Source organism: Corallibacter sp. (genome assembly GCF_048381695.1).
Classification (GTDB): Bacteria; Bacteroidota; Bacteroidia; order Flavobacteriales; family Flavobacteriaceae; genus Corallibacter; species Corallibacter vietnamensis.
The window spans coordinates 114,345-158,562 of the sequence record NZ_JBLXHI010000002.1 but is presented as its reverse complement, the minus strand read 5'-3'; the positions used below and the strand labels follow the sequence as shown (position 1 = coordinate 158,562).

44 protein-coding genes, 1 tRNA gene and 1 pseudogene (1 of these 46 running past the window's edge) are annotated in these 44,218 nt (G+C 33.0%); 23 read left to right on the top strand and 23 right to left on the bottom strand.

What is annotated here, in order from left to right; translation table 11 throughout:
• Together ACN5J3_RS04540 and rpsO are read right to left on the bottom strand one after the other, a co-directional pair.
• Positions 1 to 773, bottom strand: a pseudogene (locus ACN5J3_RS04540) (polyribonucleotide nucleotidyltransferase); the annotation flags it as partial.
• A gap of 164 nt (positions 774 to 937) precedes the next feature.
• Positions 938 to 1,207: a 30S ribosomal protein S15 gene (gene rpsO / locus ACN5J3_RS04535; protein ID WP_106686917.1), complete on the bottom strand. Its 270-nt coding sequence runs from the start codon at positions 1,205 to 1,207 to the stop codon at positions 938 to 940.
• Between the two features lie 185 nt (positions 1,208 to 1,392).
• On the opposite strand from rpsO, the gene ACN5J3_RS04530 reads away from it, so the two are divergent.
• A complete protein-coding gene (locus ACN5J3_RS04530) occupies positions 1,393 to 2,241 on the top strand; it encodes a hypothetical protein (protein ID WP_418510922.1) in 849 nt (282 codons plus the stop codon).
• Between the two features lie 48 nt (positions 2,242 to 2,289).
• Here the strand turns inward: ACN5J3_RS04530 and accD are convergent, their stop codons facing one another.
• From accD to ACN5J3_RS04515, 3 genes are all read right to left on the bottom strand, one after another.
• Entirely contained in the window at positions 2,290 to 3,147 is an 858-nt protein-coding gene (accD, locus tag ACN5J3_RS04525; RefSeq protein WP_417290309.1) for an acetyl-CoA carboxylase, carboxyltransferase subunit beta, read from the bottom strand.
• Between the two features lie 66 nt (positions 3,148 to 3,213).
• On the bottom strand, positions 3,214 to 4,281 hold the full coding sequence (gene fbaA / locus ACN5J3_RS04520) for a class II fructose-bisphosphate aldolase (protein ID WP_418510921.1): 1,068 nt from the start codon (positions 4,279 to 4,281) through the stop codon (positions 3,214 to 3,216).
• Between the two features lie 50 nt (positions 4,282 to 4,331).
• Positions 4,332 to 6,857 (bottom strand): outer membrane protein assembly factor, encoded by a 2,526-nt coding sequence (locus tag ACN5J3_RS04515; protein ID WP_418510920.1) that lies wholly within the window; start codon positions 6,855 to 6,857, stop codon positions 4,332 to 4,334.
• Positions 6,858 to 7,049: 192 nt separating this feature from the next.
• On the opposite strand from ACN5J3_RS04515, the gene ACN5J3_RS04510 reads away from it, so the two are divergent.
• A complete protein-coding gene (locus ACN5J3_RS04510; RefSeq protein ID WP_418510919.1) occupies positions 7,050 to 7,781 on the top strand; it encodes a TrmH family RNA methyltransferase in 732 nt (243 codons plus the stop codon).
• Here the strand turns inward: ACN5J3_RS04510 and ACN5J3_RS04505 are convergent.
• Positions 7,768 to 8,481 (bottom strand): porin family protein, encoded by a 714-nt coding sequence (locus tag ACN5J3_RS04505; RefSeq protein WP_417290305.1) that lies wholly within the window; start codon positions 8,479 to 8,481, stop codon positions 7,768 to 7,770. The two genes, ACN5J3_RS04510 and ACN5J3_RS04505, sit on opposite strands and share 14 nt — an antisense overlap.
• A 4-nt stretch (positions 8,482 to 8,485) precedes the next feature.
• Positions 8,486 to 9,211 (bottom strand): bifunctional demethylmenaquinone methyltransferase/2-methoxy-6-polyprenyl-1,4-benzoquinol methylase UbiE, encoded by a 726-nt coding sequence (ubiE, locus tag ACN5J3_RS04500; RefSeq protein WP_417290304.1) that lies wholly within the window; start codon positions 9,209 to 9,211, stop codon positions 8,486 to 8,488.
• A gap of 136 nt (positions 9,212 to 9,347) precedes the next feature.
• Here ubiE and trkA point away from each other — a divergent pair, with 136 nt between their 5' ends.
• From trkA to ACN5J3_RS04485, 3 genes are all read left to right on the top strand, one after another.
• Positions 9,348 to 10,697, top strand: coding sequence for a Trk system potassium transporter TrkA (trkA, locus tag ACN5J3_RS04495; protein ID WP_418510918.1), 1,350 nt, complete (start codon positions 9,348 to 9,350; stop codon positions 10,695 to 10,697).
• Between the two features lies 1 nt (position 10,698).
• Positions 10,699 to 12,192: a TrkH family potassium uptake protein gene (locus tag ACN5J3_RS04490; RefSeq protein ID WP_418510917.1), complete on the top strand. Its 1,494-nt coding sequence runs from the start codon at positions 10,699 to 10,701 to the stop codon at positions 12,190 to 12,192.
• A gap of 190 nt (positions 12,193 to 12,382) precedes the next feature.
• The gene (locus tag ACN5J3_RS04485) at positions 12,383 to 12,646 is read left to right on the top strand and encodes a hypothetical protein (protein WP_418510916.1); all 264 of its coding nucleotides are present in this window, start codon (positions 12,383 to 12,385) and stop codon (positions 12,644 to 12,646) included.
• Positions 12,647 to 12,692: 46 nt separating this feature from the next.
• Here ACN5J3_RS04485 and ACN5J3_RS04480 read toward each other — a convergent pair whose 3' ends face one another.
• Both ACN5J3_RS04480 and ACN5J3_RS04475 read right to left on the bottom strand, forming a co-directional pair.
• Positions 12,693 to 13,880 carry a pyridoxal phosphate-dependent aminotransferase gene (locus ACN5J3_RS04480; RefSeq protein ID WP_418510915.1) on the bottom strand — a complete coding sequence of 396 codons (1,188 nt, stop codon included), beginning with the start codon at positions 13,878 to 13,880 and terminating at the stop codon, positions 12,693 to 12,695.
• Between the two features lie 16 nt (positions 13,881 to 13,896).
• Entirely contained in the window at positions 13,897 to 14,997 is a 1,101-nt protein-coding gene (locus tag ACN5J3_RS04475; RefSeq protein WP_418510914.1) for a fatty acid desaturase family protein, read from the bottom strand.
• A 146-nt stretch (positions 14,998 to 15,143) separates the two neighbouring features.
• On the opposite strand from ACN5J3_RS04475, the gene rsmG reads away from it, so the two are divergent.
• Complete coding sequence (gene rsmG, locus ACN5J3_RS04470; RefSeq protein WP_418510913.1) at positions 15,144 to 15,773, top strand: 16S rRNA (guanine(527)-N(7))-methyltransferase RsmG; 630 nt, start codon at positions 15,144 to 15,146, stop codon at positions 15,771 to 15,773.
• A 3-nt stretch (positions 15,774 to 15,776) separates the two neighbouring features.
• Here the strand turns inward: rsmG and ACN5J3_RS04465 are convergent, their stop codons facing one another.
• The gene (locus ACN5J3_RS04465; RefSeq protein WP_418510912.1) at positions 15,777 to 18,155 is read right to left on the bottom strand and encodes a T9SS type A sorting domain-containing protein; all 2,379 of its coding nucleotides are present in this window, start codon (positions 18,153 to 18,155) and stop codon (positions 15,777 to 15,779) included.
• Positions 18,156 to 18,284: 129 nt separating this feature from the next.
• Positions 18,285 to 19,910 carry an L-glutamate gamma-semialdehyde dehydrogenase gene (pruA, locus tag ACN5J3_RS04460; RefSeq protein WP_418510911.1) on the bottom strand — a complete coding sequence of 542 codons (1,626 nt, stop codon included), beginning with the start codon at positions 19,908 to 19,910 and terminating at the stop codon, positions 18,285 to 18,287.
• A gap of 148 nt (positions 19,911 to 20,058) precedes the next feature.
• On the opposite strand from pruA, the gene ACN5J3_RS04455 reads away from it, so the two are divergent.
• Positions 20,059 to 20,784 carry an NRDE family protein gene (locus tag ACN5J3_RS04455; protein WP_418510910.1) on the top strand — a complete coding sequence of 242 codons (726 nt, stop codon included), beginning with the start codon at positions 20,059 to 20,061 and terminating at the stop codon, positions 20,782 to 20,784.
• Complete coding sequence (locus ACN5J3_RS04450; protein ID WP_418510909.1) at positions 20,777 to 21,766, top strand: DUF6695 family protein; 990 nt, start codon at positions 20,777 to 20,779, stop codon at positions 21,764 to 21,766. The genes ACN5J3_RS04455 and ACN5J3_RS04450 overlap by 8 nt, the downstream gene beginning before the upstream one ends.
• On the opposite strand, the gene apaG is transcribed toward ACN5J3_RS04450, so the two are convergent.
• Both apaG and ACN5J3_RS04440 read right to left on the bottom strand, forming a co-directional pair.
• Positions 21,763 to 22,149: a Co2+/Mg2+ efflux protein ApaG gene (apaG, locus tag ACN5J3_RS04445; RefSeq protein WP_417290293.1), complete on the bottom strand. Its 387-nt coding sequence runs from the start codon at positions 22,147 to 22,149 to the stop codon at positions 21,763 to 21,765. The two genes, ACN5J3_RS04450 and apaG, sit on opposite strands and share 4 nt — an antisense overlap.
• Before the next feature lie 95 nt (positions 22,150 to 22,244).
• On the bottom strand, positions 22,245 to 23,498 hold the full coding sequence (locus ACN5J3_RS04440) for a type IX secretion system plug protein domain-containing protein (protein WP_418510908.1): 1,254 nt from the start codon (positions 23,496 to 23,498) through the stop codon (positions 22,245 to 22,247).
• A 169-nt stretch (positions 23,499 to 23,667) separates the two neighbouring features.
• On the opposite strand from ACN5J3_RS04440, the gene ACN5J3_RS04435 reads away from it, so the two are divergent.
• The 6 genes from ACN5J3_RS04435 to nqrF are packed head-to-tail and all read left to right on the top strand — an operon-like array spanning position 23,668 to position 29,707.
• Positions 23,668 to 25,023, top strand: a complete 1,356-nt coding sequence (locus ACN5J3_RS04435) for a Na(+)-translocating NADH-quinone reductase subunit A (protein ID WP_418510907.1) — start codon at positions 23,668 to 23,670, stop codon at positions 25,021 to 25,023.
• Positions 25,023 to 26,222 carry an NADH:ubiquinone reductase (Na(+)-transporting) subunit B gene (locus tag ACN5J3_RS04430; protein ID WP_417290290.1) on the top strand — a complete coding sequence of 400 codons (1,200 nt, stop codon included), beginning with the start codon at positions 25,023 to 25,025 and terminating at the stop codon, positions 26,220 to 26,222. The genes ACN5J3_RS04435 and ACN5J3_RS04430 overlap by 1 nt, the downstream gene beginning before the upstream one ends.
• Before the next feature lie 4 nt (positions 26,223 to 26,226).
• Entirely contained in the window at positions 26,227 to 26,976 is a 750-nt protein-coding gene (locus tag ACN5J3_RS04425) for a Na(+)-translocating NADH-quinone reductase subunit C (protein WP_418510906.1), read from the top strand.
• 4 nt (positions 26,977 to 26,980) lie between these two features.
• On the top strand, positions 26,981 to 27,625 hold the full coding sequence (locus ACN5J3_RS04420; RefSeq protein ID WP_344726022.1) for an NADH:ubiquinone reductase (Na(+)-transporting) subunit D: 645 nt from the start codon (positions 26,981 to 26,983) through the stop codon (positions 27,623 to 27,625).
• A gap of 50 nt (positions 27,626 to 27,675) precedes the next feature.
• Positions 27,676 to 28,395 carry an NADH:ubiquinone reductase (Na(+)-transporting) subunit E gene (gene nqrE, locus ACN5J3_RS04415; protein ID WP_418508448.1) on the top strand — a complete coding sequence of 240 codons (720 nt, stop codon included), beginning with the start codon at positions 27,676 to 27,678 and terminating at the stop codon, positions 28,393 to 28,395.
• A gap of 4 nt (positions 28,396 to 28,399) precedes the next feature.
• Positions 28,400 to 29,707 carry an NADH:ubiquinone reductase (Na(+)-transporting) subunit F gene (gene nqrF, locus ACN5J3_RS04410; protein WP_344729263.1) on the top strand — a complete coding sequence of 436 codons (1,308 nt, stop codon included), beginning with the start codon at positions 28,400 to 28,402 and terminating at the stop codon, positions 29,705 to 29,707.
• 50 nt (positions 29,708 to 29,757) lie between these two features.
• Here nqrF and ACN5J3_RS04405 read toward each other — a convergent pair whose 3' ends face one another.
• A complete protein-coding gene (locus tag ACN5J3_RS04405) occupies positions 29,758 to 30,132 on the bottom strand; it encodes a cupin domain-containing protein (protein ID WP_418510905.1) in 375 nt (124 codons plus the stop codon).
• 131 nt (positions 30,133 to 30,263) lie between these two features.
• Here ACN5J3_RS04405 and ACN5J3_RS04400 point away from each other — a divergent pair, with 131 nt between their 5' ends.
• Positions 30,264 to 30,641, top strand: a complete 378-nt coding sequence (locus ACN5J3_RS04400; RefSeq protein ID WP_417290285.1) for a Na(+)-translocating NADH-quinone reductase subunit F — start codon at positions 30,264 to 30,266, stop codon at positions 30,639 to 30,641.
• Positions 30,642 to 31,625: an FAD:protein FMN transferase gene (locus ACN5J3_RS04395; protein WP_418510904.1), complete on the top strand. Its 984-nt coding sequence runs from the start codon at positions 30,642 to 30,644 to the stop codon at positions 31,623 to 31,625.
• A 17-nt stretch (positions 31,626 to 31,642) separates the two neighbouring features.
• Here ACN5J3_RS04395 and ACN5J3_RS04390 read toward each other — a convergent pair whose 3' ends face one another.
• The 6 genes from ACN5J3_RS04390 to gpmI are packed head-to-tail and all read right to left on the bottom strand — an operon-like array spanning position 31,643 to position 36,376.
• Complete coding sequence (locus ACN5J3_RS04390) at positions 31,643 to 32,011, bottom strand: DUF423 domain-containing protein (protein WP_418510903.1); 369 nt, start codon at positions 32,009 to 32,011, stop codon at positions 31,643 to 31,645.
• Between the two features lie 8 nt (positions 32,012 to 32,019).
• Entirely contained in the window at positions 32,020 to 32,784 is a 765-nt protein-coding gene (locus ACN5J3_RS04385) for a class I SAM-dependent methyltransferase (protein ID WP_418510902.1), read from the bottom strand.
• 5 nt (positions 32,785 to 32,789) lie between these two features.
• Entirely contained in the window at positions 32,790 to 33,572 is a 783-nt protein-coding gene (locus ACN5J3_RS04380) for a DUF3050 domain-containing protein (RefSeq protein WP_418510901.1), read from the bottom strand.
• Between the two features lie 9 nt (positions 33,573 to 33,581).
• Positions 33,582 to 34,400, bottom strand: a complete 819-nt coding sequence (map, locus tag ACN5J3_RS04375) for a type I methionyl aminopeptidase (RefSeq protein ID WP_262732105.1) — start codon at positions 34,398 to 34,400, stop codon at positions 33,582 to 33,584.
• Between the two features lies 1 nt (position 34,401).
• Positions 34,402 to 34,815 (bottom strand): BT0820 family HAD-type phosphatase, encoded by a 414-nt coding sequence (locus ACN5J3_RS04370; RefSeq protein ID WP_418510900.1) that lies wholly within the window; start codon positions 34,813 to 34,815, stop codon positions 34,402 to 34,404.
• Positions 34,816 to 34,858: 43 nt separating this feature from the next.
• Positions 34,859 to 36,376: a 2,3-bisphosphoglycerate-independent phosphoglycerate mutase gene (gene gpmI / locus ACN5J3_RS04365; protein WP_417290279.1), complete on the bottom strand. Its 1,518-nt coding sequence runs from the start codon at positions 36,374 to 36,376 to the stop codon at positions 34,859 to 34,861.
• Positions 36,377 to 36,642: 266 nt separating this feature from the next.
• Between gpmI and ACN5J3_RS04360 the strand changes: the two genes are divergently transcribed.
• On the top strand, positions 36,643 to 37,035 hold the full coding sequence (locus ACN5J3_RS04360) for an ankyrin repeat domain-containing protein (RefSeq protein ID WP_418510899.1): 393 nt from the start codon (positions 36,643 to 36,645) through the stop codon (positions 37,033 to 37,035).
• Positions 37,036 to 37,099: 64 nt separating this feature from the next.
• On the opposite strand, the gene ACN5J3_RS04355 is transcribed toward ACN5J3_RS04360, so the two are convergent.
• A complete protein-coding gene (locus tag ACN5J3_RS04355) occupies positions 37,100 to 37,876 on the bottom strand; it encodes a M48 family metalloprotease (RefSeq protein ID WP_418510898.1) in 777 nt (258 codons plus the stop codon).
• 49 nt (positions 37,877 to 37,925) lie between these two features.
• On the bottom strand, positions 37,926 to 38,867 hold the full coding sequence (locus ACN5J3_RS04350; RefSeq protein ID WP_418510897.1) for a GNAT family N-acetyltransferase: 942 nt from the start codon (positions 38,865 to 38,867) through the stop codon (positions 37,926 to 37,928).
• A gap of 65 nt (positions 38,868 to 38,932) precedes the next feature.
• On the opposite strand from ACN5J3_RS04350, the gene ACN5J3_RS04345 reads away from it, so the two are divergent.
• Positions 38,933 to 39,005, top strand: a tRNA-Gly gene (locus ACN5J3_RS04345).
• Between the two features lie 29 nt (positions 39,006 to 39,034).
• Here the strand turns inward: ACN5J3_RS04345 and pepE are convergent.
• Positions 39,035 to 39,742, bottom strand: a complete 708-nt coding sequence (pepE, locus tag ACN5J3_RS04340) for a dipeptidase PepE (protein WP_418510896.1) — start codon at positions 39,740 to 39,742, stop codon at positions 39,035 to 39,037.
• Positions 39,743 to 39,856: 114 nt separating this feature from the next.
• Between pepE and ACN5J3_RS04335 the strand changes: the two genes are divergently transcribed.
• From ACN5J3_RS04335 to ACN5J3_RS04315, 5 genes are all read left to right on the top strand, one after another.
• Positions 39,857 to 40,654: a carboxypeptidase-like regulatory domain-containing protein gene (locus tag ACN5J3_RS04335; RefSeq protein ID WP_418510895.1), complete on the top strand. Its 798-nt coding sequence runs from the start codon at positions 39,857 to 39,859 to the stop codon at positions 40,652 to 40,654.
• Positions 40,641 to 41,435, top strand: coding sequence for a hypothetical protein (locus ACN5J3_RS04330; RefSeq protein ID WP_418510894.1), 795 nt, complete (start codon positions 40,641 to 40,643; stop codon positions 41,433 to 41,435). The genes ACN5J3_RS04335 and ACN5J3_RS04330 overlap by 14 nt, the downstream gene beginning before the upstream one ends.
• A gap of 41 nt (positions 41,436 to 41,476) precedes the next feature.
• Positions 41,477 to 42,193, top strand: a complete 717-nt coding sequence (locus ACN5J3_RS04325) for a hypothetical protein (RefSeq protein ID WP_418508427.1) — start codon at positions 41,477 to 41,479, stop codon at positions 42,191 to 42,193.
• Positions 42,194 to 42,264: 71 nt separating this feature from the next.
• Positions 42,265 to 42,768, top strand: coding sequence for a DUF6702 family protein (locus tag ACN5J3_RS04320; RefSeq protein WP_418510893.1), 504 nt, complete (start codon positions 42,265 to 42,267; stop codon positions 42,766 to 42,768).
• 64 nt (positions 42,769 to 42,832) lie between these two features.
• On the top strand, positions 42,833 to 44,218 hold the 5' portion of the coding sequence (locus ACN5J3_RS04315) for a M1 family metallopeptidase (protein ID WP_417290270.1). Its footprint extends 927 nt past the window's final position; the window shows 1,386 of its 2,313 coding nt (coding positions 1–1,386); its start codon is at positions 42,833 to 42,835; the stop codon falls past the right edge of the window.

Below are 44,218 nucleotides of genomic sequence, written 5' to 3'. Positions count from 1 at the left end.
GCATATACTTTATCGTATGCCATATCGTGGATCTTTTTAGCTAAATCTTCGTCTGCTCTTTCTGGTTCGTATTCTCTAGTTTCTTTTTTACCAAAAGCTTCAGCTAATCTTGTTTGAGCGTCACATTGTACTTTAATCGCTTCGTGAGCAGCTTTGATAGCTTCAGTCATTTCTTCTTCAGAAATTTCATCCATTTCACCTTCAACCATCATTACAGAGTCTGCAGAAGCACCAATCATCATATCGATATCAGATTCTGCTAATTGTGCTAATGTTGGGTTGATGATAAATTCTCCATTAATACGACCAACTCTTACTTCTGAAATTGGAGTTTCAAAAGGAATGTCTGATAATTGTATAGCAGCAGATGCAGCTAAACCAGCCATAGCATCTGGCATAACTTCTGGGTCATGAGACATTAATTGAATCATTACCTGAGTTTCGCTATGATAATCTTTTGGGAATAATGGACGTAAAACACGGTCTACAAGACGCATAGTTAATACTTCACCGTCGCTTGGTCTTGCTTCTCTTTTGAAGAATCCACCTGGATAACGTCCAGCAGCAGCAAATTTCTCGCGGTAATCTACTGTTAATGGTAAAAAGTCTACGTCTGCAGCTTTGTAGTTAGATACTACTGTACATAATAGCATACATTTACCAGATTGTACAACAACAGAACCATGTGCCTGTTTTGCTAATTTTCCGGTTTCGATAGAGATTTCTCTACCGTCACCAAGGTCTATGACCTCTTTGTAAGTTTGTGGAATCATAAATTTTTTAATTCTAATTAAACAATGGTCGTTGTGTTGTTGTTGTGTGTAGTTGTTGTTTTGACCAATGAAAAACTATAATTAGCTTCTTCAAAATCCGTTAGTTATACTCAAACGAATGAGTTGTTATAAATGAAAAAAAGAGGCGCGAAGCCTCTTTTTGATTATTTTCTTAATCCTAATTCTTTTACAATTGCACGGTATCTCATGATATCCTTTTTAGTAAGATAATCTAAAAGCGCACGACGCTTACCTACTAATTTTACTAGAGAACGCTCTGTGTTAAAATCTTTACGATTTTGTTTTAAGTGCTCTGTTAAGTGGTTTATTCTGTAAGTGAATAATGCAATTTGTCCTTCAGCAGAACCAGTATTTGTTTTACTGTTACCGTGTTTTGCGAAGATTTCTTCTTTCTTTTCTTTTGATAAATACATTCTAATATTATTGTAAATGATTGTTATGTACACGAAAGGTTTTCTTTCGAGCGGCAAATATAGTAAATATTTATTATTTTAAATTGGTAAGTGTATTTTTTTAGCGTAAAATACTTTGTTACTAACTTTTACGTTTTATAAATGTTATTAACAAAAATAATGAACCTATCTAAAAATTCAAGCGTATGAAACGATTTTTTTTAAAAGTAAGTGCTTTATGTTTTCTGTTATTTATAGCTGTATTGACATCATGTAGTGATAATGAAGATAATAGCACTGTAAATATGCAGTCTCAAGACCAAGATATTTCTGAAATGATTTTATCATCTGACATGGATGTTGTTACAGCTTCAATAGAAGATTATATGATAGAGACATACGAGAATCAAGAAGGCGAAGAAGCTAGAGGTGTAGCTGGCTCAAGTAAATTAATGCCCGAATGTGCTACGGTAACTATTGATGCTGAACAGAATTTTAGAGAATTAACTATTGATTTTAGTTCTCAAGGTTGTGTAATAAGAGGGCATCTTTATAGAGGGCAAATTGTGTTGACTTATACACGCGATATTGATGCAGAAGAAATTAGTTTGAGTTATGTATTAAACAATTTCTATTTTGATAATAAGCAAGTGTCAGGCAGCAATACAATTTTAAAAACTTTATCTAATGTAAACGGCAACCCACAATTTACACATACTGTAAACTTAACGGTTACTTGGCCAAATGGTGTAGAAGCTACAAGAGATGGTCAAATTGTTAGAGAATGGGTTGAAGGTTTTGGTAGTGGTGTTTTTACTGATAATGTTTTTGAGGTAACTGGATATTGGGCTTCTGGATTTGTAAATGGAAACACTCACAATTATGAAATACTAACGCCTTTAAGAAGAGAAATGACGTGTTATTACTTTGTTAGTGGTATTTTGTCAGTGGAACGAACTTTGTTTTCAGGTGAATTAGATTATGGTGATGGTAATTGTGATAATCAAGCAACCTTTACTTTTGAAAGTGGCACAGTAATAAATATCTTTATTTAAAGTCCTTAATATATAAGAAAAAAAAGCGAGCCAATTGGCTCGCTTTTTTTATGCTCTTAATGGTTGATTTGTAATTAAATCAATATAAAGATTTACTTTGTTTTTTAACTCTTTTCTGTGGGTTATAAAGTCAAGGAAACCATGCTCTAATAAGAATTCAGATGTTTGAAATCCTTCTGGTAATTCTTGTCCTGTAGTATCTCTTACTACACGAGGACCAGCAAAACCAATTAAAGCTCCAGGTTCGCTAATGTTTATGTCTCCTAACATAGCAAAAGAAGCTGTAGTTCCTCCTGTTGTTGGGTCTGTACATAATGATATATAAGGTATGCCAGCATCTGCTAATTGAGCTAACTTTACAGAAGTTTTTGCTAATTGCATTAAAGATAAAGCGGCTTCCATCATTCTTGCTCCTCCTGATTTAGAAATAATCATGAAAGGTGTTTTGTTTTTTAAGGCGTAATCAGCAGCACGAGCTATTTTCTCACCTACAACACTACCCATAGAACCACCGATAAACGAAAAATCCATACAAGCAATTACTAAATCTTGCCCTTTAGATTTTCCTACAGCAGTACGAACAGCATCTTTTAGTTTTGTTTTTTCTTGAGCAGCTTTTAAACGGTCTGGATATTTTTTAGTGTCTTCAAACTTTAGAGGATCTTTAGATTCTAATTTAATATCTAGCTCTTTAAACTTGTTATCGTCAAAAAGAATTTCAAAATATTCTTTACTGCCTATTCTTACGTGGTAACCATCTTCTGGGCTCACGTAAAAGTTTTGCTCTAATTCTTTAGTATCAACTATTTTTCCGGTAGGAGATTTATACCACAAGCCTCTAGGCGTGTCTTTTTTCTGTTCGGTTGTAGTCTGAATTCCTTTTTCTTTTCTTTTAAACCAAGACATATCGATTTACGATTTTAGATTTATGATAAACGATTTTTTTAAGGGAAATCGCAATTTATCTTTGAATTATAGTGTGTTTATGTTGTTAAGATCTTCGAATGCTTTCTTTAATCTTTCTACAAAAGTTTTTTCTCCTTCTCGAAGCCAAACTCTTGGGTCATAATATTTTTTGTTTGGAGAGTCATCACCATCTGGGTTACCTATTTGAGATTTTAAATAGTCAGATTTATCACTCATGTAATCTCTCACGCCGCTCATAAATGCATATTGCATATCTGTATCAATATTCATTTTGATAACACCGTAGCTTATTCCTTCTCTAATTTCTTCAACTGTAGATCCAGATCCTCCGTGAAAAACAAAATCGATGTGGTTATGACCAACACCATATTTTTCTGAAATATATTCTTGAGAGTTTTTAAGAATTTTTGGAGTTAATTTTACATTTCCTGGTTTGTATACACCATGAACGTTACCAAAGGCAGCTGCAATTGTAAATTGACTGCTTACCTTGCTTAATTCTTCATAAGCGTAAGCTACTTCTTCTGGTTGCGTGTATAATTTAGAGTCATCTACATCTGTATTGTCTACACCATCTTCTTCACCACCAGTTATTCCTAATTCTATTTCTAGAGTCATACCCATTTTGCTCATACGCTCAAGGTATTGCTTACATATTTCTATGTTTTCTTCAATTGGCTCTTCACTTAAATCAATCATGTGAGAGCTGTATAAAGGTTTTCCTGTTTCTTTAAAATGTTGCTCACTAGCGTCAAGTAAACCGTCAATCCAAGGTAATAGTTTTTTAGCACAGTGGTCTGTATGCAAAATTACAGGAACACCATAGGCTTCAGCCATTAAGTGTACATGTTTAGCGCCAGCAACTGCACCAGCTATAGCTGCTTTTTGATTGTCGTTTGATAATCCTTTACCAGCATTAAAAATAGCACCGCCGTTAGAAAATTGAATAATCACAGGAGCGTTTAAGTCTCTGGCAGTTTCTAATACGCCATTTATGGTATTTGAGCCAACTACATTAACTGCAGGAAGTGCAAACCCTTTTTCTTTTGCTAATTTGAAAATCTCTTGAACTTCGTTTCCTGTTGCAACTCCAGGTTTTATATTGTGTGCCATTTTTTTAATTTAATTTTGTTTAAAAAGCAAAAATAAGAAAATTAAATGGCTTAAAAAGGGTAATTTATACCAATGTTATAAACAGCATTTCTAAAGTTGTAATCATTAAACCATCTGTTTTGATTTCCGTAAGATGGATCATAGGTTTTAAAACCTATATCAAAACGAAATACTACAAAGCCAAAATCATATCTAAAACCAAAACCAGAACCAACGGCAATGTCTTCTAAAGAGCTAAAACTATCAAAAGTAGCTTTGTCATCTTCTACATTATCTAAAGCATTCCAGATGTTTCCGGCATCTATAAATAAAGCACCATGTAGGTCTTCAAAAATGTTAAATCTATGTTCAACATTAAATGCGAGTTTTAGGTTGGCTTCATTAAACTCGTTATTACTATTAGATCTTCCTGGTCCTAAACGGTAAGCAGACCATGCCCTGTTGTCATTTGGACCTCCGGCAAAAAAACTTTTTGAAAAAGGAATACTGTTTGAGTTTCCATATGGAATAGCAATACCACCAAATGCTCTTACTGCTAAAACATTTTTTCTACCTATGTCCCAATGTTTAATATAGTCTAGTTCGGTTTTGATATATTGAGAGTAAACTACGTTGAATAATTCGTAATTGTCATCAATGTTTTTGTCTACACCTGCTAATTTAGAAATAGCTGTTAAGAAGTTTCCAGCAGATTCTAACTTAAATCTGAATATAGAAAAGTCTTCGTCGTATAAATTCTCTCTTTTATCTTTTATAAAACTATAGCTTGTTGCAAATATTAAGTTGTTTTCTGTAAGTCGTTGTCTTCGTTCTTCTATATTATTTATGGTAGCAATGTTTGTTGTTGTTAATCCTGAAGGTGGACTATTACTTAATGATTTGTTTATAAATGCTTGGGCTTGATCAGGAATATTTAATGGTTCGCCTGGGTTAACGTAATTTATATTTGTAGCTATATCATTTAATGTGTTGAATGAGTTCTGGTAAACATTAAAATAGTTTGAAGGGTTTAGGTTTCTTACATACTGAATGTTAAACAGGTCAAATCTATTTGTTACTGTATTTGATGGCCGCCATTTATAATTAAAAGCTCCTGTAAAAGTTTGTTTGTCTAAACCTACATTGGTTTGACTAGATGTTGATAAACTGATTCGTGTACTCGGAGACATGTTTTTAGGAATAATTTTTTCGGTGTTGAAAAGAAAAAATATTCTTGGAAATGTTAGGTTCAGGTTTACACCCATTTCTTGAATGTCAAAAAAACGGTCATCACCATTTGATGCATCTTTTGAGGCTCCTATAGATCCGAATGCAGAAATTTCTAATGTTTCAGCACCTCTAAAAATGTTTCTCATTAGTAACGATGGGTTTAGTGACACTCCAAAGGCTTGTATGTTACTTTGTGAAACTTCTGTGCTAAAACCTAATTGGAATTTTTTTAAAGGCGTTAAATAGATATTTGCTGTTAGTGTTGTGTCAGGGTTTTCAACATACTCTATGTTAGGATACTTAAAGGTTCGTAACTCGCTAATGTGTTGATAAGAGTCTGTCCTGTCGCTGTCTTTAAAAACATCGTTTGGTTTTATAAATACAACATCTGTTAAGGCTTTAGGTCTGTGACGTAATTTAGAATAGCTATATAAATTGTATCCTTTGTAGGTTGTTGAATCTAAAATGGGTTTATTTCTATTGCTATAAGAGAAATCAGGATATATATTAACATCTTTAATGTTGTAAATTTTAAAAGGTTCTCTAACAGTTGTGTCTTGTATTCTGATAGCTCGATTTTCAATTTGAAGCTCTACATTTACTTTTTTGTTTGTGTTTATGGTGTCCATTTCAAAAAAGACATAATCTTCACTAAAATGATAAACACCAGAATTTCTTAAGTAGTCTGTAATTCTATTTTTTTCGTTTTCAAACGTAACCGTTTTGTATTGTTTTCCTGATTTTATAAGTGATTTATGTTCCTGTATTTTGTATAGTGAATCTACAACAGGCGATAGTATTTTAGTAGATAAGGAATCTATAATATAAGGTTCGCCGGTTTTTACAAAGTAAGATACTTCTCCTTTTTGGTTGTCTTCTTTTTCAGTTTCAGATGTCGCTTTAACATTAAACCAGCCGTTATTAAAGTAATATGCTTCAAGTCTGTTTGTAGACTTTTCAGTTTTGTTATCGTCTATGATAACAGGAGCTTCCCCTGTTTTTTTTAACCACTTATTAAAGTTAATTCGGGATTCAACATATTTATCTAATTGTTTTTTTGATAAGAAATTTTCTAAATGTTCACGCTTTTTAGGCTTTTTATCAATTCCAGCATTAATTATAGAATCTATATTAGGCCTTGCAGAATTATAAATGTATAGGCGTAAAGGTATACGAGCAAGTTTTCTGTTGGGCCTTTGGTAAAGTAAATTGTTTATAGTTTCAGTTTTGTTTACTTTATCATTGACAGTAATGTTGTTTTTTGTTAGTAAATGCTCATTGGCAGGAACTCTTTTTACAGAGTTGCAAGACGCTAAAAATCCTGTAATTACAATAAATAATGCTATTTTTGATAAAAATATTTTCAAGTATTACGTATTAATTATTTAGTAATTATATATGTATTGTTTTTGAGCGGTAAGCTATGTGTTTCATAATAAACCCAAAAGTACACTATTTCCGCTGAAAAATATTAAAATGATATAATTTGAAATATGATTTTAGGATAAAATTATAATTCTATTTTTTTAATCATTCAAAAAAAAAGAAACACACATTTGATGTTATCTAAAAACCAAATAAAACTTATAACAAGTTTAAAACAAAAAAAATATAGGCAAAACCACGGTTTGTTTGTTGCTGAAGGCTATAAAACCATCCAGGAACTGTTGCAATCTTCAATAGAGCTATATCATTTATATACCACAGAACCTTTCAATATTGATGCCAAACATCAAACACTGATAGAAAATTCTGATTTAAAAAAAATAAGCTTTTTAAAATCACCAAATACAGCTTTAGCGCTATTTAAAATCCCTGAACCCAAACCTGTTGCAACAAATGAATTGATAGTTGCTCTAGACGACGTGAGAGATCCAGGTAATTTAGGTACAATAATTCGTCTTTGTGATTGGTTTGGTATAACAAATTTGGTTTGTAGCGAGGCAACTGTAGACTGCTACAATCCCAAAGTGATTCAGGCAACTATGGGATCTATAACACGTGTTAATATAAATTATAAGCCATTAAATGTTTTTCTGGAAACATGTAAAACTGAAACTTTTGGAGCCTTTATGGATGGCGAAAACATCTATAAAAAGTCACTTCCAAAACAAGGTGTTATTGTTATGGGGAATGAAGCAAATGGAATTTCAAAAGATGTTGAAAATCTTGTGAATTCAAGAATATCAATTCCTAGATTTGGTAATATTCAAGCCACAGAAAGCTTAAATGTAGCTACAGCAACAGCAATACTTTTAAGTGAGTTTAAGCGCGCTACTATTGAAAAGTGAAATTTATAAATATACCTTGAGTTTTCATGCTGTGAATATTTCCTGTCCAAGGACTATTTGGGTCAACATCTCTAACTAGTTCATCATTGATAGCGAAAATACCACGAATAGAAGGTGTGAATTTAAAGAAGTATAAATAAAAATCGATACCAAAACCAATTTCATAAAAATACATGTTTTTCTTAATTCTGAACTGACCATTACTATTGTCATCAGGATTATTTTCGTTACTTGATAAGTTTAAAGCAGTAGAAACACCACCTACAATAAAAGGTTTAAAGTTGTTAAGGCGTTTTGTTGAAATTTTAAGTAATAACGGTACATGAATATAAGTTGACCTTACTTCTCTGGTTAAATCAGAATCTGTGTATTCAAAACCAGTAAAGTAACTTTTGTCATAAGTTATTGTTCTGGTGTTAAAAACAGCTGTAGGCTCTAGTCTAAGGTCTAAATACTCGTTAATTCTCAAGTTACCAATAAGTCCAACGTTAAAACCTGTGCTTTTCTCAACTAAAATATCTTTTTTATCTTGAACATAGTCAAAATTAAATGAGTAGCTATTAACACCAAGCGTGTAGCCATAGGATAGCCTTTTTTTATCAATATTGTCAAGGTTTCTTATTCGCTCTTTGCTGAAAAGTTGTGCATTAACAGATTGTGTTAATAACAAAAAGGAGCATATAAAAAGAATGTGCTTCATAGTTTTATTTTGATGATGTATAGATTGTGGCCACGCCAAATGTTTGTGGTAAATCTTTAACATCTATAAACCCAATTTTACGTAAAATATTGTTTAAGGCTTCACCGTAAGGAAAAACAGATGCCGATTCAGATAAATATTTGTAAGCACTTCTGTCTTTAGAAAATATCTTACCAATAGCAGGTAAAATATTTTTTGTGTAAAAATTATAACCTTGTTTAAAAGGTGTTTTTGTAGGAACAGATGTTTCTAAAATTACAAATGTGCCGTTTGGTTTTAAAACCCTGTATATTTCGGCAAGCCCTTTTTCTAAAGTTTCAAAGTTGCGCACACCAAAAGCAACGGTTATAGCGTCAAAAGTATTGTCTTCAAAAGGCATGTTTTCAGAATCACCCAATACCATTTCTATAGTACTATTTAGGCCTTTTTTTTCTATCTTTTGTTTTCCAATCTCAAGCATACCGCTGCTTATATCTAAGCCAACAATTTTTTTTGCTTGAGTTTGAGCTAGGTTTATAGCTAGATCACCAGTTCCAGTAGCAATATCTAATATAGTGTCAGGATTTTTACGGCCTACTATTTCAACAACTTTTTTACGCCACTTTATGTCTATACCAAATGAGATAACACGGTTTAAACCATCATAATCACCAGAAATAGTATCAAACATTTTTGTAACCTGTTCTTTCTTTCCTAGGTTACTATCTTTATAAGGAGTTACTTTTGACAAAATGTAATTTTTTCGCAAATATAAGCTATTCGCCTTGCATTAAACAATCTGTCGACAAATATTTGTATTCTAACGAATTAATATATATATCGTAAATTTTACAGTATATTTGCACTACTTTATAGTATAACTACACATGAAAATTATTATTGCCGGTGCTGGTGAAGTAGGGTTTCATTTAGCAAAATTACTATCTTATGAGTCCCAAGAAATAACTCTTATTGATACTAAAAAAGATAGCCTACTTTATGCAGATACTCATTTAGATATCAAAGTTGTAAAAGGAGACGCAACGTCTATTTCTATTTTAAAAGACTCTCGTGTTTCAGAAAGTGATTTGGTTATTGCTGTAACCTCTTCAGAAACTACCAATATCACAGTTTGTGTATTGGCAAAACAATTAGGAGCCAAGCAAACCATTGCTAGAATCTCTAACACAGAATTTATAAGTCATAAAGAAGAAGTTGGTTTTACTAAGTTTGGTATAGACGAGCTTATCTCTCCTGAATCTATTGCTGCTTCAGAAATTAGATTGTCTCTAGATCAGTCAGCTTTTAATGATAGTTATGCCTTTGACGATGGCGCCTTAACTATGGTTGGTTTAAGCTTACCTAGAACAGCAAATTTTGTTGGTAAAACGGTAAAAGAAGCAGCTCAAATATTTCCTGAAATACATTTTGTGCCTATTGCAATTCAACGTTTTGGAACACAATATACCATAATTCCTAGAGGAGACACACAGTTTAGAGAAGGTGATAATGTAGTTTTTATTACATCTGAAGGTGGTGCAGAAGAATTATGTAGCATTACAGGTAAAACCAATACCGAGATAAAAAATGTCATGATTCTTGGAGGAAGTAAAATAGGTTATAAAACAGCTAGAGATCTTTGTCAAAGTAAGTTTAAAATTAAGCTAATAGAAAAAGATAAAGAGCGCGCTTTTGAACTAGCTGATGAGCTACCTAAAGTTCTTGTTATTAATAGCGACGGTAGAAATGTAGACTTGCTTGAAGAAGAAAATATAAAAGACATGGATGCTTTTATAGCGGTAACAGGTAACTCTGAAACCAATATTATGTCTTGTTTGGTAGCAAAGTCAAAAAATGTAAAAAAGACCATTGCTTTGGTTGAAAACATGGATTATTTTGAGCTATCACAATCTATTGGTATTGATACCTTGATCAATAAAAAACTACTAGCTGCCAACAATATTTTTAGATATGTAAGAAAAGGTGAAGTCGTGGCTATGACAAAGCTTAATAATATGAATGCTGAGCTATTAGAGTTTAAAGTAAAGTCAAGCTCATTAATTTGCAACAAGCAAATTAAAGATGTAGATTTTCCTCGATCTGCAATTATAGGTGGTGTTATTCGTCAAGACAAAGGTTACACAGCTTTAGGAGGCTTTAAAGTGCAAGAAGGCGATCGTGTTGTAGTTTGTGGTTTACCAAGGTCTATTAAGCAAGTAGAAAAACTATTCTTATAGAATGCGACTAAATTATAAAATCATTTTTCATTTTTTAGGACTGTTATTATTATTTAACGGCGGTTTCATGTTATTAGCAACATTGATAAGCTTGATTTATAATGATGGCGTTACTTTTAGGCTTTTTCTTTCAGGTATTTTAGTATTGCTATCTGGTGCAACAACTATGTTTGTTACCAGATCCCATAAGAAAGAAATGAATAAACGTGAAGGTTATATTGTTGTAGCTTTAGGTTGGGTTATTATGTCATTGTCAGGAGCATTGCCTTATGTTATAACAGAAAGTATTCCGAGTTTTACAGATGCGTTTTTTGAAACCATGTCAGGTTACACAACAACCGGAGCAACAATATTAAACGATATAGAGGTTGTGCCAGAAGGTGTTTTGTTTTGGCGAAGCCTTACACATTGGATTGGTGGTATGGGAATTATTGTATTAGCAATAGCAATCTTACCATTATTAGGAATAGGAGGAATGCAAATGTTTGCTGCCGAAGCACCAGGTCCTGGAGGAGATAAACTACATCCTAGAATAACAGATACAGCAAAGCGATTATGGCTTATTTATGTAGGTTACACATTAGCAGAAACACTTTTGCTAAAGGTGGCAGGAATGTCGTTTTTTGATGCCATTAATCACTCGTTGGCAACCTTGTCAACAGGTGGTTTTTCAACTAAAAACGCAAGTGTTGCTTACTGGAATAATGAGCCTATCATTCAGTACATAATTATTTTCTTCATGTTTCTAGCAGGAACAAATTTTGTTTTAAGCTACTTTGCTTTTAAAGGAAAAGTTCAAAAAATTATACATGATGAAGAACTTAAACTTTATTTTAAGTTTATAACAATATTTACAATTATAGCAGCTGTAATTATTTATTTTAAAGCCGATTTATCTATATCTACAATTGATCATCCTATGGTTTGGGGTCGTGCTGAAAGTGCTTTTCGTCATGCGTTGTTTCAAGTTTTAACTGTGGTTACAACAACTGGCTTTATTACGGCAGATTATACATTATGGACACCATTTTTAGTCGTGTTTTTCTTTGGTCTTATGTTTCTAGGTGGTTCCGCAGGAAGTACTTCTGGAGGTGTAAAAGTAGTAAGACATTTGGTGCTAATTAAAAATGGTTTTTTAGAGTTTAAACGCGCACTTCACCCTAATGCAGTATTACCAGTTCGATATAATACTAAAGCGGTTACAGGAGATATTGTATTTAATATTCTAGCCTTTTTCATTTTATACATGTTATCCTTTATTGTTGGTGCTTTGGTGTTCTCTATGTTTGGAATTAATTTTGAATCTTCAATAGGTTTGTCAGCGTCTAGTTTAGGTAACGTAGGTCCTGCTTTAGGGAGCTTTGGACCTGTAAATAACTATGCTGCCTTACCTGAGTTAGGCAAGTGGTGGGCATCGTTTTTAATGCTTATAGGGCGTTTAGAACTGTTTACAGTTCTTATTCTTTTTACGCCGTTCTTTTGGAGAAATAGGTAGCATTTGTAACATTTATAATACTATTGCTACTTATATATTAAAGAAGCTTTTTTATTAGATCTTAAACTGATCATCTTGGGCTAAACTCCAATATTATCTTTTATACTTATCAACGTTACTTGACAACCTTTTCAGGTTGTTGAGAAGACTTTTTTTATGGAAAATTTTAAACTTATAAACTACTTTAGTTATGGGAGGAGAAGGCTCAATGATGGCTGCTAATAATTCTTTAAAGAATAATAGAAGTTTAGTGGCAAAAAGAAAAGAGGCAAATGCTTTAAGTGGCAGTTATGCTAGCGTTCAAATGAAAGAGTTTCCAAAGGCAACTCCAGAAATGCTTGAAACTATTAAAGTCAAACTTCAAAAAGAAAGAAAACAACGACTTATTAAACAGGTTGTTGTGTGTTCAATCATTATTATACTAATTATGATAAGCTGTATCGTATTTGGATAAAAAAAAGCCACTTTAAAAAGTGGCTTTTTTATTTGAGTTTTTATTTTTAACTCACAGCATCTTTGATTCTTTTTAAAGCTTCAATAATTTGTTCTTGGCTTGCAGCGTAAGAAATACGTATACAATCAGGGTTTCCAAAAGCTTCTCCTGTAACGGTTGCTACTAATGCTTCTTCTAGTAAAAATAAAGAGAAATCGGTAGCGTTATTTATCGTTTTACCTCGTAATGTTTTACCAAAATAGTGTGATACATTAGGAAATACATAAAAAGCACCTTCTGGTATGTTGGTTTTAAATCCTTCAATGTCGTTTAGTAAACCTAGTATGAGTTCTCTTCTTGTTTTAAATTCATCAACCATAAACTGTACACGCGAAGGTGATTCGGTCAACGCTGTAATAGCAGCACGTTGCGCAATACAGTTGGTTCCTGAAGTGATTTGACCTTGCATCTTTGTACACGCTTTTGCAATCCATTCTGGAGCACCAATATAGCCTATTCTCCAACCAGTCATTGCAAAAGCTTTTGCTAATCCATTTACGGTTATGGTACGATCATACATGCTAGGTATGGATGCAAAACTAAAGTTTTTTGTGCCATAGCTAATATGTTCGTAAATCTCATCTGATAGGATGTATATATTAGGGTGCTTTTCTAAAACAGCAGCTAGCGCTTTGTATTCAGCTTCGCTGTAAATGGTTCCACTCGGGTTGTTAGGCGAGTTGAAAAAAATCATTTTAGTTTTAGGTGTAATTGCAGCTTCTAATTGCTCTGGTGTGATTTTAAAGTCATTCTCAATAGTAGACGGAATTTCTTTATAAGTAGCTTCACATAGTGTTGCAATGGCAGAATAGCTTACCCAATAAGGCGCAGGTAATAAAATTTCGTCACCTGGATTTAATAAAACTTGAGCAACATTAGCAATAGATTGTTTAGCGCCAGTTGAAACAACAATTTGGTTTGGTTTGTAATCTAAACCGTTGTCGCGTTTAAATTTTAAGCAAACAGCTTCTTTTAATTCAACATATCCATCAACAGGTGAATAAGAGTTGTAATTGTCGTTTATAGCTTGAATAGCGGCATCTTTAATATAATCAGGTGTGTTAAAGTCAGGTTCGCCTAGACTTAATCCAATTATATCTTTGCCTTCAGCTTTTAATTCTCTTGCTTTTGCAGCCATAGCCAAAGTTGCAGACGTTGGTAGGCTATTAATTCTGTCAGATAGTTGGTTGTTCATTAAAAAGGTGTTGTTGTTAGGCTTGTACGGCTGGTTTCATTCCCATTTCTCGTAAATATCTAAAATGAGCCATTATAGCCTTACGTGTTGTTTTGTATTCGTTGTATGGTAAGTTAAATTCTTTAGTTGTTTCTTTAACTATTTTTGAAATTTTAGTGTAATGTATGTGGCTAATATTAGGAAAAATATGGTGCTCTACTTGATGATTTAAACCTCCAGTAAACCAGTTTACAATTCTGTTTTTAGTACTGAAATTCACAGTTGTTAAAAGTTGGTGAATTGCCCATGTGTTTTTCATAGTGCCATTTTCTTCAGGTAAAGGCATTTCGGCATCTTCAATAACATGTGCTAATTGAAAAACGATACTTAAAATTAATCCTGCAGTATAATGCATTACAAAAAAGCCTAGTAAAATTTTCCACCAAGCAATGTCTGTAAGTACAATAGGTAAAACAATCCAAATAGAAACATAAATAAGTTTTGAAATAACTAGTTTACTCCAATTTGCCACAGGGTTTGGGAATTTTCCGTATGATAACTTTCGTTTCATATACCTGTGCATTTGCTGGAAATCTGTAGTAATAGCCCAGTTTATAGTTAACAATCCGTATAATAGTATAGAATAGTAGTGCTGAAATTTATGGTGCCAGTGCCATTCAGAATGTTTAGAAAAACGTAAAATTCTACCAGCTTCTAAATCTTCATCATGACCATGAATATTTGTATATGTGTGGTGTAAAACATTATGCTGTACTTGCCAGTTGTATACGTTTCCGGCAAGAATGTATATACTACTTCCCATTAAGCGGTTTATCCATTCTTTATTTGAAAAAGAACCATGGTTTCCATCATGCATTACGTTCATACCAACACCAGCCATACCAACACCCATAACTATTGTTAAAAGTAATTGTGCCCAACCTGGGATGTTAAGTGTAAGTATTAAAAAGTATGGTGTTAAGAATATAGAAAACATTACAATGGTTTTTAACCAAAGTTTCCAATTTCCTGTTCTTTTTATGTCGTTTTCTTTAAAATAGGCATTTACACGTTTGTTAAGCGTTCTGAAAAATTTAGCAGAATCATTACGTGAAAATGAAAGTGTTTGTTTTGTCATTGCGTTGTTTTTTTAATAACCTAACGAAAATAAAATAGCGTTATGATACTATTTGGCAAATATAATTAATATATGGTGGTATCTTAATAAACTTTTCACAAAAAAATGCACAAGAAATTAGCTATTTTTGCACAAAAATTTACAATATGGAGCTTATACAGAAATACTTCCCAAACTTAACTGATGATCAAATTGAAAAGTTTAAAAAGCTTGAATCACTATACCAAGATTGGAATTTAAAAATAAATGTTGTATCCAGAAAAGATATAGATGAGCTGTATTTGCGACATGTTTTACACTCTTTAGCTATTGCAAAAGTTATGCCGTTTAATCCGGGTGCAAAAATTATGGATGTTGGTACTGGTGGTGGTTTTCCTGGTGTTCCTTTAGCAATTTTGTATCCTGATTGTTCATTTCATTTAGTAGATAGTATTGCTAAAAAACTTAAAGTGGTAAATGAGGTTGTTGAAGGATTAGGTTTGACTAATGTGAAAACAACACATACACGCGTAGAAGATATAAATGAAACCTACGATTTTATAGTAAGTAGAGCTGTTGCTGCAATGCCTACGTTTGTACATTGGGTAAAAGGTAAAGTAGCTAAAAAACAAAATCACGAACTTAAAAATGGGATATTGTACCTTAAAGGAGGTGATTTATCTGAAGAGCTTCAAGATTATAAGTCTGCAACTATATACAACATTACTGATTTTTATGACGAAGATTTTTTCGACACAAAAAAAGTAGTGCATTTACCTATGAAATTTAAGGGTTAAACTCTATTTAACTAACAGTTTTATTCTTAAGGATTGCGTGTTTTGGGTTTCAATATTTAAAATATATAAGCCTGAAGCTATATTTATTGGTATGCTTGTTAGCTTGTTTAAAGTTAAAGTTTGTGTGTAAACCAGCTTACCTGTTGTGTCTACTATAGATATTTTAGTGTTATCATACTGATGAGAGCTTAATATTGTTAAATTGTTTCTTACAGGATTTTGGGTTAATCTAATAGTGTTATTAGGTTGTAAGATGTTTGTAGATAATGTTTCTTGAAATATTTCATTTAAAGCAAAATCGACATTTTGTTCGGTCAATGTTACATGAGGTTCATTTTCCTCTGGCATATACCAAGCGTCAAAAGGAGTGATGTTATTTACACCTCTAGATGATGTGATTCCTGTAGGTGAGTGAAACCAATTTATTTCATTAGAAGTTATTTGAAAAGCCATAGCGCTTACAGTTGGTATGAAATTAAAAAAATCAGTTTTTAGTGCATTTAAAAATTCCCCAACAAGTCCGTTGGTATCCAAGTCTTCTGTCAATCCACCAATATCAAATAGTCCGCCTGATGCAGCGTCAATTCCGTTAGAGTATGAAAAAGAGCTACTACTAGCATTGTTTACTCTGTCATTCGCTAAAGGAAACCACCAAGCAAAATCTAAATGAACTTTACTGGTTGTTAGTTGAGACCCTGCATTTGGAGTAAAGTAAGTTTGCACTTTAAGATCTGCACCTGTCATAATGTTTATATCAGCATTTAGAATTTGACTTCCAGGAACTAAATCATTTGATGCAGCAGAATTATCTTGATAACGATTATTACTACCACTACCGTTTATAATAGAAACTTTACGAGGTAATTCTGGAAATCCAGAGTCTGTTAGTGCATTTATTCTAGAGTCTAAAATGCTTTTGTAATTATGCGCTCTTGGTAACGATAAGGAACTGTTGAAGGTAACGCCATCACTATTTGTAATATGTGGTTCAAACTGATCAGTCAGCATTTGTCTTGCTGCAGATGATGTTAACATGCCATTGATAATAGGTTGTAACTCCTCAACATTTTGATCGCCTAAAACCCAAAAATCATCTAGTCCAAAGGCTAAAAAATTAAACTGATGCTGAAATCCAATAGGGACATTGGCACCGTGATGTGGAGAGTCAAAAGAAATCCATAGCCTTGTGTCGTGATTCATATTAACGTTTTCCATATAATTTAGAGCATAACGTGAAATTAATCCGCCCATGCTTGGTCCTATTATTACATTTTGATTGGTGCCTATTTTTTCTGAATTAATGTGGTTTATTAAATCAACGAGTAACATAGCGTTACGCTCAATAAAATCTACACCGCCATCAATGATAGCTGTATCTGAAAGTCTTGTGTAAACAGGGAAGTTTAATATGATTATGTCATAACCTTCTTCACGAACTAAATCTCCTAAATTTGACGTAGTGCCATCAGATTCAAAATTTAATAATTCATAAATTCCAGAAATACGTCTTCCGTCACCAGGATCAAAACCATCAACAAGAAAAATTGGCTTATCAAGGATGTTATCGCTGCTTAAAAACAACTCATACTCGCCAACACCAGGATACGATGTGGTTTCTCCGTAAGGACTTAAATCGGCAATAGTGCTTCCTGTAAAGGTGGTTATACTGCGGTTGTAATATTGTTCTAAATCTTCATTAGAATATGTTATGTTTATTGTGGCTGTTCGCGTTATAATGGTATTATCAGACAGTGTTAATCTAAAAGTTATATTTTTCTCTCCTGCCTCAAGATAGTTTACAGTAATATTCTCATTAGTATTTATGTTTCTAAAGCCAAGGTCATCATTAAAATCTATTTCAATGAGGTTTATTGCGTTGTTTGTGGTGTTTATAATATTGTCTTCTGATAGGTTGAAAGTTGTTAGTAATCCTCTTTTTTGTGAGCGTAAAGGTGAGGCAATGCTTATGTGTTCTCTTTTAAAAAGGTTTTCTTGAAGGTTGTTTCTAATTAAATAACCTTCTGAATCTCTAGAAACAGCGTTGTTTTGTAAAGCTTCATTAGTAAAAGATTCAAATTCTGAATGTAAAATAGCAAGTGGAATAATATTGGTAAAATAGCTTTCCTTTTCTGTTGCCTTAATGCTAGACAAAGGTTTTAACCTATTTTGTAAATCTCCATGGGCAATAGCTTTGTATGCTTGATAGAAGTTTGAAGTATTTATAGTTTTTTTGTTGTAATCTATAATGTTTAATATAGGGGAACTAGGTATTAATACAGAGGTTTCCATACCTAGAGTGTTGAATTTTTGAAATGGATTTTTGTTTTGGGAATAGATGATTGAGGTGGCAAGAAGTAGGAAAAGAAAATAACTTTTTTTCATATACATTAGTTTGTTAATTACATAAATATAGACAACTAATTGATTGTTTACTAGTAGTATGGATGAATAACCAAAAAAGCCTTTAAAATGAAAATTTTAAAGGCTTTTTGAATAAAAGTTATATATTAATTATCCTAAAAATGGATATCTGTAATCTGTAGGAGTTACAAAAGTTTCTTTTACCATTCTTGGTGATACCCAACGTAATAAGTTTTGAGCAGAACCAGCTTTGTCATTGGTTCCTGATGCTCTTGCACCACCAAAAGGTTGTTGACCAACAACAGCTCCTGTAGGTTTGTCATTGATATAGAAGTTACCTGCGCTATTTTGTAAGGCTTTAGTAGCTTCATCAATAGCATATCTGTCTGTTGATAGAATAGCACCTGTTAATGCATATTCGCTAGTTTCGTCAACTAATTTTAAAGTTTCAGAATATTGGTTTTCATCATATACATAAATAGTGATTACAGGACCAAATAATTCTGTACACATGGTTGTGTATTTTGGGTTTGTAGTCAAAATAACTGTTGGTTCAATAAAATACCCTTTAGACTTATCATAGTTTCCACCTACAATAATTTCAGCGTCTGCATCAGCTTTTGCACCATCAATATACTTTGCTAATTTATCAAACGAGCCTTCGTGAATAACAGCTGTAATAAAGTTGCTCATATCTTCTGGAGAACCCATCTTGAATGATTTAACATCTTCTATTACAAAGTTTTTAACGTCTTCCCAAAGGTTTGAAGGAATATAAGCTCTAGATGCTGCACTACATTTTTGTCCTTGAAATTCAAAAGCACCACGAACAATAGCTGTTGCTACTTGTTTAGCATTTGCAGATTTGTGAGCAACGATGAAATCTTTTCCTCCAGTTTCACCTACAATTCTTGGATAGGTTTTGTAGTTGTGAATGTTGTTTCCTATTTGTTTCCAAAGGTCTTTAAAAACGTGTGTAGAACCTGTAAAGTGTAATCCAGAAAAATCAGGACTAGCCATTACTGTATCAGTAATCATAACAGGATCTCCAAACACAACGTTGATAACGCCATCAGGAACACCAGCTTCTCTAAATACATCCATAATAACTTTTGCAGAGTAAATTTGACTATCGCTTGGTTTCCAAACAACAACATTTCCCATTAAAGCCATACAAGCTGGTAAGTTTCCAGCAATAGCTGTAAAGTTAAATGGTGTAACTGCGTAAGTGAATCCTTCTAACGGACGATATTCAATACGGTTCCAAGCATCGCTTGTGCTTTCTGGTTGGTCCATGTAAATGTCAGTCATAAACTGAACATTAAAACGTAGGAAATCTATCAATTCACAAGCCGAATCAATTTCTGCTTGATGAATTGTTTTAGATTGCGCTATCATTGTAGCAGCATTTATTTTAGCTCTGTAAGGACCTGCGATTAATTCAGCAGCTTTTAAAAAGATACCAGCACGGTGTTCCCAAGGTAATTGAGACCACGTTTTTCTTGCTTCAAGTGCAGTTGCTATAGCTTCTTCTACGTGAGATTTTTCAGCTAAATGATACGTTCCCACAATATGTTGATGATCATGAGGAGGCGACATGGTTCTGGTGTTACCTGTTTCAACATCTTTTCCGTTGATATATAAAGGTACATCTACTTTACTGTTGAACATCTCTTTGTATGCGTTTAAAACAGCATCTCTTTCTGGAGAACCAGGTGCGTAAGATTTTACAGGCTCATTGACTGCAATCGGTACATTAAAGAATCCTTTTCCCATGAGTTTATTTTATTTAAATAGTTATTATAATTTTATGGCAAAGGTATGATTTTTTGACTATTCAAAAGATTGAACACTAATAAATCCACGTTAAAAAAGTTTCTCTTTTTTTTGTAAGTTGCTAACTCATTTGCTGACTATAAGTTTTATGTGTACTGTGACTATAATCCCTAAAGGGAATAACGATTTTATTTTAACCTCTAATAGAGACGAAGCGCCTAATAGAAAAACAATAGATCCTGATTTTTATTTAGAAAATGATACCATGTTATTGTATCCTAAAGATGGTTTAGCAGGAGGAACATGGGTTGGTGTTAGTGAGAAAAACCGTTTGATTTGTTTGCTTAACGGAGGTTTTACATTGCATGAACGTCAAGAAAACTACAGATTAAGCAGAGGAGTTGTTGTAAAAGATTTGTTGATATCAAATGATGTTATGCAATCTATAAACGCCTACAATTTAGATCAAGTTGAGCCTTTTACTATAGTTGTGGTTGATTGGAATTCGCAATTAAAGTTTTATGAATTAGTTTGGGATGGCGAAAAGAAGCATGTTTCAGAACTGCCTTTAAAACCTAGATTATGGTCATCTTCTACCTTGTATAACGAATCGATGAAAGAGGAGCGAAAATTGTGGTTTGAAGATTTTAAAGAAAAGGCTGTTTTTACACCAGAAAGTATGCTTCATTTCCATAAAACTACGTATAAAGAAAATAAAGTTTACGGATTGGTTATGGATAGAGATTTTGTGAAAACAACAAGTATAACACAAATAACAAAAACTTCTGATAAGGTTGAAATGCGCTTTGAGAACTTACAAAAGAACGAAGTTATAACGTCAACGTTTCTATTTTCTGAATGTGCTCATGACTAATACCGGAATTATCTTAACATTAGCTTACCCCGAAACCATAGTGCTTCATGCAGAAGAATGGTATTCTCCGCTTTTAAAATATGTTGGAATAGGTAATAAAACACATGTGAGAGCGGGACATGCTGCGTTGGTTTTAATTGAAAAATCAACCGGGATATTAGAGTATCATGATTTTGGTCGTTATATAACGCCTGAACCTAATGGTCGTGTAAGAGGTAAAGACACAGATTGTGAACTAGATTTTCCTATTATTGCTGATATTGAAAATGATACTGTTTTAAACCTAGAGGACATTCTTGAGTTTTTAGCTACACATCCTAAACTAACGCATGGAGATGGTACGTTGTATGCTTCGGTTTGTAGTCAGGTTGATTATAAAAAAGCCAGATCTCACATCAGTCAAATGCAAAATTTGCATTTTATTCGTTATGCTGCTTTTATAAAAAAAGCATGTAATTGCGCGCGATTTGTAACTGATACCTTGATAGCTTCTGTGTCAAATGCAAAGGTTAAGAGAAAACTAAAAAACTCTAAACGTTTTACACCAAGTACAGTTGGTAATGTTGTATTGGCGGATACCGAAAATTATGTATATGAAGTAAGTGATAAAGGACATGTTTCAGCTTTTACATCGTCAGTAAGACGCATAAATAGAGCGTGTTTTCTAGATAGGCTAAAAGGTTATACTCCAAATTTACAAGGGACTACCAATCCTAAAGAAGTTTCAAATAAATTACATCATGCGCAATGGTTGTCTGGTATTGCAGCAGGAGCTTGGTTTGAGTTAACAGCGCTTAATGAAAAAGATTTTAGATATAGACGTATTTCTCCTTATGGAAATGTTGATGTTGACGCAACTTATCAAGTAAATAGTGAGGATTTTGACTATTCACAGCCGTATACTTTTGAGCACTATTCAAACTGTAAGTTTTTTCATGTAAAACAGCATGATCAACTTTTTAGATTTGATAGGAAATCTTAATTAAGAGCAAAAGGAGCACTTAACTTAAATGATGGAATGGCAACCTTAAATTTCTTTGTGGTTGTGAAGTTTACCATGCTGTAGTAACCTTGCATGGCCCCAAAAGGGGATGTTAGTAAGCATCCGGAAGTGTATGTGTGAGATTCTCCTGGTTTTAAAACAGGTTTTTTCCCTATAACGCCTTCACCAGAAACAATTTCAACATTGTTTAAAGCATCTTTTATTGTCCAGTGTCGGGCATAAAGTTGAACAGAATCTTTACTCTGGTTTTCAATAGTTACTTTATAGCCATAAGCAAACTGTATTTTATAATTTTTATAAAAAGTGCCTTCAAAGGTTGTTTCAACCGATATTTTTATGCCTTTTGTAACTTGTTGAACCATATTTTTTTAGTAGCTCATAGTATTTGAGTTATGCTAAATTAATAAAATAAAAGATATTACGGAAAAATCCTGTAATTACTCGATTAAATAACGCTTTAGTTAGATATGTCAACGGATGAAGCTTCGCCAATACCAATTAATTTATCATACCTAGCACCTAGCTCTCTGTAATAAACAAGTACCTTATAGTTGTTTTCTGTTTGGTAAAAGTTTCCTCCAATAGCGCCTTCGTCAATATTATTATTTTTATCAACAACAACATATTTGTAACTATAAAAACCTTGTTTTAGTAGTAATTCTGTAAAATATGCTCCTGATGCATCATCATAAGTCATTTTATTACTGTCTTCAAGGGCGTAATTATTAAAGTTACCGTAAACGTAAATAGACTTTCCATCGGTCATTTTTGGAGCCAATAAAGAAAAGTGAATCCATGCATAATCGGCTTCAATATCTGGATTATCAGCATCAATAGCGGTAATTAAAAAGTTTCCGTTTATGTCAGGATTGTATGTGTAAGGTTTGTTGGCTCGTACTGTGTTTGTAAAAAGATAATTGTGATAGAGATCTTTTAACTCTATGGATTGAATACCTGTGTTTGCAGCTCTGATATCTTTGTTTTCAAAAAACAAATATTCATTTCCAGCCCAAAAACTTGATTCGTTTGTGTATTTGTAAATTAACTCATTACCAATCGTGTATTGAGGTTTTAAATCTGTGATAGCGGTATTAAGATTGTTGTTTTGTATTATGACTGTTTTTACATTTTGTAAAGGATTGTTAAAGCGAATTCCTGTAGCATTTACAACAATATCAACACTTTGTTTGCCTTCAATAAACTTTACATTTCTAGAGCGTTTTATGTTAACACCAACACTAGCTCCATTTTCATAAACCATAAATTTTCTTGAAAAAACAAGTTCGTCATAATCATTAAATACTTTCAACATGTAATTCCCTGAAACTTTTAGAGAACGCGTACGATCATTTGGAATAGAAAGTTTGTAATGCGAGTAAATTTGAAATGTATTGAATGAGTTTTCGTAATTTCGTATGCGTTGATTATCAAAGCCTACCATAAATTCTGCACGAGCCAGCGGAGAAGGCGTCCAATCAAAATTATAATGTTCTATTTTGTAGTAATAATTATCTTCCTCTCCGTTTAGTGCATCAAATTCTAAAGAGATATATTCTCCAAGTCTTAAAACGGGTAATTGACTTTCTTGAGTGTTACTTCCTTTAAAAATAATGGTTTTAATGTAGTCTGGCGGATTTACTTCTGCTTCTTGAGAAAAGTTAAATAAAGGAATTAGGATAACTGCGAATAGAATTCTAATAGATAAACTCATTTAGTGCTGATATTAGTTTTGTAAAGATAAACAAAATTTATGCCTAACCGAATTGCATTATTTAGAATAAATATAAATAAATAATATAAGGCATTTTAAAAAACAATTTTTGGTATTTACTTTGTAAATTTGCACGGATTTTTAGACAACTAATTTCAATTTTATACATATGTCAAACGACATTAAGATTAAAAAAGGTCTGGACATAAACCTTAAAGGTGCTGCTGAAAAAACGACGGAAAACGCCATTATCAGCAACTACTGCACTATTAGTCCAGAAGATTTTCATAGTATTACTCCTAAACTTATAGCAAAAGAAGGCGCTAAAATAAAAGCAGGTGAAACTGTATTTTATGATAAGGCCAATGAGGCTATTAAGTTTGTTTCTCCAGTTTCTGGTGAAGTGATCGAGGTAGTACGAGGTGCAAAACGTAGAATTTTAGATATTAAAATTCAAGCAGACAAAGAACAGTTTTATCAGGATAACGGTAAGTTTGATATAGCTTCAGCTGATGCTGATGCTGTAAAATCTCACTTATTAGCATCAGGATGTTGGCCGTTTGTAAAACAGCGTCCGTATGATGTTGTTGCAAATCCTAATAAATCTCCAAAAGCGATTTTTATTTCAGGTTATGCATCAGCGCCATTAGCAGCAGATTATGATTATGTGTTGCAAGGTAAAGAGGCTGAATTACAAGCAGCAGTTTCTGCTTTAGGAAAACTAACCGAGGGTTCAGTGCATGTATCTGTAGGTAAGGGTTCTAATTCACCGTTAGCAGGATTATCTGGAGTAACAATTCATAAGGTTTCAGGACCGCATCCGTCAGGAAATGTAGGAACACAAATCAATAAAATAGATCCAATAAACAAAGGAGAAGTTGTTTGGACAGTGAACCCACAAGATCTTGTAATAATAGGAGAATTACTTTTAACGGGTAAATTTAACGCTGAGCGTGTTGTAGCTTTAGTTGGATCATCTGTAAAGAAGCCTAGATACTTTAAAACCAAAATTGGTAGTGAAGTAGCAACAATGGTTTATGATAACGGTGTTGATAAAGATGGAAATGATCGTATTATTTCTGGAAATGTATTAACAGGAAAACAAATTAAACCAGACGGAGCTTTAGATTATTATAGCAATACAATTACGGTTATTCCAGAAGGTGATGATTATGAGTTTTTTGGATGGAATAAACCTGTTTTCAATAAGATTTCTACTTCAAGAGCTATGACGTTCTCTTGGTTAAATCCAAAGAAAAAATACGATTTAAATACAAATACAAATGGTGAGCATCGTGCTTTTGTTGTAACAGGAAGCTACGAAGAAGTTTTTCCATTAGATATATACCCAATGCAAATTCTTAAAGCATGTATGTATCAAGATTTAGATGAAATGGAAGCTTTAGGTATGTACGAAGTTGCACCTGAAGATTTCGCTTTAACCGAGTTTATTTGTGTGTCTAAACAACCACATCAAAAAATTATAAGAGAAGGTTTAGACTTAATGCTTAAAGAGATAGGATAATGGGCTTAAAAAGTAATTTACATAACTTAAAAGAAAAGTATAAAGGCACCAAAATGGCGCCAGCGTTTAATGCGCTACATACATTTTTATACCTGCCAAACGAAACAACTCACAATGGAACGCACATTAAAGCTGCTGATGATTTAAAGCGTACAATGAATACGGTAATCATGGCACTAGTTCCTTGTTTAATATTTGGAATGTTTAATGCCGGTTATCAGCATTTTGCAGCAGTAGGATCACCAGTAGAATTCTTATCATGGGATGCTTTTTACATTGGTTTAATTAAAGTGTTACCATTAGTAATTGTATCGTACGGAGTTGGTCTAGCAATAGAATTTATTTTTGCTGTAATAAAAGGTCATGAAGTAGAAGAAGGTTATCTTGTTACAGGAATGCTTGTGCCGCTTATAGTACCTGTAGATATTCCGTTATGGATGCTAGCAGTAGCAGTAATATTTGGTGTAGTTATAGGAAAAGAAGTATTTGGTGGTACAGGAATGAATATTCTTAATCCAGCACTTACTATACGTGCATTTTTATTCTTTGCCTATCCAACTTGGATGTCAGGAGATAAAGTATGGGTTCATGGAGCTGTAGAGCGCGCTCAAGAAATTGCTGGCGGAGCTAATGTAGATGCTATATCAGGAGAAACAATCCTAGGAAGTTTAGCACAAGGTCACGAAGCAGGTTATTCTATAGCAGATATGTTTTACGGTTTTATACCGGGATCTGTAGGAGAAACATCTACACTTTTAATCTTACTAGGAGGTTTATTCTTAATCTTCGCTAAAATAGGAAGCTGGAGAATTATGTTATCATCTGTAATAGGCGCATTAGTAATGGGCTTAATATTTAACGGTGTTGTTGACGCTGGTTGGATTACAGAAAGTAGCAAGTTTTACGGATTAATGAGCACAGAATTTTGGCACCATTTATTAATTGGTGGATTTGCCTTTGGTACTGTGTTTATGGCAACAGATCCTGTAACCGCTTCACAAACTAATAAAGGAAAATGGATTTACGGATTTTTAGTTGGATTTATTTCTATTATGATTCGTGTATTCAACCCAGCATATCCAGAAGGAGTTATGTTAGCAATTCTGTTAATGAATGTATTTGCTCCAACTATTGACCATTATGTGGTGCAAGGAAATGTGAAAAAGAGAAAAAAACGTTTAAAAGTAAAAACAGCTTAAAAAAATGAGCAATAAAACAGATAGCAACGTATATACCATATTGTTTGCCATAGGAATGGTGATTGTAGTTGGTGCTTTATTAGCTTTTACAGCAGCATCACTTAAGCCTACAATTACTAAAAACGTAGAGTTAGAAAAACAACAAAACATCCTATACGCAATGGGTGTTAATGAAAACGATGAAAGTAGTGCAAACTTTGTGTCTACAGACGTTGCTCCAAAATTGTTTAACGAATACATTACAAAACAAATCGTTATACAAGATGGACAAGTGACAGAAGATGACGAAGCTTACTTAATTGATATTAAAAAAGCAAAAGCAAACGCTAAAGGAGATCCATCAAAAAGAAAGTTACCTTTATTTATTGGTCAAAAAGATGGCCAAACATATTACATAGCTCCAATAAGAGGAAAAGGACTTTGGGATGCTGTTTGGGCTTACATTGCTATGGATAAGGATATGGTAATACAAGGCGCTTATTTTGATCATAAAGGAGAAACACCAGGTTTAGGAGCAAACATCAAAGAGCGTTTCTTTATGGATGATTTTATAGGAGAACATTTATTAGATAGTAACGGTAACTTTAAAGGTGTTGCTATTACTAAAAGCAATGCAGATCCTACAAATCAAGATAAGACAGATAACGAAGTTGATGCTATTGCAGGTGCAACAATTACAGGTGATGGAGTGGCTGCTATGATAAAAAGTGATTTATCATTGTATGTGCCTTATTTTAAAAACTTAAAAAAATAATCTTATGGGATTACTTTCAAAAAAAGACGCAAAATTAATAACAGACCCGTTAGCAGATAACAATCCAATTACTATTCAGGTATTAGGTATTTGTTCGGCATTAGCTATTACAGCGCAATTAAAGGCTTCTATTGTAATGTCTTTATCTGTATTGTTTGTAATGGGAGCAGGAAACGTAGTAATATCATTAATACGTAACATAATCCCATCAAAGATTAGAATTATTGTTCAGCTTACAGTTGTTGCAGCATTAGTAATTATTGTAGACCAAGTATTGAAAGCTTACGCTTACTCTTTAAGTAAAGAACTTTCTGTATTTATTGGTTTAATTATTACTAACTGTATCATTATGGGACGATTTGAAGCATTTGCTTTAGGAAACGGACCATGGAGATCATTTTTGGATGGTATAGGTAATGCTTTAGGATATGCTGTTATTCTTGTTATTGTTGGTTTCTTTAGAGAACTTTTAGGTTCTGGTACTTTACTAGGATTTAAAGTATTAGGAGACCCAATAGAAAAAACAGGATTATATGCTATTGGATATGAAAATAACGGCTTCATGTTATTATCACCTATGGCCTTAATAGTAGTTGGAATCATTATTTGGGTACAACGTAGTAGAAACAAAGATTTAATTGAAGACTAAAATTGACTTGTTATTCTGAATTACTTCAGGATTTCATCAAAATATAGAATATGGAACATTTAGAATTATTTTTCAAATCAATTTTTATAGATAACATGGTATTTGCCACGTTCTTAGGGATGTGTTCTTACCTAGCTGTATCTAAAAAAGTAAGCACAGCAGTTGGTCTTGGTGCAGCTGTAATATTTGTATTAGCAGTAACTGTACCTGTAAACTGGTTATTAGATCAGTATATTTTACAACCAGGAGCATTAACTTGGTTAGGTGCAGAATATGCAGATTACGACTTAAGTTTCCTTTCTTTTATAATGTTTATTGCTACAATTGCTACCATGGTACAATTAGTAGAGATTGTGGTTGAGAAGTTTTCTCCATCACTTTATAACTCATTAGGAATTTTCTTACCGCTTATTGCTGTAAACTGTGCAATTTTAGGTGGTTCTCTTTTCATGCAGTCTAGAGAGATTGAAACAATAGGTTTAGCTTTTAACTACGGAATATCTTCTGGTATTGGTTGGTTTTTAGCAATTTTAGCTATTGCTGCAATTAGAGAAAAAATACGTTATTCAAATGTACCTGCACCTTTAAGAGGTTTAGGAATTACATTTATTATTACAGGTTTAATGGCAATTGGATTTATGAGTTTTGGTGGTATGCTAACTGGTGGAGATGAAGAAGAAGCTAAAGAAGATAAAACTGCGCAAGTAGAAGCTCCTGTAAAAGAGGAAACAATAAAAGAGATAGCTAACAACACAAAAGTAGTAGAGTAACATGATCGTATTAGTAGCAGGTACATTAGGTACAATTTTAGCAACTGTAGCAGCTTTTTTAGTAGTAACACTATTACTAGTAAGTTTGTTACTATTTGTAAAACAAAAATTATCTCCATCTGGTCCAGTTAAAATAAAAATTAACGGAGAGAAAGAAATAGAAGTAGCTTCAGGTGGTACATTATTATCAACATTAGGTAACCAAAAAATATTCTTACCATCAGCATGTGGTGGTGGTGGAACGTGTATTCAATGTGAATGTCACGTATTATCTGGAGGTGGTGAAGCGCTTCCAACAGAAACACCTCACTTTACACGTAAAGAGTTAGCACATGGAGCGCGTTTATCTTGTCAGGTAAAAGTAAAGCAAGACATGGAAATTACCATTCCAGAAGAAGTGTTTGGTATTAAGAAATGGGAAGCAGAAGTAGTTCGTAACTACAACGTAGCTTCATTCATTAAAGAGTTTGTAGTGCGTATCCCTGAAGATATGAACTATAAAGCAGGTGGATATATTCAAATAGAAATCCCTCCTTGTGAAGTAAAATATGCTGATATAGATATTACAGCACATCCAGAAGAGCATGAAACACCAGATAAGTTTCAAGCAGAATGGGATAAATTTGGTCTTTGGCCATTAGTAATGAAAAATGATGAAACAGTAGAAAGAGCTTACTCTATGGCTTCTTACCCTGCTGAAGGACGTGATATTATGCTTAATGTTCGTATTGCTACGCCGCCATGGGATCGTAACAAAAATGGTTGGATGGATGTAAATCCAGGTGTAGCTTCATCTTATATTTTTAATCAGAAACCAGGTGATAAAGTAACTATTTCTGGACCTTACGGAGAGTTCTTTATTAATGAGTCTGAAGCAGAAATGCTATATGTTGGTGGTGGAGCAGGTATGGCGCCAATGCGTTCTCACTTATATCACTTATTCAAAACATTAAAAACAGGACGTAAAGTAACATACTGGTACGGTGGTCGTTCAAAACGTGAATTATTCTATTTAGAACATTTCCGTGCTTTAGAAAGAGATTTCCCTAACTTTAAGTTCTATTTAGCATTATCTGAACCATTAGAGGAAGATAACTGGAAAGTAAAAGAAAGTATTGATGCACCAGGAGATGGGTTTGTAGGGTTTATTCACAATTGTGTTATAGATAACTACTTAAATCTACATGACGCACCAGAAGATATAGAACTATATTTCTGTGGACCTCCATTAATGAACAAAGCCGTTCAAAAAATGGGTGAAGACTTTGGAATTCCAGATGAGAACATCCGATTTGATGACTTTGGAGGATAGTAATTCTTCAGAACTAAATAATAAAAAAACCAGCTTTAATGCTGGTTTTTTTATTTGTATTCCATTATTAAAAATACACCTGTGCTATCTCCTACATTTAAAACCTTATGTGTCGTGAGACTATCTTTTTTAAAGCTGTATCCAGAAGGAACATTTACTTCGCGAGTGCCTTTGTAATCTGTAATTCTGAATTTACTCCCTTTTATGGTGTAGCCAAAATGAGGATTATGATAATGTTTTTCATGTCCTACACCAGGAGGGAAAGTGCATTTCAGTATCCTTAATTTTGAGTTGTCTTCAACAACTTTACAAACAGCCTTTCCTTTCCAACCGGCTTCTAATGGATCAGGCAAATTTTTATGATTCACCTTACATGAAATTAATAAAGTAGGCACAAAGAGTAACGTAAAAGCAATGCGTTTCATATCTTAATATATAGGTAAACAAATAGATGTTTGTTTGCAATATAAGCATATGATGTAAACTTACTACATGTTCTATTTTTTTACAATTCAAAACGCATGAGGTTTAAACAGCAAGTTTGTATCTTTGTGGTATGAGTAAACCACTAACAAAGCAAGAACTTCATAACTTGGCAATGAACCATGTTGGTAAAGATTTAGAAAAGCGTGGGTTTGAATTTGTGGCCATAAATAGTAAGTTAAAAAAGCATCCGCAGTTTGTTTGCATAGACAAAAATAGTCAGTATTATTTTGTCATTGTAAGAGCTGTTATGTTACCTGATAACCCTAATAATTATGATGTTGTTTGGATGGAAACCTTTAAAAAACATGCTAGAGAAAAAGACGCCAAAGTACTTTATGCTGGAGTTGGTTTAAGCAACCCAAATGGTGAGGATTTACCTATTTATTTTAACGAAGATTACCTAATGGAGTACAATGGTATTCAGGTTATTGAAACTAATTTAAACTAAATGAGAAAAGCTTTATATATACTTATACTTTTATTGGTGTTTTCATGTAGCAAGGAAGTAGAAAACATCAATATTTCAGGGTCGGTTTTTGGAACATCATATGCGGTAAAATATTACTCAAAAAATGATAGTAATTATCAGAAACAATTTGATAGTTTGTTTGCAGCTATAAATAAATCGATGTCTACATATATACCAGATTCAGATATTTCTAAAATAAATAAAAATGAATCCGTTAGTGTAGACCAACATTTTATAACTGTTTTCAATAAAGCAAAAGAAATTTATAATGCTACAGAAGGTGTTTTCGACCCAACAATTGGCGCAGTAGTTAACGCCTGGGATTTTGGCCCTGAAGGAAATATTGAGTCATTAGATAGCCTTAAAATAGATAGCTTAATGAAGTCTGTTGGTTTTAACAAAGTAACAAGAGACTCGCATATTATCAATAAAGAATATCCAAAAACATTTTTAGATTTTAATGCTATAGCAAAAGGTTACGGAGTGGATGTTATTGGTGAGTTTTTAGAAAGCCAGAACGTTTCCAACTATATTGTAGATATTGGAGGTGAAATTAGAACCAAAGGTGTTAATAAGGCCAAAAATCTGCCTTGGCGTGTTGGTGTTGAAAAGCCTCATTTTGATGGATCGCAATCCATTTTAAAAGCCATAGAATTAAAAGATAAAGCCATGGCGACTTCCGGGACTTATAGAAAGTTTAAAGTCGATAACAACGGAAATCGCTATTCGCATATTATTGATACTAAAACAGGTTACCCTAGTAAGACTAATTTATTGAGTATATCGGTTATTGCTGACGACTGTATGACTGCTGATGCTTATGCAACAGCATTTAAAGCTATGGGAATAGAAGGTGTTAAAACATTTTTAAAATCTCACCCAGAGTTTCAAGTGTTTTTAATTTTTGAAAATGAAAAACATGAGTTTGAGACTTTAAATCTTAATGGTTTTCCTGAGGAATAAATAGCAAACTATTTAATTTATAACGCCTGAATACAAATCAGCAACCAACCAATTACAAAAAGTAAACCTCCAAGAGGCGTAATTGGTCCTAGAAAACGTAATTTCTTTCCTTTGGCATCACTTAAAATTAAGCCATAGATACTAAAAGAAAAAAGGACAATACCTAAAGTAAAACACCAATACATAGCTGATGTAGAGAACTCTTGATTAAAACCAAGTATTAACAAAACAATAGCATGATACATTTGATATTTTACGCCAGTTTCAAAACTTTTAAGTTGATCTTCAGATAGTGTTTTCTTTAATGCATGAGCGCCAAATGCACCAAAAATTATGGCTAACATTCCAAATAAAGCGCCTGTAATTATAAATGCTTGTTGTGTCATATTAAGAGTTATTTATAAACAACCGGAATAATTTCACCTTTTGCTAAACAGTATTTATGTATGTCAGCATCAGATAACGATGCGGTGTAATCTACTTCTTCAACTTTAAAACCAATACGTCTTAATTTGTCAAAATAATCACGACCATAAATACGCACATGATCATATTGACCAAAAATTTTAGCACGTTCTTTTTTATCAGTGATGCTATCGTCTTCAAACGTTGTTTCACGGTTTAAATCTTGCGGAATTTGAAAAATACCAAAACCACCAGGCTTCATAACACGATACAATTCCTGCATGGCTTTAGTATCATCAGGAATATGCTCTAAAACATGATTGCAAAAAATAACATCATAGCTGTTATCAGCAAACGGAAGGTTACAAATATCAGCTTTTACATCAGCAATAGGTGATAGTAAATCTGTGGTTGTATAATCTATATTTTTTAGTGCTTTAAAACGTTTTAAAAAACACTGTTCTGGAGCAAAATGGAGCACTTTGTTTTTTGCTGAAAAGAAATCAGTTTCATTTTTTAAATACAACCACAACAACCTGTGACGCTCTAAACTTAAGGTTGAAGGCGACAAAACATTGTTACGTTGTGTGCCATAACCATAAGGTAAAAAGGTTTTAAAGCTTTTATCATCAATAGGATCAGTGTGGTTTTCTCCTTTTAAAAATGTTGCTATAACAGGACGTACTAAATAACTAAACCTAATTAATAACGGTCTAGGTATGAGGTTTAGTAGTATTTTAAAAAGCTTTTTCAATCAGTTTAAGCTAATATGGTTTTGTTAGAAAGTATATTTTCATAAATGCCATCCCAAAGCGCAATACGTTGTATTAATGCATCTTTAGCCACTTGTAATACATCTTGCCATTTTTGGTCGTCATTACCGCAAAGTTCTTCAATCATTTTTAATGATAAAGGTCCGTGCTCGTCTCCATCAAGCTCTATATGTCTGTTAAGATAATAGGTTAACTTGCTGTAAGAATGATCATTGGTTTGTGACTGATTGATAATTTGAAAAAACATATCAGGAATCACATCTTCACGACCAAAAGTAAATGCCGATGCTATTTTGTGAGGTTCATTTGTGCTGATAATTTCAAACGTATAGTTGATGAAATTTTCGGTAGAAGTATCTAAATTACAGTTTTTAATAGCATTTTCAAGCGAATCGCCATTATTTAAAAACTGTACTAATTGATGCATTTGAGATGTGCTAGCACCTATTTGATTCATGGCATCTAGATACATTTCGTAATGACTTTTAGGAGCTCCTAGTTCGTTAACATCGCTTTCTTCACCTAAAACAATTTCATTGATAAAACGTGCAGTCGCAGGGTTTTTTGCAGGTAACCAAGGTAACGATGTTGTTGTTAACTGGTTTTGTAGCGCTTTTAAAAGTGACATAAAATCCCAAACAGCAAATACGTGCTGTTCCATGAAAATTTTAATATCATCAGGTGTTGAAAGTGCTTTGTATAGGTCGTGATTATTTAAGGAGTCTCTTAATGATTTAAGTTCCTTTTCAATAAACTCAATGGTATTCATAATGAGGAATTAAAGAATTAAAGCTTGTTGTCTAAACTCATTTTCTTCGTCAGACGTAATGCCTAATGCTTCATAAACATAAGCAAAGGTTGATAGTATTTCAGGTTTGCCATCAACTAGAGCAACATCGTGTTCAAAATGTACACTAGGTTTTCCGTCAAGCGTTACAATTGTCCAACCATCTTTAAGTTGTTTTACACGATGTGTGCCACCATTAATCATAGGTTCAATGGCTACAACCATACCTTCTATAAACTTTTTTCCTCTACCACGTCTACCGTAATTTGGCATTTCAGGGTCTTCGTGCATTTTACGTCCAAGTCCATGTCCTACCAATTCACGCACTACACCATAACCTTGAGTTTCGCAATGGTTTTGAATGGCATAACCTACATCGCCAACACGGTTTCCAGATTTAAATTCTCTAATGCCAACGTAAAGCGATTCTTTAGTAACTTCTATAAGTTTTTTAGTTTCAGGGTCAACTTCGCCAACTTCAAAAGTGTAAGCATGGTCACCATAAAACTCGTTCATTAAAGCACCACAGTCTATAGAAACTATATCGCCATCTTCTAGTGGTCTGTCTGTAGGTAAACCATGAACAACAGCTTCATTTACACTGCAAAGTAATGTAGAAGGACAGTCGTAAAGACCTTTAAATCCAGGTAATGCACCTTGAGCTCTTATAAAATCTTCTGCAAGTTTATCTAATTGATTTGTGGTAACGCCAGCTTTTACTTCTTTAGCAAGCATACCAAGTGTTTTTGATACCACCAAAGCACTTTGGCGCATCAATTCTATTTCTTCTTTTGTTTTTACTATAATCATCTTATTTTCTTAAAAATGAAAGCCACCCTTTCTTTTTTTCTGTTTTTTTTGGGTGATGTTTTGGGTCTAAAAGCATTTGGTAAATTTCTCCCCAACCAATAAATCCACCAATATTTCTGTCGTCAATAAATAAATCAGCGTGAATTTTTCTGCTTTTAGCATAGTTATATTGTTCTTCCGGAAAACTTTTGTTTACCGCATAAAAATCAATACCGTTTTCTTTGCAGAATGTGACAGCCTCTTCTAAACGAATATCGCTACGATAAGTCCATAGAATTAATCTATGACCATCTTCTTGTAGTCGTTTTAAGGTTTCAAATGCAAATAGTTTTGGTTTTCCTATTTTAGGATAAGCATCATCTACGATGGTGCCATCAAAATCTACAGCAATAATTAGCTTGTCGTTAAAATTCATATTTTAATATTGAGTGCAAAAGTACAATAATATTAACGGTTAATTAAATCAAAGCGTGTCTATCCATTTTTTCAGGTTGAGGCACACCGATTAATTTTAAAATTGTTGGTGCTAAATCACCTAAAATGCCATCGTTTATTTGCTTTAAATCATTATCAATAAGAATAACAGGAACAGGATTTGTTGTATGTGCTGTGTTAGGGGAACCATCTGGGTTAATCATGGTTTCACAATTGCCGTGATCTGCAATTAACAGTGTTGTATATCCGTTTTCTAAAGCAGCTGTAACAACATCTTTCACGCAAGTGTCAACAGCTTCGCAGGCTTTTACTGCAGCTTCCATAACGCCTGTATGGCCAACCATATCACCGTTTGCAAAGTTAAGGCAAACAAAGTCGGTTTCACCTTTTTCTAGTTCCGGAACTAAAGCATCACGCAACTCAAAAGCGCTCATTTCAGGTTTTAAATCATAAGTAGCAACTTTTGGCGAATGTCTTAATATTCTAGATTCTCCAGGGAATGGCTCTTCTTGACCTCCAGAAAAGAAAAATGTTACGTGTGGATATTTTTCAGTTTCGGCAATTCGTATTTGTTTTTTATTGTGTTTTGATAATACTTCGCCAAGTGTATCTGTAAGATTTTCTTTGTTGTATATAACATTGATGTTTTTAAAGTTTTCATCATAATTTGTCATTGTTACATAATGCAAATCTAATTTATGCATGTTTTGTTCGTGAAAATCTTTTTGTGAAAGTGCTTCGGTAAGTTGACGACCTCTATCTGTTCTAAAATTGAAGAACACAACAACATCACCATCTTTTATTTTAGCAACAGGCTGTTTAGCATCATCAACCATTACGATTGGTTTTATAAACTCATCTGTAATATCGTTGTCATAGTTAGCGCTAATTGATTTTAAGGCATCTTGAGATTGTTCGCCCATACCATGAACTAATGCATCATAAGCAAGCTTAACACGTTCCCAACGTTTGTCTCTATCCATTGCGTAGTAACGACCTGTTATGGTTGCTAGTTGCGTGTTGGTATTTTCAATATGTTGTTGAAGTTCTGTTACAAAACCAAAGCCAGATTTAGGGTCAACATCACGACCATCAGTAAATGCGTGTATATAAGAGTTTTCTACCCCAAAAGAATTGGCGGCTTTTACTAAACCTAATAAGTGGTTAATGTGAGAGTGAACTCCACCATCACTTAATAGTCCTAAAAAATGAATGGGTTTATTGTTGGTTTTAGCATACTCAAAGGCATTGACAAGTGTTGGTTCGTCCTTAAGTGTGTTGTTTTTTACGGCTAAATTTATTTTAACTAAATCTTGATATACAATACGTCCAGCTCCTAAATTCATATGGCCAACTTCACTATTTCCCATTTGACCTTCAGGAAGACCCACATGTAACCCATCGGTTCTTAAACTTGCGTTTGGATAGTTTTTATATAAAGAATCTATAAAAGGTGTGTTTGCTTGATCTATTGCAGATACTTTAGGGTCAGGAGATGTTCCCCAACCGTCTAATATCATTAAAATAACTTTTTTATTCATGGTAATTTGCTTTGTGTGTAAAGATAGATGATTATAAGTTTTTTTGTTTAAATCTGTATTGTAAAAAACATAGTTAATTAATATTTAGATATTTTTTTAGTAATGGTTAAGATATCTTTTAAAATTAATACGGCCTTAACATATTTATGTACAAAAAGTTAAATAAATGTTATTACTCATTTTACAGTGTAACAATTAAAAAATTAAGTCGTCTCTTTAGTATATCAAAAAACAAATCATTAATCAAACAATTAAAATCTTTCATCATGAAAAAAACAATCATTATGTCCGCAATCGCATTAAGTTTTACACTAGTAACAGCTTATGCCAATCCAATTAAAGTTAACAACGATAACAGCTATGTTTTAGAGAATATAGTTGAAGCGAGCCCTTTTCACCTATCTATTGTAAAAGGTGATTTAGAGACTGTAAAAAAGTTAATTGAATTAGGTTCAAATGTTGATAAAAAATGGAATGGACTTACACCAGTTATGTATGCAGCAAAATTTAATAGAACTGAAATTTTAAAGTTGCTTATAGAAAAAGGAGCAGATTTAAAAAAGAAGTGCGACAAAGGTCATACAGCTTTAGATTATGCAGAAATGTCTAATGCAAAAGAGGCAAAAGTCATTTTAGAAAAGGAATTAGAAAAGAAGTGATTTTTTTAGAAGTTACTTTTTAAGTTGGTTAGTTGGAAAAAGCCTTGCAGTAGCAAGGCTTTTTTTATTGTGAGGTTTTATATTTTTTTATGGCTTCTTTAATTTTTTGTATTCTGTTTTCTGGGTCAGGATGTGTGCTTTGAAATTCGGGAGTGCGGTTAGGGCCAGCGGCAGATTTTAGTATTTTCATAACGCCAATCATTTCTTCTGGGTTGTACCCAGCTTTTATCATAAAACGAACCCCTAAATCATCACTTTCTAATTCATCCTCTCTACCATATTTCATGTTTATTATGTTAGCAATAGCGGCAGCGCCTTGAGCAGTATTTGGGTCAATTCCTACGGCAACACCATTAAGGAGACCTTGAGTTAAATCTTGTTTAGACATTCTATCGGCTGAATGTCTTCCTAAAACATGACCTATTTCATGGCCTAAAACACCAGCAAGTTGATCTTCGTTTTCAAGTTTTGAAAACAGGGCATACGTTATAAATATTTGTCCGCCAGGAAGAGCGAAAGCATTAATGGTTTGAGCATCAGCTAATAAATGAAAGTCATATTGATATCCGGTTTTTTTAGCAATGCTATTATTAACTAATTTTTGCCCAACATTATCAACAAAAGCTTGGTAATTGTCATCTGGATATAAGCCGCCATATTGAGCTTGCATTTGAGGAGTGCTTTGTAAGCCTATAGCTATTTCTTGTTCTTCAGAAATTGATATGTGCTGTTCTTTTCCGGTATATGGATTTGTTTCAGCACTAGAGCAATACTTAATGACTGCAAATAACACAATTGCAATACCAATTAGTAGCTTAATCTTTCGGTTTCCTGTTCTCATAATTGCTTGTTTTTAAGTAATTAAATTTACGAAACAAATCGAAAACTTTCTAAATAAATTTCTTACTCATTGTGTAATGTAACCCTATTTTAGGAATTTGAAAAGCACCTCCATTTATGTTATATCCTTGGGTTTTATAAAACGAAACAGCAATTTCTCTAGCATTAAGCCATAAACGTTCGGTTTGTAAATCTTTTAATAGTTTTTCAGCTTCTAAAATGAGTAATTCTCCCAATCCTTTTTTTTGATATGCATGTAAAATTGCCATGCCACGAAGTTGATACTGGGATTTTTCAATATAAAAATCATGCTTGTTTTTCATTAAAGTGACCACTCCAATTAATTCTTTTTTTAAATATAATCCTAAATGATATGTTGTTTTTAAGGTGTCGCCATCAAAAATACAATCTTCAATTGGACGTCCTGCTCTTAAAACAGGATGTCTTACAATATGTGTTTCATTTGCAGATATTTTTTTAACGTTTAAGTAAGGGTTCTTTGTTTTATAGAGCTTGGCAGGCATATTGTCATATATACCATTATGCAAAAATGATAAACCACATTTCTCGATAACTTTTTGAGATGCTAAATTATCTATATGGCAATGCGCATAAATATCTTTTAGTTTTAAGTTTTCAAAACCGTATTTTATTGAAGCTTTAGCGCTTTCTGTAGCATAACCGTTATTCCAGAATTTTTTATAAAAACGGTAACCTACTTCTACGAGTTTTTCTTTAGGGTGATATTTTAAGCCACACCATCCTAAAAAGGTATTATCTTCTTTAAGGCAAACAGCCCATCTACCCATGCCGTGTAATTTATATTGATTGTAGTCTTTTAGGAACATTTTAGCATCATTAATGCTATCAAAAGGAGTGTCGCCAGTATGCTTTATGACATCAAAATCGTTGTTCATGTAAAAAAAATGCTCAGCATCTTCAATAGTGAATTCTCTTAAATAGAGGCGGTTAGTTTCAATTATGCTAGTCATTGTATAAACTTCTAAATCTTTTCTTTTGTAAAATTAAATTCTTAATTATATTTGCACTCGCGATTGCGGGAGTAGCTCAGTTGGTAGAGCGTCAGCCTTCCAAGCTGAATGTCGCCGGTTCGAACCCGGTCTCCCGCTCAAAAAGCTTCACATTAGTGAAGCTTTTTTCATTTTAAAGCGTTTAGTTTAGTTCCTGAATCTACCTCATAAGGAGTTTTGTTATACTCAAAAATCCTAGCTTTATGAATTCCTTTAAGTGTAATTTCGTTGTCATTAACTTCAAGCCAACTACCTTCTCGAAGTCCTACTACTGGTTGTGTGTTATATGCATGAAATTCTTTAATTCGTGTTTCACGAGTTTCTCCCATATGTGTTGAGTTTGGAATAGGATCTAAATAATGAGGGTTTATATTAAACGGCACAAAACTTAATGTTTTAAAACTCGGAGGATAAACAATAGGCATGTCGTTTGTTGTATGCATTGTTAAGCCACAAATATTACTACCAGCACTGGTTCCTAAATAAGGGATTCCGGAATTAATACAATCTTGAAGCGGTTGTATTAAATTATTTTTATAAAGCTGATTGACTAATACAAAGGTATTCCCGCCTCCGGTAAAAATAGCTTCAGAATTTTCTATGCCTTCTATTGGGTTTTTGAATTCATGTAATCCTATAACATGTTTATTAATTTTCTTAAAGGCTTCTTTAGCTTTTAATGTGTAATCATCATGAGATATACCGCCTGGTCGGGCATAAGGAATGAATGTTACTGTGTTTATGTTTTTAAAAAAAACTGATAAATCATTGAGTAGGTATTCTAAATAACCGCTTCCATATATGGTGGATGTACTTGCTATGAGCAATTGTTTCATATCGTATAGTTTATGTAAAGGTAGGTAATCATTGGTTTTAACAAAAGTTTGTGTTCGTATTGGAATTTCTTTAAGATTTGAAAACGTTACTTTATCACACCAAAAAAAACTAACTTGAAACCAAAATTACTCTTTATTTTTTTTAGTGCTATTACATGGTCTTTTTATTCTCAAAATGTTAGTCGAATTGAAATTGAAGGTAAAATTATAGCAAAAGCAAATGAAGTTGAAAGCGTTACTGTGTTCAACTCATCATCTAATAAAGGAACATTTGCTGACGAAAACGGAAATTTTAAGCTAAAAGTGGCTTTGCATGATAGAATACAAATTTCAGCATTGCAATTTAAAACCGTGACTGTTATAATTGATGATGAGATTATAGCCTCAAAAAAACTAGCTGTTTTTTTGACAGAACAAATAAACGCGCTTGATGAGGTGCTTATTTTACCATCAGGGTTAACAGGAAGCCTAGAAGTAGATGTTGATAGCGTAAAGCTTATCAGCCCTATAGTTATGGATTTTGGAGATATTAAAAAATATGAGTTTCCTATAGATCATCTTACAAAAGCCGATAATACAATAACTAGGCAAGGACAATTTTATAATGGGATAAATTTTGCTGAAATACTCGGAATAAATAGGTGGTTAAATAAACGTAGAAGAAGACCAAGTTATGAAGAGCTTGACGCTGAGCAAGAAAGAAAAACATATGATTTATCTCAAAAATACTCTTCAGAATATATTCAAGAAAACTTTAAGATTCCATCAGATAAGATTCAAGCGTTTTATGATTATATTTATAAAAATGGATTTAATGTTAAACTATTAAACAAGGAAAATGAGTTGGAGTTAATGGAGTTTTTATTGCAAAAAAGTAAATCATTTTTAAAACAAACAGATGCAAAAAATTAGTTTTATTATTTGCTTATTTAGTTTGCAATTTTTTCAAGCTCAAACCATAGAGCTACAAGGAAAAGTGCTAACAAGTCTAGATGCAGAGAACATTCATGTTTACAATAAAACTTTAAAAAAATATGCCATTACAAATAAGTTGGGCGTATTTAATATCACCGTAAAACTTAATGATACACTTGTTATCTCTTCTGTTCAGCATGAATTAAAATCATTTTCTGTTGATGAAACTATGATGTTAGAAAAAACACTAGTTATAGCTTTAGAACCACTGTTAAATAATTTAGATGAGGTTGTTGTAGGTAAAGTACTCACAGGTAATATGCTTTTAGATGTTGGAAATGTAGATGGCGAACCGGTTACGTCAAAATCATTAGGTATTCCAAGTTATCAAGGTAAGCCCAAAACGCAATCGCAACGTCTACTATCTGAAGCAGCAGATTTTAATCCAAAGTTAGGAGGTTCTTTAGGAGGATTAGGTGTTACAGTATCTATTCAGCCTATTTTAAACGCTATATCAGGTCGTACAAAAAAGTTGAAAAATCGCGTTGTTTTAGAAGAGAGAGAAATTATTATGTATCGTATTAAATCACGATTATCTAAAGATTTGTTTGCTACCAATACTCTCAATGAAAATAAGGTTATGGAATTCTTTTTTTTCGTTTCTGAAGAAGCAGATTTTTTAAGTCGTACTAAAGGAAAAACCGATGTAGAAGTTTTATCTTATTTAGAAGAGCGATTACATGTTTTTAAAACTAACCTAAATCAGAAAGGTCAATGAAACAATTTTCACTTATATTTTTACTACTTGTTTTTTTAAGTATGAAATTTTCATACGCGCAAACTATTGATTTACATGGTAAAGTACTTACAAATTTAGATGTAGAAAACATTCATGTGGTAAATAAAACTTCAAAGAAATATGCAATTACTAATGAGTTGGGTGAGTTTAATATTGCGGTAAAACGCTATGATACGTTAGTTGTTTCTTCAATTCAGCACAAATTAGAATCTTTTGTAGTTGATGACACTATGATAGAACAAAAAACCATAGTGGTAGCACTAGAACCTTCTGTAAACAATCTAGATGAAGTTGTTGTAGGGAAAGTACTTTCAGGAGATATGCTAATGGATATTCAAAATGTAGAAGGAACGCCTGTTACTGCCAAATCTTTAGGTATTCCTAGTTATCAAGGTAAGCCTAAAACACAAGCTCAGCGGTTACTTCAGGAGGCAACATCTGGAGGCGGTATTATTCCGCTTAACCCAATCATAAACGCCATAACTGGACGTACAAAAAAACTAAAACTGTATGTTGAGTTAGAGAAAAAAGAAATCTTAATGTACCGTATCAAATCTAGATTAGAAGACGATTTGTTTAGTTCCTACACATTAGATGAAGATCACATTATGGACTATTTTTATTTTGTCTCTGAAGATGAAAATTTCCTTGAACGCTGTAGTGACAAAAACGATATTTTGATATTAGAATTTCTTGTTGAGAAACTTGAAGAGTATAAACAAAATTTGAAGGATTAAGAAAACAATTAACACCAGCTGTTGCTTTTTTAATTATCATATAACGTATTTTTACAGCATTATAAATAATTATGAAAGCAATAAAAATTTTCTTAACAGTGTCCTTTTTAGCCTGTTTTGCATTTACATCTTCTCACAAGTATTACGTGAGTATCACACAAATAGAATATGTGAAAGAGCAAAAATCAGTTCAATTGATATCAAGAATATTTATTGATGATTTTGAAAGATTACTTCGCGAGCGTTATGATGAGACAATAACACTTTCAAAAAATAATGAGGCAAAAAATGCCCAATATTATATTGAGAAGTATTTAAAAGAAAAAATTCAAATACATATAAATGGGGCTGAAGTAGCACTAGAGTTTATTGGTAAAGAATATGAAAACGATATCATGTATTGCTACCTTGAGATAACTCAAGTGTCTGCTATAAAAACTTTTGAAATAAAAAATCATGTTTTGTATGACTTGTTTGACGATCAGCAAAACATAATAAGAACCAAAATTAACGGTAAAAACAAGAGTTTTGTACTCATAAAAGAAAATGATAAAGGTTTGTTAAACTTTAAATAAAAAAACTACAAAATCTTAAAAAATCGTTAATTTTCAACCTAATTTTTTGTAACTAAATATCACTATGAAAAAAGTAAAGTATCTTTTTCTTTCGGTTTTGTTTGTGTCGGCAGGAATGTTTGCCCAAGAACAAGATCAAGAAAAGCCAGAGCGTAAGCCAGGTCATACAAACAACAACAAGTTTAAGCAATTGTATGATGAGTTTTCTACACCAAACATGTTCAGAACGGCTTCTGGAGCACCAGGACCAGCTTATTATCAGCAACAAGCAGATTATAAAATGGATATCAATCTAGATGATAAGAATGCCAAAATATCTGGTTTTGAAACGATAACTTATACCAATAATTCTCCAGATCAACTAAAATACCTTTGGGTACAGTTAGATCAAAATATGCGTGCTAAAGACTCTCAAACACCATTAATTCAAGGTAGTGGAGTTGCGCCAGCACAACAATTAGGTAGTTTTACATCTAGTTATATGTCTGATGGTTTTGACGGAGGTTTTAAAATTGAAGCAGTAACAGATACTAATGGTAAAGCTTTACCGCACATGATAAACCGCACTATGATGCGTGTTGAGTTGCCTAAACCAATTAAAACCGGAGAAAAGTTTTCATTTTCTATAAAGTGGTGGTATAACATTAACGATTACGTAAACATGGGTGGTCGTTCAGGTTATGAATACTTTCCAAAAGATGGCAATAGAAACTATATTATAGCACAGTTCTATCCAAGAATGGCTGTATATAATGATGTAGAAGGATGGCAAAACTCTCAATTTTGGGGACGTGATGAATTTGCATTACCATTTGGTAATTTTGAAGTAAATATTACTGTACCAGCAGATCATATTCTTGATGCAACAGGACAACTTACTAACCGTAAAGATGTTTTTTCTAGTGAGATGATGAAGCGTTATGAAAAAGCCAAAAAATCTTACGATAAACCTGTGATGATTGTTACTCAAAAAGAAGCAGAAAAAGCAGAAAAAGGATTTTCTAATGACACAAAAACATGGAAGTTTTACGCTGAAAATGTTCGTGATTTTGGATTTGCATCATCAAGAAAATACATTTGGGATATGATGGCTGTAAAAATAGGAGATAAAGACGTTATGGCAGTATCTATGTATCCTAAAGAAGGAAACCCACTATGGGAAGAATGGTCTACGTATGCTGTTGCAAGTACTTTAAAATCATATTCTAGAATGACGTTTGATTACCCTTATCATAAAGCTATTTCTGTTCACGCAAAGCAGCAAGGTATGGAGTATCCAATGATTTGTTTTAACTATGGTCGTCCTGACGAAAACGGAAAATATAGCGACAGAATAAAATACGGAATGATTAGCGTAATTATTCATGAAGTAGGACATAACTTCTTTCCAATGATTGTAAATAGTGATGAGCGTCAATGGACATGGATGGATGAAGGATTAAATACATTT

What these genes read in the sequence shown, in the direction of transcription:
- rpsO (WP_106686917.1), bottom strand. Translation starts at nt 1,207, where the DNA reads ATGTATTTATCAAAAGAAAAGAAAGAAGAAATCTTCGCAAAACACGGT.
- ACN5J3_RS04530 (WP_418510922.1), top strand. Translation starts at nt 1,393, where the DNA reads ATGAAACGATTTTTTTTAAAAGTAAGTGCTTTATGTTTTCTGTTATTT.
- accD (WP_417290309.1), bottom strand. Translation starts at nt 3,147, where the DNA reads ATGTCTTGGTTTAAAAGAAAAGAAAAAGGAATTCAGACTACAACCGAA.
- fbaA (WP_418510921.1), bottom strand. Translation starts at nt 4,281, where the DNA reads ATGGCACACAATATAAAACCTGGAGTTGCAACAGGAAACGAAGTTCAA.
- ACN5J3_RS04510 (WP_418510919.1), top strand. Translation starts at nt 7,050, where the DNA reads ATGTTATCTAAAAACCAAATAAAACTTATAACAAGTTTAAAACAAAAA.
- ACN5J3_RS04505 (WP_417290305.1), bottom strand. Translation starts at nt 8,481, where the DNA reads ATGAAGCACATTCTTTTTATATGCTCCTTTTTGTTATTAACACAATCT.
- trkA (WP_418510918.1), top strand. Translation starts at nt 9,348, where the DNA reads ATGAAAATTATTATTGCCGGTGCTGGTGAAGTAGGGTTTCATTTAGCA.
- ACN5J3_RS04490 (WP_418510917.1), top strand. Translation starts at nt 10,699, where the DNA reads ATGCGACTAAATTATAAAATCATTTTTCATTTTTTAGGACTGTTATTA.
- ACN5J3_RS04485 (WP_418510916.1), top strand. Translation starts at nt 12,383, where the DNA reads ATGGGAGGAGAAGGCTCAATGATGGCTGCTAATAATTCTTTAAAGAAT.
- ACN5J3_RS04480 (WP_418510915.1), bottom strand. Translation starts at nt 13,880, where the DNA reads ATGAACAACCAACTATCTGACAGAATTAATAGCCTACCAACGTCTGCA.
- ACN5J3_RS04475 (WP_418510914.1), bottom strand. Translation starts at nt 14,997, where the DNA reads ATGACAAAACAAACACTTTCATTTTCACGTAATGATTCTGCTAAATTT.
- rsmG (WP_418510913.1), top strand. Translation starts at nt 15,144, where the DNA reads ATGGAGCTTATACAGAAATACTTCCCAAACTTAACTGATGATCAAATT.
- ACN5J3_RS04465 (WP_418510912.1), bottom strand. Translation starts at nt 18,155, where the DNA reads ATGAAAAAAAGTTATTTTCTTTTCCTACTTCTTGCCACCTCAATCATC.
- pruA (WP_418510911.1), bottom strand. Translation starts at nt 19,910, where the DNA reads ATGGGAAAAGGATTCTTTAATGTACCGATTGCAGTCAATGAGCCTGTA.
- ACN5J3_RS04455 (WP_418510910.1), top strand. Translation starts at nt 20,059, where the DNA reads ATGTGTACTGTGACTATAATCCCTAAAGGGAATAACGATTTTATTTTA.
- ACN5J3_RS04450 (WP_418510909.1), top strand. Translation starts at nt 20,777, where the DNA reads ATGACTAATACCGGAATTATCTTAACATTAGCTTACCCCGAAACCATA.
- apaG (WP_417290293.1), bottom strand. Translation starts at nt 22,149, where the DNA reads ATGGTTCAACAAGTTACAAAAGGCATAAAAATATCGGTTGAAACAACC.
- ACN5J3_RS04440 (WP_418510908.1), bottom strand. Translation starts at nt 23,498, where the DNA reads ATGAGTTTATCTATTAGAATTCTATTCGCAGTTATCCTAATTCCTTTA.
- ACN5J3_RS04435 (WP_418510907.1), top strand. Translation starts at nt 23,668, where the DNA reads ATGTCAAACGACATTAAGATTAAAAAAGGTCTGGACATAAACCTTAAA.
- ACN5J3_RS04430 (WP_417290290.1), top strand. Translation starts at nt 25,023, where the DNA reads ATGGGCTTAAAAAGTAATTTACATAACTTAAAAGAAAAGTATAAAGGC.
- ACN5J3_RS04425 (WP_418510906.1), top strand. Translation starts at nt 26,227, where the DNA reads ATGAGCAATAAAACAGATAGCAACGTATATACCATATTGTTTGCCATA.
- ACN5J3_RS04420 (WP_344726022.1), top strand. Translation starts at nt 26,981, where the DNA reads ATGGGATTACTTTCAAAAAAAGACGCAAAATTAATAACAGACCCGTTA.
- nqrE (WP_418508448.1), top strand. Translation starts at nt 27,676, where the DNA reads ATGGAACATTTAGAATTATTTTTCAAATCAATTTTTATAGATAACATG.
- ACN5J3_RS04405 (WP_418510905.1), bottom strand. Translation starts at nt 30,132, where the DNA reads ATGAAACGCATTGCTTTTACGTTACTCTTTGTGCCTACTTTATTAATT.
- ACN5J3_RS04400 (WP_417290285.1), top strand. Translation starts at nt 30,264, where the DNA reads ATGAGTAAACCACTAACAAAGCAAGAACTTCATAACTTGGCAATGAAC.
- ACN5J3_RS04395 (WP_418510904.1), top strand. Translation starts at nt 30,642, where the DNA reads ATGAGAAAAGCTTTATATATACTTATACTTTTATTGGTGTTTTCATGT.
- ACN5J3_RS04390 (WP_418510903.1), bottom strand. Translation starts at nt 32,011, where the DNA reads ATGACACAACAAGCATTTATAATTACAGGCGCTTTATTTGGAATGTTA.
- ACN5J3_RS04380 (WP_418510901.1), bottom strand. Translation starts at nt 33,572, where the DNA reads ATGAATACCATTGAGTTTATTGAAAAGGAACTTAAATCATTAAGAGAC.
- map (WP_262732105.1), bottom strand. Translation starts at nt 34,400, where the DNA reads ATGATTATAGTAAAAACAAAAGAAGAAATAGAATTGATGCGCCAAAGT.
- ACN5J3_RS04370 (WP_418510900.1), bottom strand. Translation starts at nt 34,815, where the DNA reads ATGAATTTTAACGACAAGCTAATTATTGCTGTAGATTTTGATGGCACC.
- gpmI (WP_417290279.1), bottom strand. Translation starts at nt 36,376, where the DNA reads ATGAATAAAAAAGTTATTTTAATGATATTAGACGGTTGGGGAACATCT.
- ACN5J3_RS04360 (WP_418510899.1), top strand. Translation starts at nt 36,643, where the DNA reads ATGAAAAAAACAATCATTATGTCCGCAATCGCATTAAGTTTTACACTA.
- ACN5J3_RS04355 (WP_418510898.1), bottom strand. Translation starts at nt 37,876, where the DNA reads ATGAGAACAGGAAACCGAAAGATTAAGCTACTAATTGGTATTGCAATT.
- ACN5J3_RS04350 (WP_418510897.1), bottom strand. Translation starts at nt 38,867, where the DNA reads ATGACTAGCATAATTGAAACTAACCGCCTCTATTTAAGAGAATTCACT.
- pepE (WP_418510896.1), bottom strand. Translation starts at nt 39,742, where the DNA reads ATGAAACAATTGCTCATAGCAAGTACATCCACCATATATGGAAGCGGT.
- ACN5J3_RS04330 (WP_418510894.1), top strand. Translation starts at nt 40,641, where the DNA reads ATGCAAAAAATTAGTTTTATTATTTGCTTATTTAGTTTGCAATTTTTT.
- ACN5J3_RS04325 (WP_418508427.1), top strand. Translation starts at nt 41,477, where the DNA reads ATGAAATTTTCATACGCGCAAACTATTGATTTACATGGTAAAGTACTT.
- ACN5J3_RS04320 (WP_418510893.1), top strand. Translation starts at nt 42,265, where the DNA reads ATGAAAGCAATAAAAATTTTCTTAACAGTGTCCTTTTTAGCCTGTTTT.